The following is a 57,671-nucleotide window of genomic DNA, read 5'->3' on the forward strand; positions in this document are numbered from 1 at the left end:
CTCGGTCAGCCCGGGGCCGGGCACGCCGGTGTCGAGCAGGTGCCGGACGTTGGAGGGTGTCTGGCCGTGGCGGACGAGCAGCAGGCGCACGGTCCCCACCCTGCCACCCGGCGCGCCCCGCGTCCCCCGCGGTGATCGGGGAAGTCGCGACTTCCCCGATCACCGCGGGGGACGCGGGGCGCGCCGGGTGGCAGGGTGGGGACCGTGCGCCTGCTGCTCGTCCGCCACGGCCAGACACCCTCCAACGTCCGGCACCTGCTCGACACCGGCGTGCCCGGCCCCGGGCTGACCGAGCTGGGCGAGGAGCAGGCCCGGTCCCTGGTGGACACCCTCGGTCCCGAGGGGATCGGCGCGATCACCGCCTCCTCGCAGCTGCGCGCCCAGCTGACCGCCGCGCCGCTGGCGGCCCACCTCGGCCTCGACGTGGTCGTCGACGCCGGCCTGCGCGAGATCGAGGCCGGCGAGGTGGAGATGCGCGGCGACGAGGAGGCCGTCGCGCGCTACTTCGCCGTCGTGACCGCCTGGGTGAGCGGCGACCTGGACGCCGCCCTGCCCGGCGCGCCGGACGGGCACGCCTTCTTCGCCCGCTACGACGCGGCGATCGCCGCGGCCGCCGCCCGCGCCCGCGACGCCGGCGCCACCACCCTGGCGGTCGTCAGCCACGGGGCCGCGATCCGCGCCTGGGCGGCCGCCCGGGCGCGTGGGCTGGCGCCCCGCTTCGTGCTGGACACCGGCCTGCTGAACACCGGCGTCGTGGACCTGCGCGGCGACGTCGAGGGCGGGTGGACGTGCGAGACGTGGATGGGTGCCGCCGTCGAGCCCGCCCAGGCGGACGCGGCCGGTGCCGGCCCCGCCGGGGAACCCGGCTCGGTGTTCTGAGGTCCCCCGCCTCCTCGCGCCACACCTCCCCGCGCCCTCACGGTGATCTCGCCGTGTGAACCCTCGACCGTGCAGGATCACGGTGGGGTGGGGTGGCGGATCAGCCCAGCCGGTCGCCCGGCCGCTGCGCCGGGCCCAGGTCCAGCGCGCCGCGGTCGAACTTGTCGCGCAGGAACGCCCCGTGGACGGCGAGGTCCTCCTCCGCCCGCCGCTGCAGGCGCTCGCGCACGTCCAGGACGGCGCGCTGCAGCAGGGCCAGCTGCTCCAGCGCCTCGACCCGCGCCCGCTCCGCGCCGCTGCCGCTCGCGGCGCCCAGGTACGCGACGACCACGCCGGGCAGGTGCTCCCCGGCGACGGTCTCGACCGTGCGGGCGTCGGGGGACAGGACGTCCAGCCGGTCCCAGCGCGGCAGCACCTCCGCCACCGCGTCCAGGACGCAGCGGCCGGCGCGCACCACGTCCGCCGGGACCCCGGGCGAGCGCAGCGCGCGCTCGCCCGCCGCCACGGCCTCGTGCACCGCGCCGGCGGGGGCCGCCGCGAGCGCCGCGGGTGCCGGTGCGGCCGGTCGTCGCCCCGGGCACAGCAGGTAGCCGGACAGGTAGCCCACCGCGCAGGTGCCCACCGCCACCAGCGGGTGGCCGCTGGCGGCGAACCCGCCCAGCAGGGCGAGCAGTCCCGCACCGCTGCCGGCGAGGTGGGCGGTGCTGCCGAGCGCCTCCAGGCGGCGCCGGCCGTGCGTGTCACTGGTAGCCACGGATCTCCTCGAAGACGCCCGCCAGGTCCCCGGCGCCCGCCGCGAACGCCTCGCCGCCGGTCAGCGCCGCCACCTGCGCCATCTCGGTGGGGTCGGCCTCGCCGAAGACGACCACGAAGGTCGGGACCGAGGTGATCGGCCGCCCGGCGGCGACCTGCTGCCCGTACCAGGCGCGGAAGTCCGCCGCGGTGCTGCCGTCGGTGTTCTCCCCGTCGGTGAACAGGGTGACGCTGACGAACCGGTCCGGGGCGGCCTCGGCGACCGCCAGGGCCTGCTCGTACGCCACCCGCAGCGCGTCGTGGATGGCGGTGCCGCCCTCCGCGCGCAGGGACGCCGCCCACTCCCGGATCCGCGCCAGGCTGCCGGCCGGGTCCGCCGGGTCCACGGCGGTGGTCCCGCGCGACTTCACCGTGTCCGCGAACTCCACGTGGTGGACGTTCTCGCGCGGCTGGAAGGCGAGCAGGCCCTCGCCCGCGGTGCCGTCCGGGCCGCCGTCCGGGACGGTCAGCGCGGTCAGCGCCGCCTGCAGCTGCACCAGGCGCTCGCCCTCCATCGACCCGGACGTGTCCACGGTGAGCACCACGTCCGAGGGCTTCTTGATCTCGCTCTGCCAGGCGCTCAGCAGGGCCCGCACCGTGGAGCGCCGGTTCGGGAAGGGCAGCTCGTAGACGTCGCCGGACCCGGCCGGTCCGCCCGTGCCGGTGCGCCGGCCGGTGGCGGCGAGCTCGCGCTGCACCGGTTCGCTCAGCAGGTCGGCGACGACCGCGTCGTAGGCGCGCTGCTGCTCCTCGCCCGCCGAGCGCAGCAGCGTCAGGGGGTACTCGGCGGTCAGGGTGCCGTCGGAGGGGGTGAGCACCACCAGCGGTTCCCCGCCGGCGCGCAGCGGGCGCAGCACCGACTCGTAGCCGAACAGGGCGTTCACGTCCGCCGGGTCGGCGGTGAACCGCTCCACCAGGAACCCGGTGGAGCCGGCGGTCAGCTCGTGCCCGCGCGCCAGCCGCCGCAGCTGCCCGGCCACCGCCGCCACGTCCTCCTCGGCCAGGACGGTGCCCGTGCCGGAGAGCGCGGTGGCGGCGCTCACCAGCGTGGCGAAGCCGCTGTTGGAGGACACCGGTGAGGTCATGCCGTAGCGCAGCCGCCCGTCGTCGGCGGCGTCGACGACCTCCGCCCAGGTGGGGGAGCGGCCCGCCCAGCCCAGCTCGACCGCCGTGGCCCGCGCCACCCCGAGGGCCACGGGGGAGGACATGACGTCCTCGGAGCGGGCGACCGCCGCGCGACCGCCGTCCAGCAGCGCCAGGTGGTCGTTCGAGGGGAACCAGGTGGCGTCGTACCCGGTGGCGCCGCCGTCCGCGACGAGCTGGGCGCCCTCCACGGTGCCGGTGCACGTCAGCTCCACCCGCACCCCGGTGCGCTCGGCGACACCGGCCAGCACCGGCTCGACGTCGCGCAGCTCCGAGCCGGCCAGCACGCGCAGGACGTCCGCGCGCGGCCCGGCGGGCACGGCGGGTGCGGCGCTGCCCCCGGTGGCCGGGCCGGCCGGTGCCTGCCCGGAGCCGCGCGCCGGACCGGACGTGCACCCCGCCAGCAGGGCGCCGGTGGACGCGGCGGCCAGGCAGGTCAGCACCCCGCGCCGGGTGGTCCCCCCCACGTCCCCCCTCACCCGCCGTGGGCCGCGGCCACGGCGTCGATCAGGGCCTCCAGCACCTCGAAGGAGGGCGGGTCGGCCACGTCGGTCAGGGACCGCTGCACGCCGACGCCGTGCTGCGCGGCGATCCGCGCCAGCACCGAGCCGTCACCGGTGCGGAAGCCGTGCTCGGCGGCCAGCGCCGTCAGCTCCGGGTCGGTGGCCAGCAGCTCCGCCAGGCGCTCGGCGCCGGGGTCCAGGGCGACGAGGGTGTGCTTGGAGGCCACCGTCGGGTCCGGGTACGCCAGGACGGCGTCCGCGCCCAGCCGCGAGGTCCCCCGGGCCGCCTCGCCGACGAACTGCGCCTCGTAGGCCATCACCAGCGGCACCGCCCCGGCGCCCTGGGAGAGGTAGTCGTCGAACGGCTCGTCCGAGGAGGCCGCCGAGAAGCCCTGCGCCAGGAACAGGTGCGTCAGCTGCGGCAGGACCGCCTCCTGCTGCTCGCGGGTGGTGACCACGCCGCCGCCGTTGAGCACCCACGCCGCCCCCGCCAGGTACATCGCGGCGGAGTTGGAGGTGCGCACGTCGGTGGAGGTGATCAGCACCGCGCGGGGGGAGCCGTACAGCTCCCGGGCCCCCTCCAGGTCCTCCCAGCGGACGCCCTCGCGGACCATCCGCAGGTACGCCGCCAGGTCCAGGTGCCACACCCCGTCGGCGTCCTGCGAGGCGGCGCCGTTGCGGGCCAGCAGCTGCACCACCGGCTCGTGGGTGGCCACCACCATCGGCGACCAGAACGGGGAGGACACCTCGGTGGCGCCGGTGCGCTCGGCGATCCGCTGCGCGGCCGGGGCGGAGGAGGGGAACGCGAAGTCGTAGCCGTCGAGGTCCACGTCCGTGGCGATCTGCCGGCTGCCCGCGGTGTCGACCTCGACCGCCAGGCCCTGCTCGGCCAGCGCCCCGCGCACGCGCGGGTCGGCGAAGAAGTCCTCCTTCTCCGAGCCGATCACCCCGCGCAGCGTCGTCACCGCACCCGCACCCGCTGCCGCGTCCGCGGAGCCGGAGCGGCGGTCCAGGACGAACAGCGCCGCGACGGCCACGACCAGGAGCACCGCCAGGGCGGCGCCGACGAGCTTCCTCACCGGGGTCCGCGCCTCCGGTTCCTGCGGGGATCGTCCACGTCGTGGACGCTAGGGGCGGCGGGTGGTGACCGGGGGAGGCGGTGGTGAACGCCCGGGGAACGCGGGGCGACGACTGCGTCCCCGCGCTCCCCACCGCGCCCGGGCCCGCGCCGGGGGCCGGCTGTCTAGGCTGCCCGGCAGCGGCGCGGCGGCGGGAGCGCCGCACGGCGCCCGCGCCGGCGTGCGCGGGGGAGGGGGACGACGTGGCGGCACCGCTGATCGAGGCGGCGATCGAGGACATCCGGCGCCTGATCGCGTCCGGGGCGCTGCGCCCCGGGGACCGGCTGCCGCCCGAGGCGGACCTGAGCGCCCAGCTGGGGATCTCGCGCGGCACCACCCGCGAGGCCGTGCGCGCCCTGGTCTCCGCCCGCGTCCTGGACGTGCGCCGCGGCGCCGGCACCTACGTCACCAGCCTGAGCCCCGAGCTGCTGCTGGAGGGCGTCGGCGTGGCCGTCGAGCTGATGCAGGAGGAGGCCCTGCTGCACCTCGTCGAGACGCGCCGGGTGATCGAACCGCAGGTCACCGCGCTGGCGGCGGTGCGCGCGCAGCCGGCCCAGCTGGAGGAGATCGAGCACCACCTGACCCTGATGCGCGCCGCCACCGACCTCGAGGCCCTCGTCCGCCACGACAACGACTTCCACGCCGCCGTGGCCCGCGCCGGCGGCAACCCGGCCCTGGCCGCGGTCCTCATCGGCATCTCCAGCCCGACGCTGCGGGCCCGGGTCTGGCGCGGTCTCCTCGACGCCGACGCCCACCGCCGCACGGTCGCCGAGCACTCGGCGATCTGGGAGGCGGTCCTGGCCCGCGACCCCGCCATGGCCGCCGCCGCGGCGCTGCTGCACGTGGGCACCACCGAGGCGTGGGTGCGCACGCTGCTGGACACCGGCCCCGACGAGGACGGGAACGGCGACGGGGCCGGGGGCGGCGACGAGGTCGAGGACGGGGACGCGGCCGTCGCCGCCGGCTGAGCGCGCCGGGGCGCGGGTGCCGCTCGCACCCGACTAGGGTGTGCGCCAGGTGTGCCGGGAAGTCTGGTCGGCGGTCCCGTTCAACGACCCCGTGGAGAAGCCCGTGCAGCAGAACACGCCCCCCCGCCGCCCCCTCTTCGGGTACGGCTCCTGGCCCGAGGCGCGCCGCGTCGCGGAGGTGCTGCGCACCGAGACCGTCGGCGGTGCGCTGCTCCTGATCGCGACCGCCCTGGCGCTGGTGTGGGCGAACCTGCCCGGCGACACCTACGAGACGGTGCGGCAGTTCCACTTCGGCCCCGAGGCCCTGCACCTGGACCTGTCCGTCGAGCACTGGGCCGCCGACGGGCTGCTGGCGATCTTCTTCTTCATCGCCGGCCTGGAGCTCAAGCGGGAGTTCGTCGCCGGCGACCTGCGCAACCCGCGCGCCGCCGCCCTGCCGATCGCGGCCGCGGTCGGCGGCATGGCCGTCCCCGCCGGGATCTACGTGCTGGTGAACTCCTTGGGCGACGGCCCGGAGGGGGCGCTGTCCGGGTGGGCGATCCCCACCGCCACCGACATCGCCTTCGCCCTGGGCGTCCTCGCCGTCATCGGCAGCCACCTGCCCTCCGGGCTGCGCACCTTCCTGCTGACCCTCGCGGTGGTGGACGACCTCCTCGCCATCACCGTCATCGCGATCTTCTACACCGACGACCTCGCCCCGCTGCCGCTGCTGCTGGCGCTCGTGCCGCTGGCCCTGTTCGCGTTCGCCGTGCAGAAGCGGGTCCGCTCGCCGTGGCTGCTGATCCCCCTGGCGCTGCTGACGTGGGGCCTGGTGCACGCCTCCGGCGTGCACGCCACCGTCGCCGGCGTCCTGCTGGGCCTGTCGGTGCCGGTGCTGCGCAGCGACGCCGCGGGCGGCCCCGACGCCGGTCCCGGCCTCGCCGAGCACTTCGAGCACCGCTGGCGGCCGCTGTCCGCCGGGTTCGCCGTGCCCGTCTTCGCGCTCTTCGCGGCCGGCGTGGCCATCGACGGGGCCTCCGGCTTCGTCGACGCCCTCGGCGACCCGGTGGCCCTCGGCGTCATCCTCGGGCTCGTCGTCGGCAAGCCCGTCGGCATCGTCCTGACCACCTTCCTCATGGCCAAGCTCACCAGCGCCGAGCTCGACGAGCAGCTGTCCTGGGTCGACGTGGTCGGCGTCGGCATCCTCGCCGGCATGGGCTTCACCGTCTCGCTGCTCATCGGCTCCCTGGCCTTCGGGGAGGGCACCGAGGCCGGCCAGCACGTCACCCTCGGCGTGCTGCTCGGCTCCACGATCGCCGCGGTGCTGGCCGCCCTGCTGCTCAGCAGCCGCAACCGCACCTACCGGCGCATCGAGGAGGCCGAGCGGGTCGACGCCGACGCCGACGGCATCCCGGACGTGTACCAGCGCGGCGAGCGGAGCTGAGGGCCCGCGCGGCCGCCTACCCTGTCAGACCGTGCAGTGCTCGTACCTCGACGCCGGCGCGTGCCGCTCGTGCACCCTCATGGGCGTGCCGTACCCGCGGCAGGTCGCCGGCAAGGAGCAGCGCTGCCGCGAGCTGTTGGGTGAGCAGCCGCAGCTGCAGTGGCTGCCCGCGGTGCGCAGCGCCGAGTCCGGGTACCGCAACAAGGCGAAGATGGTGGTGGGCGGCACCGCGCGCCGGCCCACCCTCGGCATCCTCGACGCCGCCGGGCGCGGCGTGGACCTGCGCCGCTGCGGCGTGTGCACGCCCGGCGTGCGCGCCGCCCTGCCGGCCGTCGCGCGGTTCATCACCCGCGCCGGGCTGGAGCCGTACGACGTGCCGCGCCGGCGCGGGGAGCTGAAGAACGTCCTCGTCACCGAGTCGCCCGACGGTGAGCTCATGGTCCGGTTCGTCGTGCGCTCCCGGGGCCCGGTCGCCGCGATGCGCCGGGAGCTGCCGCACCTGCTGCGCGAGCTGCCGCAGGCCGTCGTCGTCACCGCCAACCTGCTGCCCGAGCACAGGGCCGTCGTCGAGGGCGACGTCGAGGTCCCCCTCACCGAGCGCACCGCGCTGCGGATGCGGCTGGGCGGGGTGGGGATGGACCTGCGCCCGCAGAGCTTCTTCCAGACGAACTCCGCCGTCGCCGAGGCGCTGTACGCGCAGGTCGCCGAGTGGGTCGACGAGGTCGCCCCCGCCAGCCTGTGGGACCTGTACTGCGGCGTCGGCGGCTTCGCGCTGCGCTGCGCGGCGCCCGGGCGCCGCGTCCTGGGGGTGGAGGTCAGCGAGGAGGCCGTGCGCAGCGCCCGCGCCTCCGCCCGCGCCGCCGGCCTGCGCGGTGCGCGGTTCCTCGCCGGCGACGCCACCCGCTTCGCCCTCGAGGCGGACGAGGCGCCCGACCTCGTGGTCGTCAACCCGCCGCGGCGGGGCATCGGCGCCGACCTGCGCGAGTGGCTGGAGCGCTCCGGCGTCCGCCACGTCGTCTACTCCAGCTGCAACCCCGCCACCCTCGCCGCCGACCTCGCCGCGATGCCGTCGCTGCGGCCGGTGCGGGCCCGGGTGCTGGACATGTTCCCGCAGACGGAGCACGTCGAGGTCGTCACGCTGCTCGAGCGCACCGGCTGAGCGCACCGCCTGAGCGCGCCGCCGGGCGGGCTCCCGCCGGGCGGCCGGCGGTGCCGCGCGAGCGGCCGTGCCGTCCGAGTGGCCGCGCCGTCGGAGCCCGGTGACACTCGGAGAGCGCCGGGCCCACCGGTGACGACCAGGACCCCGGAGGTCACCGTGAGCACCCCCAGCGACGGATCGCACGCCGCCGACGCCCCCCGCGACGGCGCCCGTCCCCTCGGTCGGCCGGCCGAGCAGGACACGGCTCCCGACCGCCTCGTCGTGGAGCACGGCCCGACCCTGAACCGCAAGGAGGTCGTCGAGCGCGAGAAGGACGCCTTCGGCGGTGTCAAGGTCGGCGCGGCGTTCTTCGGCTGGCTCACCGCCACCGGCGCCGCCGTGCTGCTCACCGCCCTGCTGGCCGCCGCCGGCACCGCCGTCGGGCTGGCCACCACCGGCGGCGGCGCCGGCGAGGCCGTGAACTCGATCGCGGACCAGGCGCAGGGGGACACCGGCGCGATCGGCCTGGCCGGTGCGATCGCCGTGCTGGTCGTCCTCCTCGTCTCCTACTTCTGCGGCGGCTACGTCGCCGGCCGCATGGCCCGCTTCGACGGGGCCAAGCAGGGCGTGGCGGTGTGGGCGTGGGCGATCGTCGTCGCCCTCGTGCTGGCGATCGTCGTCGCCGTCGCCGGCAGCGACTACGACGTGCTCGGGCAGCTGAACAGCTTCCCGCGCGTGCCCGCCGACCTCGGCTCGCTGACCGGCGAGGCCGTGCTGGCGCTCCTCGGCGCCGTCGTCGTCGCCCTCGTCGGCGCGATCCTCGGTGGCCTGGCCGGCATGCGCTACCACCGCCGCGTGGACCGGGCTGGCCTCGGGCGCTGACGCACCCGGCTGACACGCCCTCCCGCACCCGCTGATCCGGCCACCCCTTGCTCTACGCGCTCCTGTTCACGATCGCCGGCGCCAGCGCGCTGCTCGCCGCCCTCCTGCCGCGCGTCGTCGACCGCCTGCCCGTCAACCTGCCCATGACGTTCCTGGCCGCCGGCGTCGTCCTCGGCCTGGTGCCGGGGCTGCCCCGCGTGGACCCGATGGCCCACGAGTCCATCACCGAGCACGTCACCGAGATCGTGGTGATCATCTCGCTGATGGGTGCCGGGCTGGCCATCGACCGCCCCTTCGGGTGGCGGCGGTGGGCCAGCACCTGGCGGCTGGTCGGCGTCGCCATGCCGCTGACCATCGCGCTCGTCGCCGTCACCGGCAGCGCCCTGGCCGGGCTGCCGGTGGCCGCCGCCGTCCTGCTCGGCGCGGTGCTGGCCCCCACCGACCCGGTGCTGGCCAGCGACGTGCAGGTCGGCGAGCCCGCCGACGACCCCACCCTCGAGGACGAGGTGCGCTTCGCCCTCACCAGCGAGGCCGGGCTCAACGACGGCGCCGCCTTCCCCGTCGTGCACCTCGCCGTGGTCCTCGCCACCGCCGGCGCCACCGCGAGCGCGCTGGGCGGCTGGGTGCTGGAGGACCTGCTGCTGCGCAGCGTCGTCGGCCTGGTCAGCGGCCTGGTGATCGGCCGCGCGCTCGGTGCGCTGTTCTTCCGCTCCCGCCTGCACGCGCTGCGGCTGGCCGACGACGTGGAGGGCTTCACCGCCCTGGCCGTCACCTTCCTCGCCTTCGGGATCGCCGAGCTGCTGCACGGCTACGGGTTCGTGGCCGTGTTCGTCGCCGCCCACGCCATCCGCTCCGCCGAGCGCTCCCACGGCGCGCACCGCGTCGCCCACGGGTTCGTCGAGCAGGTGGAGCGGATGCTCACCGCGTGGCTGCTGCTGCTGCTGGGCGCGGCGCTGTCCGACGGGCTGCTGCGCGACCTCACCTGGCAGCTCGCCCTCACCGGGGTGCTGCTGGTGCTCGTCGTCCGGCCCCTGGTGGGGTGGCTGAGCATGCTCGGCACCCGGGCCGGCCCGCGCGAGCGCTGGGTCATCGGGATCTACGGCGTGCGCGGCATCGGCTCCCTCTTCTACCTCTCGTGGGCGCTGTCGCACGGCGGGTTCCCCGCCGGGCCGCTGTGGGCGGCTGTCGGGTTCACCATCGCGCTGTCGGTGCTGGTGCACGGCGCCACCGCCGCGCCCGTCGTGCGGCGCCTGGACGCGCGGCGGCTGCTGCGGGCGCGCTCGCGCGGGTCCGCGGACATCGCCCGCACCCACGTGTGAGGGAGCCGTGCGGGAGCTGTGCCGGTGCCCGTCGCCGTGCAACGCGAACGCCCCCGCGCGCGTCACACCAGTGCGCCGCCGAGGTGCGGGAGGGTCCCGCACCGCGCGCCGCGCGCCAGGAGGCACCGTGATCCGCACCCGCCGCACCGCCCTGGCCGCCACCCTCCCCGCGGTCGGCGCCCTCGCGCTGCTCGCCGCCGCCGCACCGTCGGGGGCCGCGGAGCCCGTCGCCGGTGCGCAGGTCGCCGCGCACGCCACCCCGCAGGTGCCCGTGCACGTCGCCGCCGAGGTCGCCGCCGCCGTGCGCGCCAGCCCGCAGGTGGCCGCCGTGCCCGCCGAGGCCTACGCCGTCACGGGTGTGCGCACCGCCGCGAGCGACCCGGCCTGGGCCGCCGCGGAGCTGGCGCCGGCCGACCCGGCGGCCCTGGACCCGGCCACGGTCGTGCTGCACCGCACCGGCGACGCGTGGGGCGTCGTCTCGCTCGGCACCGCGGGCGTCGGCTGCGAGGAGGCTCCCGCCCCCGTGGCCGCCGACCTCGCCCTGCTCTGCTGACCCGTCCCCTCCTCCACCCGCCGTGATCGTGCACGGTCGAGCGCTCAGCCGTGCGTGATCACGGCGGGCGGAGGAGGGAGGGGAGGGGAGGAGGCGGACGGCGAACGGGTAGCGTCGGGGCGTGCCCCTGCTGCTCCCCGGACGCGCGCTGCCCGGGACGGTCCGCGGCGGGTTCGCCCGCCTGGCCGGCCGGCTCGCCGGGCACCCGCCCGCCCCGGTCACCGACCCCACCGACGGCGTCGTCGTCCAGCAGCAGCAGGCCCTCGAGGCGCTGCGCGCCCTGACCCGCATGGCCGAGGCGCTGCTGTCCTGCGGCGCCTCCGCCGCCGACGTCACCGCCCTGACGCTGCGCGCCGCCGCCGGCGCCGGCCTGCACCACACCCAGGTCGACATCACCTTCACCGCCGTCGTCATCGCGACCGCCGGGGCCGACGGCTTCCCCCTGACCGACGTGCGCGTCGTGCAGGCGCGCGGCACCGACTACTCGCGCCTGTCCGCCCTCTACGAGCTCGCCCACGAGGCCGGCGACGGGCTCGAGCCCGCCGAGCTCGACGCCCGCCTCAAGCGGCTGCTCAGCTCCCGGCGCCCCTACCGCGGCGCCGTCGCCTCCCTGGGCGCCGTCGGGCTGGCCGTGTCCGTGGCGGTCGTCCTCGGCGGCGGCTGGCCCGTGGCCGCGGCCGCGGCCGTCACCACCGCCGCGCTGCAGGCGATGCTGTTCACGCTCAACCGCCGCGGGCTGCCCGCGTTCTTCCAGCAGGTCGCCGGCGCCGCCCTGGCCACCTGCGTGGCGCTGGCGCTGCTGCTGTGGCAGGAGCACCTGCCCGCCTGGATCGGGGTGCTGCCGCCGTCGCTCGTGGTCGGTTCCGGCATCGTCGTGCTGCTGGCCGGGCTCTCCCTCGTCGGCTCCGCCGAGGACGCCATCTCCGGCTTCTACGTCACCGCCGGGGCCCGCGCCTTCGAGACGGTGACCCTCACGGTCGGCCTGGTCCTCGGCATCGCCGGCGTGCTCGACATCGGCCAGCGCGCCGGCATCACCCTGACCCTCACCTTCGCCGCCACCGAGACCCCACCCGCCCTCGTGCAGGTCCTCGCCGGTGCCGCCGCCGCGCTGGCGTGGGCCGTGTCCGGCTACGCCGACGCCCGCGCCATCGCGCTGGCCGCCCTCGCCGGCGGCACCGCCGCCGCCGTCTCCGCCGCCGTCCTCGCCGCCGGCGCCGGGCCCATCACCGCCGCCGGCGCGGCCGCCCTGCTCGTCGGCCTGCTCGCCGAGGGCACCGCCTGGCGCTGGCGGGTGCCCGGCCTGGTGGTCTCCGTCTGCGGCATCGTGCCGCTGCTGCCCGGGCTGGCGATCTACCGCGCGATCTTCACGCTCGTCGGCGGCGGCACCTCCGCCGGGCTGACGCTGCTCGTCGAGGCCCTCGGCACCGCCCTCGCCCTGGCCGCCGGCGTCACCCTCGGGGAGTTCCTCTCCACCCCGCTGCGCCAGGAGTTCGACCGCATCGAGCGCCGGGTGCGCCGCCGCGCCCTCAACCGGCGCTTCTGAGCGCACGCCCCGCGCCCGCCGGATCGCGCGGACGGCCGCGCCCCGACAGGCTGTCGCCGGGCGCCGCCGGAGCGCCCGCGGACAGGAGGACCGGGTGCGCGCGCTGATCGTCGAGCAGGGCTGGAGCCGGGGGGCGCTGGCCGCCGCCCGCGCGCTGGACGCCGCCGGCTGGACCGTGGGGGTCGCCGCCCCCGCAGGCCCCGGCCTGGCCGTCTCCTCCCGCGCCTGCTCCGCCCGCCACCGCGTGCCCGGCCTGCACCCCGCCCCCGCGTTCGTGGACGCCGTCGCGCGGATCGCGCGCACCGGCCGCTACGACGTCGTCTTCGGCGCCGGCGAGGCCGAGGTCACCGCCCTGTCCGCCGCCCGCGACGTCGTCGAGGCCGCCGGCGCCGTCGTCCCGCACGGGCCGCACGAGCAGCTGGTGCGCGCGATGGACAAGGCCGAGCTCTCCCGCGCCGCGGCGGCCGCCGGCATCGCGGTGCCCGACGTCCTCGACGCCGCCGACGTGCCCGACGAGCGCACCGCCTGCGTCGTCAAGGCGCAGCGGCACGCCCGGCCGGACGTCGCCGGCTCCCCGCCGCGCATCGACACCACCGTCGTCACCGGCCGCACCGCCGTCGCCGAGCGCGTCGCGCAGATCCGCGCCCTCGGCGGCGAGGCGGAGGTGCAGGTGCTGCACCCCGGCACCCTCATCGCCTACGCGGTCGTCCGCGGCCCGGACGGAGTGGTCGCCGAGTCGATGCAGCGCGCCGAGCGCATCTGGCCGCCGCTCGCCGGGGCCAGCGCCCGCGCCGTCACCGTCGACGTCGACGTCGAGCTCGCCGAGCGGGCGCGGGCCCTGCTGGCGTCCCTGGACCTGATCGGTCTCGCCGAGCTGCAGTACGTCGCCGAACCCGGCGGCCCGGCGCGGCTCATCGACCTCAACGCCCGCTTCTACGGCTCGCTGTCGCTGGCGGTCGCCGCCGGTGCGAACCTGCCCGCGGTGTGGGGCGAGATCGCCCTCGGCCGCTCGCCGCGGCCGGTGCGGGCCCGGGCCGGCGTGCGGTACCAGTGGGGCAGCGCCGACGTGCGCCGGGCGCTGACCGAACGGCGCGGCGGCCTCGCCCGCGACCTCGCCGCCACCCTGGCCGCGGCCCCCGGCGCCCAGCGCAGCGTCGCCGCGCTGCGCGACCCCGGCCCGGCGCTGGCCCGCCTGCGCGCCGGGCTGCCGGCCCGCTCGGGCGCCACCGCCGCACCCGTGGAGGCGGCCGCCACCTGACGCGGCCGCGCGGGGGCGTCAGGGGCGCGCGTCGCGCAGGTGCGCGGCGTCGTTGTGCCGCACCACCAGCCACGGCCCGCGCGGGTCGCCCGCCGGCAGGGCCCGCACCTCGGCCACGCCCGTGGGGTCCACGTGCATGCGGTGCATCACCACCCGCGGCACCCCGAGCGCGTCCACGACCGTGAGCTTGACCGGGTACATGTGGCTGACCAGCAGCAGCCGAGCGCCCGGGTGCTCGGCGGCCAGGCGCTCGCGCACCCGCGCCACCCGGTCCCCGACGGCCTGCACCGACTCCCCGCCGGGCGGCGGCTGCTCGCTCTGCCGCCGCCACGCCGGCTGGGCGCCCGGCCAGCGGCGGTCCACCTCGGCCGGCGTCAGGCCCTCCCAGTCGCCGAAGTCGATCTCGCGCAGGTCGTCCTCCACCCGCAGCGTCAGGCCCAGCGCAGCGGCGACCTCCTCGGCCGTCTGCCGCGCCCGCAGCACCGGGCTGCACGCCAGCACGTCGGCCCCGCCGGCCGCGCGCAGGGCCGCGGCCAGCCGCCGCGCCTGCTCCCGCCCCACCTCGGACAGCGGCGGGTTCGCCCCCGTGCAGCCGCTCAGGCGCCCCTGCTCCGTGTGCTCCGTGGCCCCGTGCCGCGCCAGCAGGAACGTCGTCCCCGCCGCGGCGCCCGCTCCATCCGCCGTGCCCGTGCCGTCCACCGTGCCCGCCACCGCGCCCCCGTCCCGTCCCGTCGGTCGGGGTGCCCCGGCCGCGCCGCATCCTCGCGCACCAGCGCGCCCCGGCGACTGCCCGGGGCCGCCCGGGGCGGACCGGGCGCGTCGGAGCCGTCGGGTAGACAAGGCCCGTGCTCCACGTCCACCGGTCCACCAGCGCCGACGCCCTCCTGGAGGCGCTCGCGGACCTCCTCGCGGTGCCCGCCGACGGCGCCGACCCCTTCACCCCCGAGCTGCTGGCCGTCGGGGCGGCCGGCACCGAGCGCTGGCTCGCGCAGCGCCTCTCGCACCGCCTGGGCGCCTCCGCGGCCGGCGACGACGGCGTGTGCGCCCGCGTGGACCTGCGCCGCCCCGCCGAGCTCCTCGACGAGGTGGTCGCCGCGCTCGGTCCCCGGTACGCGGACTCCCTCGCCGCCTGGGACCCCGACGCCCTGCCCTGGCACCTGCTGCGCGTCCTCGACGGCATCGCCGGCGAGCCCGCCGCCGGGCCCGGCGACCCGCTGGCCGCGCTGCGCCACCACCTGCGCCCCGACGACGGCGAGGGCCCCGCCCGCGCGGGCCGCGCCGGCGTCGCCGCCCGCCTGGCGGCCCTGCTGCACCGCTGCGCCACCGCCCGCCCCGAGCTGCCGGCCCGCTGGGCCCAGGACCCGGAGGCGGCCGCCGACCTGCCCGCCGACCTGCGCTGGTGGCCGCAGGTGCACCGGCGCGTGCGCGAGCGCGTGGGCGTGCCCGCACCCGCCGAGCTGCTGGACGAGGCGTGCGGCCTGCTGCGCGCCGGGGCGCCGCTGCCCGGGGTGCCCGCCCGCCTGGGCGTGCTCGCCGTCGCCCCGATCACCACCTCCCACCTCGCGGTCCTGGCAGCCCTCGCCGAGCACCGCGAGGTGCACCTGTGGCTGCCGCACCCGTCCCCGCGGCTGTGGGACGCGCTGGCGCCCCTCGCCACCGACCCCGACCCGCGGCGCCGGGAGTGGGAGGAGCGCGCCGGGCGCGCCGTGCGGCACCCCCTGCTGCGCTCGCTCACGCGCCGCTCGCGCGAGCTGCAGGTGCGGCTGGCCGCCCTCGCCCCCGAGCACGCCGACGTGCTGCACGCCCCGCCCGCCGCGGTGGGACCGCCCACGCTGCTGCGGCGCCTGCAGCACGCCCTCGCCGAGGACGACCCCGCGCCCGTCGAGACCCCCCTCGACCCGGCCGACCGCTCCGTGCAGGTGCACGCCTGCCACGGCCGCACCCGGCAGGTGGAGGTGCTGCGCGAAGCGGTGCTCGGCCTCCTCGACGCCGACCCCGGCCTCCAGCCGCGCGACGTGCTCGTGGTGTGCCCCGACGTGGACGCCTACGCCCCCGTCGTCAGCGCCGTCTTCGCCACCGACAGCCACCCCGGCGCGGCGCTGCGCGTGGCCGTGGCCGGCAGCTCCCCGCTGCGCGCCAACCCGGTGCTAGCGCTCGCCGCCCGCCTGCTCGAGCTCGCCACCGGCCGGGTCACCGCCACCGAGGTGCTGGACCTGGCCGCCGCCGAGCCGGTGCGCGAGCGCTTCGGCTTCGACGACGAGGAGCTGGAGCAGCTGCGCGACTGGGCCGTGCAGGCCGGCGTGCACTGGGGCCTGGGCCCGGAGCACCGGCGCGCCTGGCGGCTGGAGGAGGTGCGGCAGGGCTCCTGGCGGGCCGGGCTGGACCGCGTCCTGGCCGGGGTCGCCCTGGGCGGGGACCTGCTGCCCGCCGCCGGCCCGGAGGACCCCGTCGTGCCGCTGGCCGACGTGGAGTCCAGCCGCGTCGACCTCGCCGGCCGCCTCGCCGAGCTGCTGGACCGGCTCGGCGCCGCCGTGGAGCGGCTCAGCGGCCCGCAGCCGGTCGAGCGGTGGTGCGACGCCCTGCTGGAGAGCGCACTGGACCTCGGCGCCGCCCCCGCCGACGCCGCCTGGTGGGAGTCGCAGCTGCGCGCCGAGCTGGGTCGGGTGCGCGAGCGCGCCGCCCGCGCCGGCGCCGGTGCCGTCGGCCCCGCCGACGCCGCCGCCCTGCTGACGGCGCGCTTCGAGGCGCGGGGCGTGCGGGTGCCGTTCCGCACCGGTGCGATGACCGTGTGCGCGCCCGGGGCGCTGCCGGCGGTGCCGCACCGCGTGGTGTGCCTGCTCGGGCTGGACGACGACGTCTTCCCCCGCGCAGGCGCCACCGACGGCGACGACCCCCTCGCGCGCGCCCCCCACGTCGGTGACCCCGACCCGCGCGGCGACGACCGCCAGGCGTTCCTCGACGCCGTCCTCGCCGCCGGCGACCACCTGCTCGTCACGTACGCCGGCCGCGACGTGCGCACCGGCGCCGCGCTGCCGCCGTCCGTGCCGGTGGGGGAGCTGCTGGACGCCCTGGACGTCCTCGCCGCGCCCGGCACCGGCCGCGTGCGCGACCGCGTCCTCGTCCAGCACCCCCTGCAGCCCACCGACGCGCGCAACTTCACCCCCGGAGCGCTGGGCCGCGACGGCGCGTTCAGCTTCGACACCACCGCCCACGCGGGGGCCACGGCCGCCGCGGCCCCCGCCCGCCCGCCCGCGCCGTTCCTCGAGCGCGCCCTGCCCGAGCCGCCCGCCGAGCCGGACGTGGACCTCGACGCGCTCGTGCGCTTCTGGCAGCACCCCGCGCGCGGGTTCCTGCGCCAGCGCCTCGACGTGGCCGCCGACACCCGCCCCGAGGAGCCCGCCGACGCCCTGCCGGTGGAGCTGGACGGCCTGGCCGAGTGGGCGGTCGGCGACCGCTGCCTGGCCGCCCGGCTGGCCGGCGTGCCCGCCGCGGACGTCGCCCGCCACGAGGCCGCCCGCGGCGAGGTGCCGCCCGGGCTGCTCGGCACCCGGGTGCTGCGCCGCGTCGGCGGCCACGTCGAGCAGCTCGTGGCGGCCGCGGCCCCCTGGACGGCCGCGCCCGCCCGCACCGCCGAGGTGGACGTGGAGGTGGACGGCACCCGCCTGACCGGGGTGGTGCGCGGGGTCCGGGCCGTCGGCGGCGGCCCGCGGGCCGCCGCCGTCACCGTCACCTACTCGCGGCTGAAGGCCCGCCAGGAGCTGCGCGCGTGGGTGGAGGTCCTCGCCCTCACCCTCGCCGAGCCGGACGCACCCCGCGCCGCCGTCGTGATCGGGCGCGGCGAGCGCGGCAGCACCGCCGTCCTCCGCCTCGGGCCGGTGGCGCCGGACGCGGCGCGCACGGCGCTCGCGGACCTGCTGGCCCTGCGCCGCACCGGCCTGCGCCTGCCGCTGCCGCTGCCGGTGGCCACGGGCGCGGTCTGGGCGTCGGCCGCCGCGCGCGGGGTGAACCCGGCGGGGTGCGCCGCCTCCGCGGCCCGCGAGTGGGAGTCCGGCTGGGACTGGCCCCGCGAGGACGCCGAGGAGGAGCACCGGCTGCTGTGGGGGAGCGGCACCACCGCCGCCGAGCTGCTGTCCTGGTCCCCGCCGCCCGGCGCGCCGCCGGGCACCCCCGCGTCCTTCGCCGAGCTCGCCCGCCGCGTGTGGCAGCCGCTGCTGGCCGCCCGCCACCGGGAGGACGCGTGAGCGCCTTCGACGCCACCGGGCCCCTGCCCACCGGCACCACCGTGCTGGAGGCCAGCGCCGGCACCGGCAAGACCCACACCGTCGCCGGTCTCGTCACCCGCTACGTCGCCGAGGGCGCCGCCCGCGCGGAGGACCTCCTCGTCGTCACGTTCGGCCGCGCCGCCACCGGCGAGCTGCGCAGCCGCGTGCGCGAGCGCCTGGTGCGCACCCGCGACGCGCTGGCCGACCCGGCGGCCGCCGCGGAGCACCACGACGAGGTGGTGCGCCACCTGGCCGGCGGCGACCCCGCCGCGGTGCGCCGGCGCCGCGAGCTGCTGGCCGCGGCGCTGGCGTCCTTCGACGCCGCCACGATCACCACCGTGCACGGCTTCTGCCAGCAGGTGCTCACCGGCCTGGGCACCGCCGCCGACGCCGACCCGCAGGCGGTGCTCGCCGAGGACCTGACCGACCTCGTCGAGGAGGTCTGCGACGACCTCCACCTGCGCTGGGCGGTGCGCCGGGAGCTGCCCTTCGACCGGGCGTGCGCGCTGCGGCTGGGGCGCGAGGCCGTCGCCCGCGCCGACGCGCGCCTGGAACCGGCCGAGCGGGCCCCGGGCACCCCGGAGGACCTGCGGGTGCGCTTCGCCACCGCGGTGCGCGCCGAGGTCGCCCGCCGCAAGGTGGTGCGGCGGGTGGTCGGCTTCGACGACCTGCTGGTGCGGCTGCGCGACGCGCTGGCCGACCCCGTCACCGGGCCGGTGGCGTGCGCCCGGCTGCGCGAGCGGTACCGCCTGGTGCTCGTCGACGAGTTCCAGGACACCGACGGCGTGCAGTGGGACGTGCTGCGCCTGGCGTTCCACGGGGTGCGGCCGATGGTGCTCGTGGGCGACCCCAAGCAGGCCATCTACGCCTTCCGCGGCGCCGACGTGCGCAGCTACCTCGCCGCCCGTGACGCCGCCGCGCAGCGCGCCACCCTGGACGTGAACCGCCGCAGCGACCCGGCCGTGGTGCGCGGCGTGCAGGGCCTGCTGCGCGGGGCGGCCCTCGGCGAGGAGGGGATCGTGGTGCACGAGGTGCGCCCGGCGCACGCGAGCGCCGCCCTCGTCGACGCGGACGGGCGCGAGGACCCCGCACCGGTGCGGCTGCGGGTGCTGCCGCGCGCGGGCCTGCCCACCGACCGCGGCGGGCTGCCGCTGCTGGCGCGGGCGCGCTCGGCGGTCGCCGCCGACGTGGCGGCCCAGGTCGCCGCCGTGCTGGGCTCGGGCCTGCGGGTGCGGCCCCGCGACGGGTCCGGGGAGGGGACGGGCGGGCGGGCGCTGGCCGCCGGGGACGTCGCCGTCCTGGTGCGCACCCGCACCCAGGCGCGGCTGGTGCAGGAGGCGCTGCAGGAGGCCGGTGTGCCGTGCGTGCTCAGCCGCGGGCCCAGCGTCTTCGGCACCGAGGCGGCCCGGGACTGGCTGGTGCTGCTGGAGGCGCTGGAGCAGCCGCACCGCACGGCCCGGGTGCGCCGCCTGGTCCTGTCGGCGTTCGTGGGGTCCACCGCCGAGGAGCTCGACGCCGGCGGCGAGCGCGCCACCGACGCCGCCGCCGTCCGGTTGCGCACCTGGTCGGCGGTGCTCGCCGAGCGCGGCGTGGCCGGCCTGTTCGCCGCCGTCGCCGAGGAGCACGCCCTGCCGGCGCGCCTGCTGGGCACCACCGGCGGCGAGCGGCGCCTGACCGACCTGCGGCACGTGTGCGAGGTGCTGCACGCCGAGGCCGCCGAGCACGGGCGCGGCCCGGCGGGCCTGCTGGCGTGGCTGCGCGCGCGCGTCGACGAGGCCGACGGCGACGTCGACGCGGAGCGCTCGCGTCGCCTGGACACCGACCGCGCCGCGGTGCAGGTCGCCACCGTCCACACCAGCAAGGGGCTGGAGTTCGAGGTGGTGTGCGTGCCGTTCGGCTGGGACGTGCCCGGCCCCGGGCCCGCGCGCCGCGAGCGCCTGCCCGTGGCCCACGCACCGGCGCGCGGACCGGCGGGCGCGGGAGCCGCCGCGGGGGTCGCCGCGGTGCCCACCCTGCACGTCGGCGGGGTGGGCAGCCCCGGTTACGCGTCGGCCTGCGCCGCGGCCGACGCGGAGGACGCCGGTGAGGAGCTGCGGCTGCTGTACGTGGCGCTGACGCGCGCCGTCTCCCGGCTGCTGGTGTGGTGGGCGCCGTCGCGGTGCACCGCCGAGAGCCCCCTGCACCGGCTGCTGTTCGCCCCCGACGCCGGGGCGCTGCCCCCGTCGGTGCCGGTGCCGCCGGAGGCGGACGCGCTCGCGCACCTGCGGCGGCTGGAGGCCGCCGGCAGCGGGGTGCGACTGGAGCGCGCCGGCGACGACGGCGCTGCCCCGGCCGCACCGCCGCCCGCCGCACCGGCCGCGCTGCTGCCGCCGGCCGCGTTCGGCGGCCGCGTCGACGCCCTGTGGCGGCGCACCTCCTACAGCGGGCTGACGCGCGAGGTGCACGAGGCGCCGCTGGTGCGCACCGGCCCGGAGGCGCCGGGCACGGTGGACGAGGTGGACCTGGAGGGTGTGGCCGCCGGCGCGGGCGAGAGCGCGGACCCGGTGCTGCGCCGCTGGCGCGAGGTGCCCTCCCCGCTGGCGGACCTGCCCGCCGGTGCCGGTTTCGGCACCCTCGTGCACGCCGTGCTGGAGGACTTCGACCCGGCCGCGCCGGACCGCCCCGCCCACCTGGCGGCACTGGCGCGCGAGCAGTTCGCCGGTGCGCTGGCCGAGCCGCTGGCGGCCGCCCTGGACCCGGTGCTGCGCACGCCGCTGGGGCCGCTGGCCGGCGGTGCGGCGCTGGAGGGCTTCGCGGTGGCCGACCGCCTCGCCGAGCTGGACTTCGAGCTGCCCCTGGGCGGTGGTGACCGCGCCACCGACGGCGACGGGGCCCTGCTGGGGCGGGTGGCGGACCTGCTGCGCCACCACCTGGACCGCGACGACCCCGTCCACCGCTACGCCGACGCGCTGGCCGAGCCGGCCCTGGGCGGGCAGGTGCTGCGCGGCTACCTCACCGGCTCGATCGACGCCGTGCTGCGCCGCCGGGGCCCGGGCGGCCCCGCCCACCTCGTCGTGGACTACAAGACGAACCGCCTCGCCGGGCCGGGGGAGGCCCTGACCGCCTGGCACTACCGCCGCGACGCCCTCGACGAGGCCGTGCGGCAGGCGCACTACCCGCTGCAGGCGCTGCTGTACTGCGTGGCGCTGCACCGCTTCCTGCGCTGGCGCCAGCCCGGCTACGACCCCGCCGTGCACCTGGGCGGGGTGCTCTACCTGTTCCTGCGCGGCATGTGCGGGCCCGACGTGCCCGCCGCGCCCGGCCCGGACGGGGCGCCCGGTGCGCCCCCGGGGGTGTGGTCGTGGTGCCCGCCGCCGGCGCTGGTCACCGACGTGTCCGACCTGCTGGCCGGGAGGCCCCGATGAGCGCGCCGACCACCACCGCCCCCACCGCGCCCGCCGCGCCCGTCGCGCCGGGGGAGGTGCCCGGCGCCGAGCGCGCCGCCACCCGGGTGCGCAGCGCCACCGGTCTGCTGCGCGAGTTCAACGCGCTGGGGCTGCTGCGCGCCGCCGACGTCCACGTCGCCCGCCGGCTCGGGGCTGTCACCGGGGAGGACGACGAGCGGGTCCTGCTGGCGGTGGCGCTCGCGGTGCGGGCCGTGCGGCACGGCTCGGTGGTGCTGCACCTGGCGCAGGCGCCGGCGACCGTGGTGCCCGAGGACGAGGAGGACACCGGGGCCGTGGGTGCCGTCCAGGCGCCCTGGCCGGAACCCGCCGGCTGGCTGCGGGCGGTGCGCGCCAGCGCGCTGACCACCGTGCACGACGAACCCCCGTCGGCCGCCGGGGCGGCGGGTGCCCCGGCCTCGCCGCCGCGGCCCGTGCACGTCGTGGGCGACGGGCTGTGGCTGGACCGGTACTGGCGTCTGGAGCTGGCCGTCGCCGACGACCTGCGCCGCCGCGCCGCGCAGGTGCCCGCGCACGACGAGCAGCGGGTGCGCGAGGTGCTGGACCGGCTGTGGCCGGGGGAGGACGAGCCGTCCGACCAGCGGCGCGCGGCGGAGGTGTGCCTGCGCTCGGGCGTGGCCGTCCTCGGCGGCGGCCCCGGCACCGGCAAGACGACGACGGTGGCGCGGCTGCTGGCGGCGCTGCACGACCTGGCCGGCGACGGCGCCCCGCCCCGGGTGGCGCTGGCGGCGCCCACCGGCAAGGCCGCCGCGCGGCTGACGGAGGCCGTCACCGCCGCGGCGTCGGCGCCCGGGGTGTTCACGCAGGGGCAGGCGGCGTTCCTGGCGGGGGCGAGCGCCTCCACCCTGCACCGGCTGCTGGGGCTGCGGCCGGGCTCCACGCGCGCCCGCTACGACGCCGAGCACCGCCTGCCCCACGACGTCGTCGTGGTGGACGAGGCGTCCATGGTGGGCCTGGGCGTGGTGGCGCACCTGCTGGCGGCGCTGCGCCCGCAGGCGCGGCTGGTGCTCGTGGGCGACCCCGACCAGCTGGCGTCGGTGGAGGTCGGTGCCGTCCTGGCCGATCTCGTCGCCCCCGCCCTCGCGCCGGCGGACGGGGTGGGGGACACGGCGGGAGCGGACGCGGTGGCGGGTGGACGGGCGGGCACCGTGGCGGGCGGGGTGGCGCTGCTGCGCACCACCCACCGCTTCAGCAGCGGCGGCCCCATCGCCGAGCTGGCGCGGGCCGTGCGCGCCGGGGACGCCGCCGCGGTCGTGGACGTGCTGCGCGCCGGTGGCGACGGGCTGGAGTTCGTCGAGGTCGCCGAGGACGAGCCGGTGGCCGGCGCCGCGCTGGAGGCGGTGCGCGCCGACGTGGTCGCGCGCGGCCGGGACGTCGTGCAGGCCGCCGCCCGGGGCGACGCGCCGGCGGCGCTGCTGGCGCTGGACGCCCACCGCGTGCTGTGCGCGCACCGCCACGGCGGTCGCGGCGTCTCGCGCGTCAGCGCGCTGGCGCACCGGTGGGCCGTGGAGGAGCTGGGGGTGCGCCCGCGCCCGGACGGCCGGTACGTGGGCCTGCCGGTGATCGTCACCACGAACGACCCCGCGGCGGGCGTCTTCAACGGCGACACCGGCGTGGTGCTGGAGTCCGGCGGCGACCTCGTGGTCGCCGTGGGCCGCGGCGACGGCCCGCTGCTGGTGCCGCTGGCGCGGCTGGCGGCGGTGGAGCCGGTGCACGCCATGACGGTGCACCGCAGCCAGGGCTCGCAGTTCGGCGCGGTGACGGTGCTGGCGGCGCCGGCGCGCTCCCCGCTGGCCACCCGGGAGATGCTGTACACGGCCGTGACCCGCGCCCGGCACCGGGTGCGCGTGGTCGGCTCGGTCGAGGCCGTCACCGCCGCGGTGCAGCGCCCGCTGGCCCGCGCGACCGGCCTGGCAGCCCGCCTGACCCCCTGACCCCTCCACCACCCCGCTCCCCCCGCCCACCCCACCTCACCCCGTTCTCCGTCGCCCCCGGCTGGGCGGAAACCGTGGTTTCCGCCCCTCGCGGGGCCCTCGACAGGGCGGAAACCGTGGTTCCCGCCCCGCCCCGTCGAGACGAGGTCAGCGAGTCAGCGAGTCAGCGGGGCGGCGGGGGAGGGGTGGCGCGCAGCGCGAGCAGGCGCGCGGGGGCGTCGGCCGGGTCGGCGTCGGCCGCGGCCGCCGCGTAGCGGGCGGGGTCCTTCGCGCCGGGGCCGGTCAGGTCGCCGCCGTGCGCGCGCAGCGCCGCCACGAACGACGGCCACAGCGCCAGTTCCGCTTCCAGGGCGTCGGGCAGGACCGTGACCCGCTGCGGCGGCAGCTGCCGCAGCACCTCCGCGGTGGCCCGGCGGTGCGCGGTGCGGGCGCGGGAGCGGTTGCGGGCGCGGCGCCAGCCGTCCGCGTCGCCGTCGACGACGGCGTGCCAGGACGCTCCCACCGCCTGCGCCACGGCCCCGGCCAGGGGCATCGGGTGCTTGCCGCCGACCGCGAGGACCACCGGCCCGGCGGGGCCGCTCAGCAGGGGACCCAGCACGGCGGCGTCCGTGGTGCCCTCCACGAGCAGCACCGCCCGCCCCTGCTCGCCCGCCCGGCGCGCGGAACGCGCGAAGCCCGGAGGCAGCGCGGTGCGCGCCAGCCTCCGGGCTCGTGCGGTGCTCGTGCCGAGGGCCGCGGCGACCAGCGCCACCGCGTCCTCGTCCACGTCCTGCGGGTCCTGCCGGTCCCGCGAGGAGTCGTCCAGGTCAGCCGACCTTGGGCTTGTCCTCGGCCTTCGGGTAGATCTCGGTGTTCTGCGCGGTGCTGATCAGCGCGTCCTCGGAACGCGTCTGGTTCAGCGCCACCGCCTGCGGCGGCAGCACCGCGTGCAGCGCCCAGTCGGTGAGCACCCGGATCCTGTTCGCCATGCTGGGCAGGGCGAACAGGTGGTAGCCGCGCGCCACGATCTTGGCGGGCAGGCCGGTGAGCTCCACGCCCAGCGGCTTGGCCACGGCGGTCAGCCCGCCGAGGTCGGCGACCAGGCCCAGGTCCTTGTGCACGTAGTCCTTGGCCTGGCCGATGCCGAAGCTGGCGGCGATGTTCTGACCCACCGCGGTGCCCTGGCGCTGCGCGTGCTGCGCGGTCGGCGGGGTCACCGGCTGCGGGCCGTCGGCCGACTTCTCCTTGGCGAGGTCCGGCACGGCGGCGGCGTCCCCGACGGCCCAGACGTCGTCGGTGACCTTCATCTGCGCGTCCACGACCAGGCGGCCGCGCTCCAGCGGCAGCCCGAGGGTGCCCATGAGCGGGTTGGCGATGATGCCCGCGTTCCAGATGAGGGTGCGCGAGGGCACCGGGGTGCCGTCGGTGAGGTTGATGACGTTGCCCTCGACCGAGGCCACCGACACGCCCAGGCGCACGTCGATGCCGCGCGCCTTCATGGCGGACAGCGCGTACTGGCCCAGGCGCGGCCCGAGCTCGGGCAGCACCGCGGGGGCGACGTCGATGAGCAGCCACTTGACGTCGTCCACGTCGATCTTCGACCAGCGGTCGGCGACGCGCTTGAGCCACCGCTGCGTCTGGGCGACGATCTCGGTGCCGGTGTAGCCGGCGCCCACCGCGACCACCGTCATCCGCTCGGCGCGCTCGGCGTCGAAGCGGGGGTCGTCCGGCAGGGAGTCCGCGGCGTCGAGCTGGTTGACCAGGTGGTCGCGCACGAACGCGGCCTCCGTGATCGTCTTCACGCCGCGCGCGGACTCCGCCACCCCGGGGATGGGGAAGCGGCGGGTGACCGAGCCCGGCGCCAGCAGCAGGCGGTCGTAGGACATGACCTGCGGGTCGGCGTCGGACTCACCGCGGGAGATGGTGACCGTCTTGGCCTCCACGTCCACCGAGGTGACGTGGCCGACGACCAGCCGGTGCCGCGGCAGCGCCTGGCGCAGCGAGACCGCGACGTGGCGGGGCTCGAGCACCGAGGCGGTGACGTCGGGCAGCAGCGGGCTGTAGGTGAGGTGGTCGGTGGGGCTCACGATCACCAGCTCCGCCGTGCTGGCGGGCAGCAGCTTCTCCAGCTTCTTGCCGGCGTACAGGCCGGCGAAGCCCCCGCCGACGATGACGACTCGCTGTCGATCGACCATGTAGGGCACCTCTCGTCTCTCCGTCGCCGGGACCGGGACTCCCGTTGCTCCCTGGAATCCTTGCACGCTGCCCGGGGAACTCTCAGCCCGGTGTGTCCGCGCGCCCCGCGGCGGGCCCGTCAGCGCCGCTCGCGGCGGGCGGGGCAGGCGGCCAGGTGGTCGTCCACGAGGCCGCAGGCCTGCATGGTGGCGTAGGCGGTGGTGGGTCCCACGAAGCGGAAGCCGGCGGCCTTCAGGGCCTTCGCCAGGGCCGCGGAGGCCGGGGTGGAGGCGGGCACGTCCGCCGGTGAGACGGGGGCGGGACCGGGTTCGGCGGGGGCGGAGGACCACACCAGCTCCGACAGGCCGGGGCCGTTCTCGGCCAGCCGCAGCACGGCGCGGGCGTTGGCGACGACCGCGGTCACCTTCGCGCGGTTGCGGATGGTCCCGGGGTCGGCGAGCAGCCGGGCCACGTCCGCCTCGCCGTAGCGGGCCATGAGCTCGGGGTCGAAGCCGTCGAAGGCGGCGCGCAGCGTCTCGCGCCGGCGCAGCACGGTGATCCACGACAGGCCCGACTGGAACGCCTCCAGGCACAGCCGCTCGTACAGGGCGGCGTCGCCGTGCACGGGCCGGCCCCACTCGGTGTCGTGGTAGCGCTCGTAGAGCGGGTCGCCGGTGCCGAAGCAGCGGAACGGCTCACCCGGCGCGGCGCCCGCGGGGGCGTCCGCGGCGGTGCTCGGCGTGGTCACGGGCGACACCCTGGCAGCCGCCGCCGACACGGGCGGCCGAGCGCCCCTCCCGCTGCTCCCCGCGGGCGCGGCGCCGGTCGTGTCGGGCCCGGCCGGTAGCGTCCCGTCCCGTGCAGCGCGTCCTCGTCCTCAACGGCCCCAACCTCGGCCGGCTCGGCAAGCGGCAGCCGGAGGTGTACGGCACCGCGACGCTCGCGGACGTCGAGGCGGGGCTGCAGGAGTTGGCGGCCGAGCTGGGCGTGGAGGTCGAGGTCCGCCAGACGGACGCCGAGCACGAGATGCTCGCCTGGGTGCACGAGGCCGCCGACGAGCGCCGCCCGGTGGTGCTCAACCCGGCCGCCTGGACGCACACCTCGGTGGCGCTGCGCGACGCGTGCGCGGAGCTGACGGCGGGGCTGGTGGAGGTGCACCTGTCGAACGTGCACGCGCGCGAGGACTTCCGCCGGCACTCCTTCACCGCCCCCGTCGCCACCGGCGTGATCGCCGGCCTGGGCGTGGAGGGGTACGCGCTGGCGGTGCGCTTCCTGGCCGCCCGCCGCGCGTAGGCTCCCGTGGGGCCCGCGCCGGGCGGTGCGCGGTGGCGGGCGGTTCCAGCAGCAGGTCCTTTCAAGCAGTCCAGCGGGTCAGCGGGTCGCGAGCACGGGAGACGCAGTGGTCGAGCACATGAAGTGGTGGGGCTGGGGCCAGGAGGGCGTGGCCTTCCACCACGAGGACAAGCCGGGCCTGGCGCCGTTCGCGCGGCGGATGGCCGGCATCGACTTCGACGCCCCGCCGGTGCGGGTGCCGGAGCTGTCCGAGCTGGACGTGCCGGCCCCGCGGGCGCCCGAGGAGCTGCGCGCGGCGTTCGTCGGGGCCGTGGGCGCCGAGCACGTCCGCGACGACGACCTGGACCGCGTCGTGCACTGCTACGGCAAGTCGATGCGCGACCTGGTGCGCATCCGCCGCGGCGACTTCGGCCGGGTGCCGGACCTGGTGGTCTACCCGGGCACCGAGGCGGAGGTGGAGGCCGCGCTGCGCGTGGCGCTGGACGCCGACGCCGTCCTCATCCCCTTCGGCGGCGGCTCCAACATCGTGGGCTCCCTGGAGGCGCCGCGCGAGGAGACCCGCCCGGTCGTCTCGCTGGACCTGGGTCGCCTGCGCTCGCTGCTGGAGCTGGACGAGACCTCCCAGCTCGCCCGCATCCAGGCCGGTGCCCTGGGCCCGGACCTGGAGGCGCAGCTGAACGCGCGCGGCTGGACGCTGGGGCACTTCCCCGACAGCTTCAAGCACTCCACCCTCGGCGGCTGGATCGCCACCCGCTCCTCGGGCATGCAGTCGGACCGCTTCGGCGACATCGCCGACATCACCCGCGCCGTGCGCGTGGTCACCCCCAAGGGCGTCGTCGCCACCCGGCAGGTGCCGGTGCAGGCCGCCGGCCCGAGCGTGCGCGAGATGGTGCTGGGCAGCGAGGGCCGCCTCGGCGTCATCACCGAGGCCACCGTGCAGGTGCACCGCCTGGCCGAGGAGCGCGTCATCCAGGCGTACTTCTTCCCCGACTACGGCGCCGGCCTGAAGGCCATGCACGACATCGCCGCCTCGGACGCCTCCCCGTCCATCACGCGCGTCTCGGACGAGATGGAGACCCAGTTCACGCTGGCCACCTCCAAGAAGGGCAGCGCCCTGTCGCAGCTGCTGTCCAAGGGCGTGAAGCTGTACGCCGCCAGGGGCAAGGGCTTCGACCTCGAGAAGATGTGCCTGTCGTTCATCGGGTTCGAGGGGTCCTCGCTGCACGTCAAGCGCAGCAAGCGCCTGGTGGACGAGATCGTCAAGCGCCACGGCGGCTTCGGCGTCGGCACGGGCCCGGGCACGCTGTACGACCAGAAGAAGTTCGACACCCCCTACATCCGCGACTTCATCCTCGACCGCGGCGCCTACGGCGACGTGTCGGAGACGTCGTCGAGCTGGGCGACGCTGAAGACGCTGCACGACGACGTGGTCGCCGCCGCCCAGAAGGCGTTCGCGGAGATCGGCACGAAGGGGTTCGTCTTCTGCCACCTGTCGCACAGCTACCACTCCGGCGCGTGCCAGTACTTCACGTTCGCGTTCCAGCCGCCGGCGGACCGCGACGGGCTGGAGGCGTACGACATCGTCAAGGGCGCCATCCAGCAGGCGTTCATCGACAACGGCGGCACGCTCTCGCACCACCACGCGGTGGGTCGCGAGCACAAGCCGTGGGTGGCCGAGGACCTCTCCCCGGCGGGAGCCGAGGTGGTCAAGGCCCTGTTCGCGGGCGTGGACCCGGGCCGCAACCTCAACCCCGGCGCGATCGTCGACTGACGCGCCCGGCCCGGCTCCCCCAGGGGGCCGGGCCGGTGCCGTCAGGCCACCCGCAGCTCGGCCCAGACGGTCTTGCCGGCGCCGTGGGCGCTGACCCACCACCGTTCGGCGAGCACGTCGACGATGTGCAGGCCGCGGCCGCTGAGGGACTCCTCGCCGGCCCCGCGCGGCAGCGGGTGCGAGGTGGAGCTGTCGTCCACGCCGAGGGCCAGGCACGCCGAGAGCGGGTCGTGGCGCACGGTCAGGGCGGTGCCGGCACCGGTGTGCAGCACCGCGTTGGTGACCAGCTCGGAGACCACCAGCTCGGCCTCGTCGGCGACGCGCACCAGTCCCCAGGCGTCCAGGGTCAGGCGCAGGTGCTCGCGGGCGGCGGCCACGGCGCGGGTGTCCCCGGGCAGCTGCAGCTGCGACTCGCGGCTGCCGGGGGCGGGGCCGGCGTAGTCGGCGACGAGCAGGGCGGCGTCGTCGGAGCGGGCGCCGAGGGCGGGGGCCAGCAGGGCGTCGGCGAGGCGCTCGGGGTCGGCGTCGGCGTGCTCGCGCAGCGCCCGCTCCAGGACCGCGGTGCCGTCGGTGCCGCCGGCGCGCGGCCACTCCACGACGCCGTCGGTGTGCAGCAGCAGCCGGCTGCGTCCGGGGAGCCGGTGCCGGGACGCCGGGTAGGCCGCCGCCGGGGCCACGCCCAGCGGCGGGCCGGGCTCGACGTCCAGCGCGCGCGGCGGTCCGGGGGCGAACAGCACGGGGGCGGGGTGCCCGGCGCTGGCGAGGACCGCCTCGGCGGTGTCGGTGTCCAGGGAGAGCAGGCAGCAGGTGGCGAACAGCTCCGTGCCGGCGGCGCAGAGCAGGTCGTTGGTGCGCTGCAGGACGGCGGAGGGGTCGTGGCCCTCGCTGACGTAGGCGCGCACGGCGGTGCGCACCTGACCCATGAGGGCGGCGGCGGCGGTGCTGTGGCCCTGCACGTCCCCCATGACCAGGACGAGGGCGCGCTCGGTGCGCACGGCGTCGTAGAAGTCCCCGCCCACCTCGGCGCCGTCGGTGCCGGGCAGGTAGCGCGCGGTCAGCCGCACGGCCTCCTCGCGGGGCAGCGCCCCGGGCAGCAGGCCGGCCTGCAGCGCGCGCGCCGTCTCGGCGGCCCGGCGGGCGTGCTCGACGGCGTCGCGGTCGTGCGCCTCGCGGCGGGCGCGCCGCTCCCGGTCGAAGATGGAGACGACGAGGTCGGCGAGGTCGGCCAGGTCCGCGCGCCGGCGCTCGTCCAGGGCCACCGGGTCGGGCCCGAAGACGCACAGGGTGCCCAGGGCCAGGCCGTCGGGGGTGAGCAGGGGGGCGGCGGCGTAGGCGCGCACCCGCGCCATCCGGCCGTCGACCCAGGGGTTGGCGGCGAAGCGGACGTCGCGGCGGGCGTCGGGCGCGTGCACGAGACCACCGACGCCGATGGACACGGCGCACATGGAGTCCTCGCGCGCGCAGTCGGAGCGCTCGACGCCCTCGGCGGCCAGCTGCCGCTGCAGGTGCTCGTCGACGATGTTCACCACCGCGTGGGGCAGGCCGGTGACGCGGGTGGCGAGCCGGACGACGGCCTGCAGCTCGCGCGGGGGTTCTGCGGTGACGTCGACGTAGTCGTGCAGGGCGGCGAGGCGCGCGTCGTCGTCGAGGCCGGCGGCTTCCCCCGCGGTCCTGCCCGAGGGGCTGCGGTACACAACAGCAGGTTACTGGACAGTCACTCTACGTGGTGACTGGTTGAGGAGTCAGCGGCCCGCCGAGGGGTGGCGCCGGGAGGCGCCCCCGGGGGCCGCGTTCCACACCCGGCTCACCAGCCCCCGGGGCGCCACGTCCAGCAGCGTGGAGACCACCTGCCAGCGCCGCGTCGGCACGCTCACCGCCCGCCCCGCGAACAGGTCGTCCAGGGCGGCGTCGACCACGTCGTCCACGTCCAGCCACACCCGCCGCGTCAGCGCCGAGCGCCCGCCCGAGCGCATCCCCGAGCGCGCGTGGAACTCCGTGCGCACGTACCCCGGCGCCACGACGGTCGCGCGCACCCCCGTGCCGCGCAGCTCCCCGGCCAGCGTCTCGGTGAGCACGATGACGTACGCCTTGGCCGCCGAGTAGTGCCCGCCGCCGGGCACCATCCCGGCCACCGAGCCCACGTTGAGGACGTACCCGCGCCCGCGCGGCACCATCGCACCCGTCGCGGCGCGCGAGAGCACCAGCACCGCCCGGCACAGCACGTCGAACATCCGCTCGTGGTCGGCCGGGTCGCCGTCGAAGAAGCGCTGCTTGAGCCCGAAGCCGGCGTTGTTCACCAGCACGTCCACCGGCCGCGCCGGGTCGGCCACCCGCTCGGCGACCCGCGCCAGCGCGGCGCGGTCGGCCAGGTCGGCGGCCAGCACCTCCACCGACACCCCGTGCCGCTCGCGCAGCCGCGCCGCGCTCTCCTCCAGGCGCGCGGTGTCCCGGGCGACCAGGACCAGGTCGTGCCCGCGCGCGGCGAGGCGCTCGGCGAAACCGGCGCCCAGGCCGGCGGTGGCTCCCGTCACCAGGGCGGTCGGGCGGGCGGCGACGGGGGAGGTGGGGGAGGCGGGGGTGCTCACGGCGCGCGAGCCTACGCGGGCACGGCCACCGTGCCGCGCCAGCGCCGCTGCGCCAGCAGGGCGACCGCGGCCGCGGCGAGCACCGCCCCGGCGGCGGTGGCCAGCGACAGCTGGGCCGTGCGGTGCTCCAGCACCGCGCCGGCCACCGCGTTGCCGATCGCCGCGCCCGCCGTGATGGCCGTGGTCAGCCACGCCTGCGCCTCGCCCATGCGGTGCGCCGGCACGAGGTCGTCGACGAGGTGCTGGGCGGCGATGAGGTTGGGGGAGATGAACAGCCCCGTGACGAACAGCGCCCCCAGCAGCAGCGGCAGCGGCGCGCCGCTGCCGGCGCTGGCGGCCAGCAGCACCAGCAGGGCGCCGAACCCGGCGAGGGTCACCACCAGGCGCAGCCGGTCCGCGCTGGCCCAGGAGCGGCTGCCGTACAGCAGGCCGCCGACCGCGCTCCCACCCGCGATCGCGGCGAACAGCACGCCGAGGTCGTCGGCCGAGCCGAACCGCTGCTCGGCCATGCCCGCCATCGACACGTCGAGGAGCCCGAAGCCGATGCTCATGGCCGCCATCACGGTCAGCACCGCCGGGATCCCCACCGCCCGCAGCACCCCCAGGCCGGCGCCCGCGCCGACGGACGTCTCGGCGCGGGCAGCGGGGCCCGGGCGCCGCCGCGGCCCCTCGCACCGGCAGTAGGCCAGCGTGCCGCCGGCGAGCGCCACGGCCGTGGCCACCAGCGGCACCACCGCCGGCCCGACGGCCAGCAGCAGTGTCAGCAGCAGCGGTCCCGCCACGAAGAGCGTCTCGACGGCCACCGCGTCGAGCGCGTAGCCGCGCCGGCGCAGCCGCTCGTCGGTCACCACGACGCGCCAGGTGGTGCGCATCGCCGGGCTCAGCGGCGGGAACGTCAGGCCCGCGCCGAGCGCGAGGACCAGCAGCACGACCGCCGGCACCGCCGGCGCCGCGATCGCCGCGGTCAGGACCAGCAGCAGCGCGGCGCACGAGAACGCCGTCGGCAGCAGCACCCGCGGCTGCCCGTGCCGGTCCAGGCCGCGCCCCCAGAAGGGGGTGCCCACGGCCAGGCCCACGGCGAAGACGCCCGTCACCAGCCCGGCGAGGTCCCACGCGTCGCGCAGGTCGCGCACCAGGAGCACCAGGCCCAGCGGGATCGTCGCGATGGGGACGCGGGCGACCACGGACGCCGAGAAGGGAGCCGCCACCCGAGGATCGCGCAGCAGCGCGACGTACCCAGCCATGTCACCGTTCCAGTCCGCGTCGACGTGCCGCTCGGCGCCGGCGGCTGCGCCGGCTCCCGCAGCCTGCCACAGCCGGGCGGGCGGACCTTGACCGGTTCAGGTCCGTGTCGGGCCCGCGTCAGGCCGCGCTGATGCGCGCGCAGTCGCCGCCCGCCGAGCGCGCGAGCTCCAGCGCCGCGGCCGCCTGCCGCACGGCCTCGGCCGCGGTGGCGGCGCGGGTGGGCGCCAGGCTGGCGCCGACGCTGACGCTGACCCGCGAGCCCTCCCCGGCGGGCTCCCACATCTCCAGCGCGTGCAGCACGGCGTCGACCGCCCGCTCCACGGTGCCCTCGGCGCCGGCGGGGCGCAGCCCGGTCAGCAGCACGGCGTGCACGCCCGGGTCCAGCGGCAGCCACCGGTCGGCGGCCCGCAGCGCCGTGCGCATGCGCCGCTCGGCGGCGGCCGGGCACCAGGTGCCGGGGTCGGCGACCTCGACCAGGAGCAGGGCCGTGACCGTGCCCAGCCGGTGGTCGGCGTCCAACGCGTGCTCGAGCGCGTGCTCCAGCGCGGACCGCACCGGCCGCCGCGGTGCCGCGGGCGCGGCGACGGCCGTCGCGAGGGACGGCGCGGGGCGGACGGGGGCGGCGGTCGCGCTGGGGGTCGGGGTCACCGGGCCTGCATCGGCCGCCCGCGCCCGGTCCTTGAGGCGCCGGCACCGGCCTGCGCCGATCGTTCGACATCGTCGAACGCGGGTCGTTGACGCCCTCGCGCCCCCCTCCTAACGTCCCCGACCGCGGCCCCGAGCCGCCCGTCGACTCAACGAGGAGTTCCCCACCCATGGCCCAGACCAGACCGGCGTCCACGACGCCACCCGTGGTGCGCCGCGAGCCGACGCTCGTCGGCGAGATGCTCGCCGAGTTCGCCGGCACCGCGATCCTCATCCTCTTCGGCGTCGGCGTCGTCGCCCAGGTCGTCGCCGGCCAGAACGGCGACAACGACTCGATCCACTGGGCCTGGGGCCTGGGGGTCACCTTCGGCGTCTACGTCGCCGGGCGCACGACCGGCGCCCACCTGAACCCCGCCGTCACCCTCGCGCTCGCCGTGTTCAAGGGCTTCGCCTGGCGCAAGGTCGTCCCCTACAGCGTCGCGCAGGTCCTCGGCGCGCTCGTCGCCGCGCTCATCGTCCGCTGGGTGTACGCCGACGCCATCGCGACCGTGGACCCGGAGACGACCTTCGACAGCCAGGGCATCTTCTCCACCCTGCCCGGCACGGGCGTCAGCATCGGCACCGCGTTCCTGGACCAGGTCGTCGGCACCGCGATCCTCGTCTTCCTCATCTTCGCGGTCACCGAGCTGCGCGCCACGCCGCCGGCGGCGAACCTCGCGCCGTTCATCATCGGCCTGATCGTCGTCGCCATCGGCTTCGCCTGGGGCAGCAACGCCGGCTACGCCATCAACCCGGCCCGCGACTTCGGCCCGCGCCTGGCGTCGTTCCTCACCGGGTACTCCACGGCGATGCGCGAGCCCGGCGGCCAGTTCTACTTCTGGGTGCCGATCATCGCCCCGCTCATCGGCGCGCTCATCGGTGGTGCGCTGTACCGGCTGCTCATCGAGCGGCACCTGCCGGAGCCCGAGCCGCAGCCGCAGCCGGCGGGGCGCCTGCCCTCCGAGGACGACTGAGCACCGCACCCGCACCCGCACCCCGCGAGACCCTGCAGAGAGGCAGCACGAACATGGCGAACGACAGCGGAGCCCGGTACGTCGGCGCGGTCGACCAGGGCACGACCTCGACCCGCTTCATGGTCTTCGACCACAGCGGCAACGAGGTGGCCAAGTACCAGCTCGAGCACACCCAGATCATGCCGAAGCCCGGCTGGGTGGAGCACGACCCCATCGAGATCTGGGAGCGCACCAGCTCGGTGATCCAGAGCGGGCTGCGCCAGGCGAACCTCGGCGCGGACGACCTCGCCGCCCTGGGCATCACGAACCAGCGCGAGACGGCGCTGGTGTGGAACCGCCGCACCGGCCGGCCGTACTACAACGCCATCGTGTGGCAGGACACCCGCACCGACCGCCTCGCCTCCGCCCTGGACCGCGACGAGCGCGGGCAGACGATCCGGCGCAAGACCGGCCTGCCCCCGGCGACGTACTTCTCCGGCGGCAAGGTGCAGTGGATCCTGGAGAACGTCGAGGGCGTGCGCGAGGCCGCCGAGCGCGGCGACGCGATCTTCGGAAACACCGACTCCTGGCTGATCTGGCACCTGACCGGCGGGGTGAACGGCGGTGTCCACGTCACCGACGTCACCAACGCCAGCCGCACCATGCTCATGGACCTGGAGACCCTCGACTGGGACGACGAGCTGCTGCAGATCTTCGGCATCCCCCGCTCGATGCTGCCGGAGATCAAGCCCTCCTCGTACACGCAGGGGTACGGAACCACCCGGCCCGACGGCCCGCTGGGCGGTGAGGTCCCGCTGACCGGCATCCTCGGCGACCAGCAGTCCGCCATGGTCGGCCAGGTGTGCTTCGAGCCGGGCATGGCGAAGAACACCTACGGCACCGGCAACTTCATGCTGCTGAACACCGGCACCGAACTGGTGCGCTCCAAGGCGGGGCTGCTGACGACGGTCTGCTACCAGTTCAACGGCGAGAAGCCGGTGTACGCGCTGGAGGGTTCCATCGCCGTCACCGGTTCCGCGGTGCAGTGGCTGCGCGACCAGCTCGGCATCATCTCCGGCGCCTCCGAGTCCGAGAGCCTGGCCCGCCAGGTGCCCGACTCCGGCGGCTGCTACTTCGTGCCCGCCTTCTCCGGCCTGTTCGCGCCCTACTGGCGCTCGGACGCGCGCGGCGCGATCGTCGGCCTGTCGCGGTACAACACCAACGCGCACATCGCCCGCGCCACCCTGGAGTCCATCTGCTACCAGAGCCGCGACGTCACCGAGGCGATGGCCGAGGACTCCGGCGTGGCCGTGGAGGTCCTCAAGGTCGACGGCGGCATCACCGCGAACACGCTGTGCATGCAGCTGCAGGCGGACGTCCTCGGCGTTCCGGTCTCCAAGCCCGTCGTGGCCGAGACCACCGCGCTGGGCGCCGCCTACGCCGCCGGCCTGGCCGTCGGGTTCTGGAAGGACACCGATGAGCTGAAGGCGAACTGGAACGAGGGCGCCCGCTGGGAGCCCACGTGGACCGACGAGCAGCGCAGCGACGGCTACGCGGGCTGGAAGAAGGCCGTGCAGCGCACGCTGGACTGGGTGGACGTCGACTGACGCCCGCGAGGACGTGACCGCGTGCGGGCGGGGGGCACCCCGCCCGCGCGCCCCGCGGCGGCAGGCCGCACGATGGACGAGACGCTCGATCTGGAGGACACGACGTGGAGACCAAACCGCTGTCGCCGCAGGCGCGGCAGGACGCGCTGCGCGAGATGGCCGAGGGCGAGCTCGACGTGCTCGTCGTCGGCGGGGGCGTCGTCGGCACCGGCGCCGCCCTGGACGCGGTGACCCGCGGCCTGCGCACCGGGCTGGTGGAGGCGCGCGACTGGGCCAGCGGCACCTCGAGCCGCTCCAGCAAGCTCATCCACGGCGGCCTGCGCTACCTGGAGATGCTGGACTTCGCCCTCGTGCACGAGGCGCTGCGCGAGCGCGGGCTGCTGCGCAACAAGCTGGCCCCGCACCTGGTGAAGCCGGTGCCGTTCCTGTACCCGCTGACCAAGCGGTTCGCCGAACGCCCCTACGTGGGTTCCGGCGTGGCGTTGTACGACGGCATGGCGCTGTCCAGCGGCAACAACCAGGGTTTCCCGCTGCACCGCCACCTGACCCGCAAGGGGGTGCAGAAGGAGGCGCCCGGCATCCGCCGCGACGCCATGGTCGGCGCCATCCAGTACTACGACGGGCAGGTCGACGACGCCCGCCACACCATGACGATCGCCCGCACCGCCGCCACCTACGGCGCCCTCGCCGCCAACCGCACCCGCGTGAAGGAGTTCCTGCGCGAGGGCGAGCGGGTCGTCGGCGCGGTGCTCGTGGACCTGGAGTCCGGCGAGGAGATCCGGGTGCGCGCCAAGCAGGTCATCAACGCCACCGGCGTGTGGACCGACGAGACGCAGGAGCTCGTGGGGGCGCGCGGGCAGTTCAAGGTGCGCGCCTCCAAGGGCATCCACCTGGTGGTCCCGCGCGACCGCATCCAGTCGAAGACCGGGATGATCCTGCGCACCGAGAAGAGCGTGCTGTTCATCATCCCGTGGGGCCGGCACTGGATCATCGGCACCACCGACACCGACTGGGACCTCGACAAGGCGCACCCGGCGGCCACCAGCGCCGACATCGACTACGTCCTCCAGCACGCCAACGGGGTCCTGAAGTCCCCGCTGACGAGGGCGGACGTGGAGGGCGTCTACGCCGGGCTGCGCCCGCTGCTGAGCGGGGAGTCGGAGTCCACCAGCAAGCTCTCCCGCGAGCACGTCGTCGGCCACCCCGTGCCCGGCCTCGTCGTCGTCGCCGGCGGCAAGTACACGACGTACCGGGTCATGGCGAAGGACGCCGTGGACGTGGCGGTGGACGGCCTGGACGGCAAGGTGCCGCCCTCGACCACCGAGAACGTGCCGCTCGTGGGCGCCGAGGGGTACCACGCGCTGTGGAACCAGCGGCACCAGCTCGCCGCGCGCGCCGGCATCCACGTCGACCACGTGGAGCACCTGCTGAACCGCTACGGCTCGGCGATCGACGAGGTGCTCGCCCTGGTCGAGCGGGACCGGACCCTGGGCGAGGTGCTGCCGCACGCCGACGACTACCTGAAGGCGGAGGTCGTCTACGCCGCCACGCACGAGGGCGCCCGCCACCTGGACGACGTCCTGGCCCGCCGGACCCGCATCTCCATCGAGACGTACGACCGCGGCACCGAGAGCGCCGAGCTCGTCGCGCAGCTCGTGGGCGACGCGCTCGGCTGGGACGAGGAGCGCCGCGCCACCGAGGTGCGGACCTACCTGGAGCGGGTGGCCGCCGAGCGCGCCTCCCAGGAGGAGCCCGACGACGCCGCCGCGGACGCGGTGCGCCTGCGCGCCCCGGAGATCGTCCCCGTCTGACGCGTCCCCGCTGCGCGGGTCCCGCCGCACCGCGAGCGCGGTGCGGCGGGACCGCTCACAGCGGGTCGGTGAGACGCCGCAGGAACCGCTGCGTGCGCTCCTCGCGGGGGTCGGCGAGGACGGCTTCGGCCGGGCCCCGCTCCACGACGACGCCGCCGTCGAGGAACAGCACCTCGTCGGCGACCTGGCGGGCGAAGCGCATCTCGTGCGTCACCACGACCATCGTCCACCCCTCCGCGGCGAGGTCTCGCATCACGGCGAGGACCTCGCCGACGAGCTCGGGGTCCAGCGCGGACGTGGGCTCGTCGAACAGCATCAGCTCCGGGCGGATCGCCAGCGCCCGGGCGATGCCCACGCGCTGCTGCTGGCCGCCGGAGAGCTGGAAGGGGAACTGCTCGGCCTTGTCGGCCAGGCCGACGCGCTCCAGCAGCGCCACCGCTTCGGCACGCACCTCCTCGCGCGGTCGTCGCTGCACGACGACCGGGCCCTCCACGACGTTCGCCAGGACGCTCAGGTGCGGGAACAGGTTGTGGCTCTGGAAGACCATGCCGCTCTGGGCGCGCAGCCGCCGCACCGCCCGCTTCGCCGCACCGCCGCGCTCCGGCTGCGGGAACGCCACCTCGACCTCGCCGATGCGCACGCTGCCCGCGTCCGGCAGTTCCAGCGCGTTGAGCGAGCGCAGCACCGTCGTCTTGCCCGACCCGGACGGGCCGATGAGCACGGTGACGGTACCCGCCGGTGCGGTCACGTCGATGCCGCGCAGGACCTCGTGGTCCCCGAACGCCTTGCGCAGCCCGCGCGCCTCCAGCAGCGGCGCCCCGCCCCCGGCGGCCCCCGCGCCCGTCGCTCCCCGCACCGCGCTCACCTCACCACGTACCTGTTCAGGCGCGTCTCCACGCGCGACTGGGCGAACGACAGCACCAGGCACACCACCCAGTAGTAGACGGCCGCCACCCCGTACAGCACGAAGAACTCGAACGTGGGCGCCGCGATCTCCTGCGCCCGGCGGAGCAGTTCGGTCACCTGGATCGTGGAGGCGAGGGAGGTGTCCTTCACCAGCGAGATGAGGGTGTTGGACAGCGGGGGCACGGCGACCCGCGACGCCTGCGGCAGCACGATGCGGCGCATCGTGGTGGGGTAGTCCATGCCGATCGTCAGCGCCGCCTCGGTCTGGCCGCGGGGAACCGCGAGGATCGCGGAACGGATGACCTCGGAGGCGTAGCCGCCGACGTTGAGGGTGAAGGCGATCACCGCGGCGGGGAAGGCGGGGATCGTCACCTCCAGCGAGGGCAGCCCGTAGTAGATGATGAACAGCTGCAGCAGCAGCGGGGTGCCGCGGATGACGGACACGTAGGCGCGCGCGAGCCCCGAGAGCACCCGCACGCCGGACAGCCGCATCAGCGCCACGACCAGCGCCAGGACGAGACCGAGCGTGAAGCTGATGACCGTCAGGGGGATGGTGCCGAGCACGAGCCCGCTCAGCAGCGGCCCCAGCGAGTCCAGCACCAGCTGCCACGTACCCGCGTCCACGTGCTCCCCTCCGCCGTCCCGCCGCCCGGATCAGCCGGCGGCCGGGCCGGAGACGTCCTCACCGAACCACTTCTGCGAGATCTCCGCCAGCGTGCCGTCGGCGCGCAGGCTCTCCAGCGCGTCGCTGACCTGCTGGGCGAGCTCGGTGTCCTCCTTCGGGAAGACGAACGCCTGCTGGGTGGTGTCCGGCGTCTCGGCGGCGATCTCGATGCCGGTGTCCCCGGTGGTCTTGAGGTACTCCAGGACGGCGAGGTTGTCGTTGATCGTCACGTCGACGCGCCCCTGCTTGAGGAGGGTGGCGGCCTGGGCGAAGCCCTCGACGGCCTCCACCTGCGCACCGGCGTCGGTGGCGGTCTGCGCCCAGTTGCTCGTCGCGGACTGCGCCGACGTCTTGCCCGCCACGTCGGCCAGCGAGGTGATGGACGTGTCGCCGGCGCGGGTGACGACGACGCCGGTGGAGACCGTGTAGGGGGTGGAGAAGGCGTACTCGGCCTCGCGCTCGGGCGTGATGGAGACCTGGTTGGCGACGCCGTCGTAGCGGCCGGCCTCCATGCCCGCCATCAGGGCGTCCCAGGTGTTCTCGGAGAACTCCACCTCGCGGCCGAGCTCCTCACCGACCGCCTCCGCCACGTCGATGTCGTAGCCGACGAGCTCGTCGGTCTGCTCGTCGTGGTAGCTGAACGGCGCGTACGTGCCCTCCGTGCCGAACGTCAGGGGTTCCTCCGCACCGCCCGAGCCGGCGCCGGTGTCGCCCTCGCCGCCGCAGGCGGCGAGGAGCCCGGTGAGGGCGAGAGCGCTGAGCGTGCCGAGGGTCCTGCGGCGCATCGGGGTGTCCTCCTGGTGCTGTGCGCCCGCTGCGGGCGCCGCGCACCCACGGCGGGCACGCGTCCCGGTGCAGCAGCGGGCGGGGGGTCATCCATTCCCGCGGCGCCCACCGGTCGCGGGCGTGGCCGAGGCGCGCAGGGCCGCGTAGAACGGGCGCAGCGCGTCGGCGAACCCGCCGGCGCCGGGGCCCAGGACCGCCTCGTCGAGGTCGTCGGCGGCGGTGCGCTCCGCCGCGCGCCGCACCGGGCTCAGCTCCGGCGGTTCCGCGGCCAGCCGGTGGAACGCGACCGGGTCGGCCGGCAGGACGTCGGCGGCGGGGGAGGGGCCGGAGGCGGCGCTCTCCACGCGGCGCAGCAGCCCCGCCGGCTCCGCGCCGCGCAGCACCAGGACGGCGGCGGGTTCGGCGTCGGCGTGCTCGGCGAGCGCGTGCAGCAGGGCCGCGACGTGCCCGCAGGCGCGCTCGCGGTCGTCCGGGCAGCTGCAGTCGCGGGTGAGCTCACCCGGTGCGGGCAGCAGGTCCAGGCCGACCTCGCCGAGCAGGTCGCCCAGCGCCGGCGGCACGTCGCCCCCGGCCAGCGGGGCGATGAGCAGCGGGTTCTCCACCAGGACCGCGGTGAGCGCGTCCAGCTCGGCGGGGCCGAAGCGGCGCACGCCCACCTCCACCAGCCACGGGCGCGCTCGCTCGCCCTGCACGCGGGCGGTGGCCGCCCCGGCGCGCACCCGCAGCTCACCCACCGCACCCGTCCCGGCGAGCTCGGCGCCGCGCCGCCACGTGGTGGGGTCGTTCTCGCCCTCCAGCGCGGCGGGCAGCGAGGTGAGCAGCCGGCGGGACCAGCGGGCCGCGGCCGGGCGCGGGCGCCGGGCGCCGTCCCGGGCGCCGCGGGGTGCGGGGCGCAGGGAGCGGGCCACGGCGTCAGTCCCCCACCGCGTCGGCGCCCAGGCGCAGCAGGTCGTGCAGCGCCTCGTCGTCCAGCTCGGTGATCCAGCGCTCACCACCACCGCCGACGACCGAGCCGGCCAGCTCGCGCTTGCGGGCGATGACCTCGTCCACCTTCTCCTCCAGGGTCCCGGCGCTGACGAGCGTGCGCACCTGCACCGCGCGCCGCTGCCCGATGCGGTGCGCCCGGTCGGTGGCCTGGTCCTCCACCGCCGGGTTCCACCAGCGGTCCAGGTGCACGACGTGGTTGGCGGCGGTGAGGTTCAGGCCCGTGCCGGCCGCGCGCAGCGACAGCAGCAGCACCGCCGGGCCGTCCTCGCGGGCGAACTCCGCCACGACCGCGTCCCGGCGGGAGCGGGTCAGCCCGCCGTGCAGGAACGGCACGCGCCGGCCGGTGCGCTCGGACAGGTGCGGGGCCAGCAGGTGCCCGAACTCCGCGAACCGGGTGAAGCACAGCACCTTCTCGCCCTCGGCGAGGGCGGTGGCGACGACGTCGTCGAGGACGGCGAGCTTGCCGGAGCGGTGCCGGCCGCGGTGCAGGACGCCGGAGCCGTCACCGAGGTAGTGCGCGGGGTGGTTGCACACCTGCGCCAGGCGGGTCAGGGTGCCCAGCACCAGCCCGCGTCGGCCGAGGTCGTCGGCGTCGGCGAGGCGGGCCAGCATCCGGTCCAGCACCGCCCGGTACAGCGCGGCCTGCTCCGGGGTGAGGTTCGCGCGCACCGTCATCTCCAGCCGCTCCGGCAGGTCCGGCGCCACCGCGGGGTCGGTCTTGGTGCGCCGCAGCACGAACGGGCGGGTCACCAGCGCCAGGCGCCGCGCGGGTGCGGTGTGGCCGAGCTTCTCCACGGGCACCGCGAACGTGTCGCGGAAGCTCGCGGCGCTGCCCAGCAGGCCCGGGTTCACCGCGTCCAGCACGGCGCGCAGGTCCTCCAGCCGGTTCTCGACCGGGGTGCCGGTCAGCGCCACCCGGTGCTCGGCGGGCACGGCCCGCACGGCGCGCGCGGCGCGGGTGGCGACGTTCTTCACGTGCTGGGCCTCGTCGAGGGCCAGGCGCCGCCACCGCACGGCGGCGAGGTCGGCGGCGTCGCGCACGAGCAGCCCGTAGGTGGTGACGACGAGGTCGTGGGCGGCGGCGGTGCGGGCCAGGCGCTCCCCGGCCGGGCGGCCGGGGCCGTGGTGGACGTGCACGCGCAGGCCGGGGGTGAACCGGGCGGCCTCGGCGGCCCAGTTGCCCACCAGGCTCGTCGGGCACACCAGCAGGGTCGGGCCCGGCGGCGGCCCGTCCCCGGCGGTGCGCTCGTGCAGCTCCAGGGCGAGCAGCTGCAGGGTCTTGCCCAGGCCCATGTCGTCGGCGAGCACCGCGCCCAGCCCCAGCCGGGCCATCGCCGCCAGCCAGGTCACGCCGCGCCGCTGGTAGGGGCGCAGCACCGCGGCGAGCCCCGGCGGGTCGGGCAGCTCCTGCAGGTGGGCCTCGGCCCCGCCGGCGAGGACCTCGCCGAGCGCGCCTCGCGCGTGCACGCCGGTGACGGCGGCGGGCAGGTCGCGCGCCGAGCCGAGGCCGGTGAGCAGGTCCAGGACGGTGGCGCGGCCGCTACCGCGCCGGCGCAGGAACTCCGCGCTGCGCCGCAGCGCCTCGCGGTCCACCTGCACCCACTCGCCGCGGAAGCGCACCAGCGGCTCGCGGGAGGCGGCCAGCGCGCGAAGCTCCGCCTCGGTGACGGGTTCGTCGCCGAGCGCGGCGCGCCACTCGAAGGCGACGAGGTCGGCCCGCCGCAGCCGCGGGTCCGTCACCACCCCCGGTTGGGCGGCGCCGGCGTGCAGGGCGAGACCCACCGTCCGGCGGGTCCAGTGCCGCGGCAGCTGCAGGGCGACGCCGGCGGCGGTCAGGCGGGGCCCGCCCACCTCGACGAGGTCCAGCAGGTCCTCGGCGCCGACCTCGACGTCGGCGTCGGCGGCACCGGCCAGCAACCGCTTCAGCGGGGGGTGCGCGGCGGCGGCCTGGGCGGTGCGGGCCATGAGCACCAGCAGCGGGTCCTCGCCGGGACCGCCGCCGGACTCGGCCCGCACCTGCTCCAGCGTCAGGGTGAGGCTGGGTTCGTCCACGGGGCGCAGCCGGGCGTGCAGCCGCCACGGCGCCTCCTCGCCCGGCGCGGGTTCCAGCACCCGCAGCACGAGGTCGTAGCCGGTCTCGTCGGCGCTGCGGTGCCAGTCGCGCACCCGGTGCGCCAGGGCGCGCGGCTGCGCGCCGGCGGGCACGGTCTCGCCGGTGGTCAGCGCCCGCAGCCAGGCCGCCGGGGCGGGCCCCAGGTCGTGCGGGCCGGGGCGCACGTGCGCGGTGCGGCGGCTGACGAGCAGGTCGGTGACGGCTGCGCACACCTCGTCGACGAGCGCGCCGGCCGCCGGGACCGGGGTGCGCGGCGGGCGGGCCTCGGCGCGCAGGACGGCGGGCGCCAGCTCGGCCAGGGCGGTGCGCCAGCGCTGGAAGCGCTTGTCGGGCAGCGGCACCCAGCGGGCCAGGTGCTCGCCGCCCACCTCGCCCAGCGCGGGCACGACCGAGCCGGCGTCCACCGCCGCGCGAGCCCCGCGCGCGACGTGCGCGAGCCAGCGCAGCCCGTCGCCGGCCACGGCGCCCGCCGGGCCGGGCCCCGCCGCGTCCAGCACCTCGGTGAGCACGTCCACGGCGGCGTCGCCGCGCAGCTCCACCACGGGCACCGCCACCTCGCGCAGCCGCAGGTCCGCGCGGGGGCGGGCGCCCGCGGCCGCGGGCCGGCCGGCGGGGGTGCAGGGCAGCTCCAGCACCAGCGGGCGGGTCACCGGCCGGGCCAGGGCCGCGGCCAGGTGCACCGCCCGGGGTGCGGCGGCCGCCAGCGCCGCCAGGTCGGCGGGACGGGCCGCGCCGGCGGGCCGGCGGGGCGCCTCCACCCACAGGGCCAGGGTGCCGGCGCGCGTCCACGCGCCGTGGGCGCGCGGTGCGGCGGGAGCTGGGGGGCGAGCGGGCACGCGGGGAGGGTAGGCGCCGGTGCCGACACGGGCCCCGCGGCGGCCCCGCAGCGACCCGGCAATCGCTTTCCAACCGGCGCCGCCGCTGCGAGGATGCACCGGTGACCGCCCCACCGCCGGGCCGGCTCCTCGACGGGGCCCGTCCGCTGCGCTCGGCCCTGCACCTGCTGGGCGCCCACCGCCGGCGCGTCGCCACGGCCGTCGCCTTCATGGCCGTGAAGGAGACGCCGCTGTGGCTCATGCCGGTCATCACCGGCCGCGTCATCGACGTCCTCGTCACCGGCGGCCCCGTGCACCGGCTGTGGCTGTGGACGGCCGTCGCCGTGGCCGCCCTGGTGCAGAACTACCCGTGCATGGTGCAGTTCACCAAGCGCTACATGGGGGCGGTGCGCACCACCGGCGCCGGCCTGCGCAACGCGCTGGCCGAGCGGCTGCAGAACCTGTCCATCGGCTTCCACACCCGCACCAGCGCCGCCGTCGTGCAGACGAAGGTCGTGCGGGACGTGGAGAACGTCGAGCTGATGTTCCAGCAGATCGCCCACCCGCTGCTGTCGGCGACGATGGTGGTGCTCGGCGCCGTGGTGATGACCGCGCTCTCCGTCCCGCAGTTCCTGCCGTTCTACGCGCTGACCATCCCGCTGGCGGTGCTGCTGCGGTACGTGCTGGCGAAGCGCTCCCGGCAGCGCAACGAGGAGCTGCGCCGGGAGGTCGAGCGGTTCTCCGCCCGGGTGGGGGAGATGGCCACGCTCATGCCGATCACCCGCGCGCACGGCCTGGAGCGCACCGCCGCGGACCGGGTCGCCGCGGGGGCCCGCGAGGTGCAGGAGGCGGGTCTGCGCCTGGACGTGCTCAACGGGCGCTTCAGCGCGCTGTCGTGGGTGAGCCTGCAGCTGCTGGGGGTGCTGTGCCTGGTGCTCGCCGCGTTCGCCTCCCTGACCGGGGTGCTGGAGATCACCCCCGGTCAGGTGGTGCAGCTGTCGTCGTACTTCACCCTGCTGACCGGTGCGGTGACGAACCTGCTGATGCTGCTGCCGGCCGGCGCGCGCGGCCTGGAGTCGATCCGCTCCATCGCCGAGGTCCTGGCCGAACCGGACCTGGAGGAGAACGAGGGCAAGCGCACCGTGGCGGCCGTGCGCGGCGAGCTGGCGCTGCGGGACGTGCGCTACCGCTACCCGGGCGCTGCCGAGGACGCCCTGGCCGGCGTCACCCTCGACGTCCTGCCGGGGGAGACGGTGGCGTTCGTGGGTTCCTCCGGCTCGGGCAAGTCCACGCTGCTGAACCTGGTGCTGGGGTTCGTCCGGCCCACGGCCGGCCGGTTCCTCGTCGACGGCGTGGACGCCGCCACCCTGGACCTGCGCAGCGTGCGCCGGCACGTCTCGGTCGTGCCCCAGGAGTCCGTGCTGTTCGAGGGTTCCGTCCGCGAGAACGTCACGTACGGGTTGCGGGACGTCCCCGACGAGAAGGTGCGACGCGCCCTCGCCGACGCCAACGCCGCGGGTTTCGTGGACGCCCTGCCCGGCGGGTGGGACACCGTCGTCGGCGAGCGCGGCGCCCGGTTGTCCGGTGGGCAGCGCCAGCGGCTCGCCATCGCGCGCGCCCTCGTGCGGGACCCGCAGGTGCTGCTGCTGGACGAGGCCACCTCGGCGCTGGACGCGGAGTCGGAGGTGGCGGTGCAGCAGGCGCTGGCGCGCCTGATGCGCGGGCGGACCACGCTCGTCGTCGCGCACCGGCTGTCCACCGTGCGCGCCGCCGACCGCATCGTCGTCCTGGACCGGGGCCGCGTCGTCGAGGCCGGTGCCCACGAGGAACTGCTCACCGCCGGCGGCCGCTACGCGCGGCTGCAGGAGGCGCAGAGGACGTGACCGCTCGGACCGGGAGGAAACCCGTGCTGGACTCGGACCAGGAACCCACCGCGGTGCCGCTCGCCCCCGCGCACCTGACCGTCGACGACCTGCACCGCCCGCTGAGCGCGGGCCGCTCGCCGCGCTTCGGCTGGCTGCCGCAGCACCCCGGCGGCGACCAGGTGCAGAGCGCGTACCAGCTGCTGGTGCGCGCCGCCGCGGACGGGCGCGTCGTCGCCGACACCGGGCGGGTGGAGTCGCCGGAGTTCCAGCGGGTGCGCTGCCCCGGGGCGGGCCTGCCGCCGGGGGAGGAGTTCACCTGGACGGTGCGCACGTGGGACCGTGGCGGCGCCGTCTCGCCGTACGCGCCCGAGGAGCGTTTCGACACCGCGCTGACCGACCGCGACTGGTCCGGGGCGCAGTGGGTCCGGCGCGTGCCGGCGCCACCGGCGACGGGGTCGGGCACCACGTCCCTGGACGCCTACGACGACTACACGCTGGCCCGTGTCGAGGTGGACGTGCCCGCCTCGCCCGTGGTGCGGGCTCGCGTGCACGTCGCGGCGAGCAAGCAGTACGAGCTGCACCTGGACGGCGCGGTCATCGCCCTCGGTCACGCGTTCGGCTACCCCTCGGAGGGGTACTTCCAGAGCACCGACGTCACCGCGCACGTGCGCGCGGGAACCCGCCTGGCGATCGGGATGATCCACCACTACTGGGTGGGCACCTGCCAGGGGAACCCTCCCGGCCCGGACGCCCACCCGTCCGGTTTCCTGCTCAAGCTCGTCGCCGACCACGCCGACGGCTCCCGCACCACCGTCGTCAGCGACGGGACCTGGCGCGTGGCGCGCGCGCCGCAGTGGTGCGCCCCCGAGGTCGACGACGTGCCCGGAAGCCCGCGCCGCTACACCGAGCGCTACCGCAACGACGACGCCGGCGACTACTGGGAGGAGCGCGACGCCCGCGCCGAACCGGAGGGCTGGGACCGGCCCGGCTACGACGGCCGGGGCGCGCGGTGGGAGGAACCCGTCGTCGTGGGGGAGCACCCGCTGCCGCCGCCCGCCGACGGTTCGCCGGAGTTCACCCGGCTGACCGCCCAGGAGACGCGGCTGGAACGCACCGAGCGCGAGGCGGTGTCGCTGACCCGGCTGCCGGACGGCTCGCTCGTCGCGGACCTCGGGCAGGTCGTCTCGGCCGTTCCCGTGCTGCGGTTCCGCCGCGGCGTCGCCGGCCGGCGGGTCCGGGTCCTCACCGGGTACGCGCTGGCCGCCGACGGGCGCGTGGCCACCGACCGCACCTCCACGCAGGGCAGCCGCACCTGGTTCGACGTCGTGCAGCGCGACGGCGAGCAGGAGGTGCGCCCGTTCACGTACTGGGGCTTCCGCTACGTGCAGCTGCCCGCGGACGCCCTGGTGGGCGAGGAGCCGACGTGCGCGGACGTGCGCGCGGTGGTCCAGCACACCGAGGCCCCGCACCCGGCGACCTTCTCCAGCTCCGAACCGGTGCTGGACGAGGTGTTCGAGCTGATGCGGCACTCGGCGCTGGTGTGCGCCCAGGAGCAGTTCCTGGACACCCCCACCCGGGAGAAGGGGCAGTTCACCGCCGACGCGATCAACATCTCCGCCGCCACGACGGCGGCGTGCGGGGAGCGCGCCCTGACCCGGCAGGCGATCCGCGAGATCGTCGCCTCGCAGGCGCGGTACTGGAACGAGGGGGAGTTCCGCGGGCGCGTCAACGCCGTCTACCCCAACGGCGACGGCCCCCGCGACATCCCCGACTTCACCGAGATGGTCCCGGGGTGGGTGTGGGACCACCACGTCGAGACCGGGGACCTGGACCTGCCCGGGCAGGTGTACCCGGCGCTGGTGGAGATCGGCGAGTACGTGCAGCGCGCCACCGACCCCGCCACGGGCCTGGTGACCGCGCTGCCCGGCGGCGGCTCGCGCGGGCGGGAGAACGCCGTGTACCGGCAGGGCATCGTCGACTGGCCCGCCGCGATGCGCTACGGCTACGACTGGGACGGCACCCTCGACGGGGTGCGCACCCCCGTCAACGCCTGGGCGGTGCAGGCGCACGCGTCGCTGGCGCGCCTGGCGCGCGCGCTGGGCCGGCCGGCGGACGAGGTCGCCCGGCACGAGGAGCGCGCCGCCGCGCTGGTGCGCGCGGTCAACGCCCGGTTGCGCCGCCCGGACGGCGTCTACGTCGACGGCCTGGCCCCCGACGGCACCCCCTCCGCGCACGCCGGGCAGATCTCCAGCTCCCTGCCGCTGGCGTTCGGGTTCGTGCCGGAGGCGGACGTCGCCGCGGTCGCCGACCACGTGCAGTCCCTGGGGATGAACCAGGGACCGATGACGGCGCACCGGCTGCTGCAGGCGCTGGCCGCAGCCGGGCGCACCGACGCGGTGCTGCGCCTGCTCACCGACCCGGACGCGGACGGCTGGGCGAACGTCCTGGCCCGCGGCGGCACCTGCTGCTGGGAGCAGTGGAACCCCGTGGACGACCAGAGCCTCTCCCACGGCTGGGGCGCGCAGGCCCTCGTGGACGTCCTGGAGGTGCTGCTGGGGGTGCGCGTCGCCGCCCCCGGCGCCGCTCTCGTGGAGGTGCGGCCGCCGGTGTGCTCGCTGCGGCGGGCGGCGGGCACCCGCTGGACGCAGCGCGGGCCGGTCTCGGTGCGCTGGTCGCGCGAGGAGGGCTCCGGCACGCGGCTGGAGGTGGACGTGCCCGTGGGCGTCACCGCGCGCGTCGTCCTGCCGGCCGACTCGCCGGGTGCGCACGGCGAGGGCCGCCCGCGCCTGCTCGAGGAGGGCGCCGGTCACCTCACGCACCTCGTCGGCAGCGGCCGCACGGTGTTCGGCCGGGGCGCGTGAGGCCCCACCGCCCCGTCGGCGGACCCGGCGCGCCTCACGCCTCCTGGCGGGGGGAACCGGGGCGCCGGTCGCGGCGCGGCGCGGCGGGGCCCACCGCCCCGCCGACGTCCTCGGCGGCGCGCAGCGCCAGCGCACCGCCCGAGGCGGTGAGCACCGCGGCGACCACCGTCCCGGGGGCGCCCAGCGACTCGGCGCCCGCGGCGAACGGCACCACCGCCGCCACCGCCGCGGCCGCGAGCAGCAGGACGCGGCGCGAGCGGCGGGGCGCGGTCAGCGCGGCGGGGGCCAGCGCGGGCAGCACCAGCAGCAGGACGCACAGCAGCGCCACGGCGACCAGGACGGTGCCGGGGGCTCGCACCGCCCCGACGGCGGCCGTGGCGGTGTAGGACGCCGCCCACGCGGTGGGCAGCCCCCTCCACGTCCTCGACCTCGCGACGCCGGTCCCGTCCACGACGACCCCTCCCACCTGCGAGGGGAACCCCGCGCCCGCCCCCGCGTCAAGCCCCCCGGGCGCGGCGGTGTCAGCCGCGCACCACCCGGTACCGGCACACCAGCACCCCGGTGGGTGCCGTGGTCGCGGACACCAGCTCCAGCGGCCGCGCCCGCCCGTCGGCGGGGAACACGCCCTTGCCGCCGCCGAGCAGCACCGGTTCCAGCGCGAGCTGGTACTCGTCGACGAGGTCGTGCTGCGCCAGCTGCGTCGCCAGCGAGGCGCTGCCCATCACCTGCAGCACGCCGCCGGCACCGGCTCCGCCCTCCTCGCGCAGCCGGCGCACCGCGCCGATCGCGTCGCCCGCCGGCAGCAGGTGCGAGCCCCGCCACGTCAGGTCGGCGGGGGTGAGGGTGCGCGAGGCGACGTGCTTGGGGATCGTGTTCATCCGGTCGGTGAACTCGTCGCCGTCCTCGCCGCGCTCGGGCCAGGCGGCGGCCATGGCCCGCCAGGTGCGGGCGCCGAACAGCAGCGCCTCCGTCTCGCCCATGAGGGCGTCGACCGCGCCGCCGAGCACCTCGGGGTCGAAGTGCGGCATCGACCAGCCGCCGTGGGCGAAACCGCCGTCGGTGTCCTCCTCCGCCCCGCCCGGTGCCTGCACGACGCCGTCCAGGCTCGTGAACTCGCTGACGACGATCCTCACCGCTGCTCCTCCGTCTCCTGCGCCACCGCTCGACCTGCAGACCCGCGCGGGCGCGGGAACTCATCGCGGGGGCGCGGGGGCGCGGTCGGCTCGTCCCGCGACAGCACCGCCCGGGCACGAGGTGCCGCCTCGCAGCGTGACATTCGTGTGACGCAGTGTCATGAGGTGTCCCCTGCCCAGGGGAGACGCGGCCGACAGCGAGCGTTCTCACAGCCGCGTCCGGCACGGTGGAGCGGTGCCCGGGACGTGCTCCCGAGCGCGAGCACGGTGCCGGCGGGGGGCCGGCCCGGGACTGCGAGCGGTCCACGAGCGGTGGACGGGTGAGGAGCGGGCGTGGCGGTCAGCGGACGCAGTGTGCAGCGCGTGCCGGTCGAGGAGCTGGACCCCTGGGCGCGCGCCGAGTGGTACGGCCTCTTCGACCGCCAGGAGGGCGTGGCCAACCCCTTCTGCTCGCCGCTGTGGGTGGAGCACTGGTACAGCACCCACGTGCCCCGCCCCGAGGACCGCCACCTGCTGTTCGTGCGGGACGAGGAGAGCCGGCTCGTCGGGGTCGCCGCGATGCACGAGCAGGCCGTCGGCCCCCGGCGCCTGCCCGTCGGGCGGCGCCTCGTCCCCGTCGGGTACGGCCGGTCCACACCCCTGGAGCTGCCGCAGGTCCTCAGCGCCCGCGGCCAGGCCCGGGCGGTCCACCAGGCCGTCGTGCGCCACTGCCGCGACGTGGGCACCGACTGGGCGGAGCTGTCGATCCCCCGCGACGAGGCGTGGTTCGAACCCGCGTGGGTGCAGGACACCACCGCCGAGTCCCCGTACCACGCCCACCGCGCTGCCCGCGCCTGCGTCGTGCTGCCGCTGCAGGAGTCCTGGGAGGCCACCCGCGGCGAGTTCAAGCGCAACCTCAAGGAGAGCCTGCGCCGCGGTCGCAACCGGCTGACCAGGAGCGGCCGCTCCTGGCAGCTGCGCACCCTCGAGGGCGCGGAGATCGACGAGGCCGCCGTGCACCGGTTCTTCGGGCTGCACGCCGCGCGCGCCGGTTTCGCGGGCAGCACCTCCACCCACCCGGACGCCTACGCGGACGACTCGGCCCGCGGCTTCCTCACCGCCCTCCTGCCGCGCCTGGCGGACGCCAAGGAGGCGTCCCTGGTGGAGCTCGTCGTGGACGGGGAGGTGGTGGCGGTGCAGCTGGCGCTGCACGCCCCGGGGTGCACGTACGTCCACTCCTCGGGCCTGGACCCGGCGTACTGGGAGTTCTCCGCCGTGACCCTCCTGCAGGCGGAGGTGGTCCGCTCCGCCGCCGAGCGCGGTGACCGGGTCGTCAACTTCTCCCCGGGGCCGAACGTCGCGAAGATGCGGTGGAGCGAGCGCGTGCACGTCGTCGACGACTTCGCCTTCGCCACCGGGTCCCGGGCGTCCGGGCTGCGCTACCTCGCGTTCTCCCAGCTCGCCGCCGTCAAGCAGTTCCGGCACGCCGTGGCCGTGGCGCGCTCGAACAGCCCGGCGGCGCCCACGGGCTCCGCGGCGGCCCCCGGGGCGCCGAGCGCCGGCTGAACGGCCCCGACGCGCAGCGCCCCGCCGCCCGGCGCGGTGCCGGGCGACGGGGCGCTGCGCGGGGTGGGGCGGGGTCAGCCGCGGTGGCCGCCCCCGTGCCCGTTGCCGCGGCCGGACTCGCGAGCGCAGTCGCGGCCGTCGTCCTGGTCGGCCACGAACGAGGCCACCCACGCCATCGGCGCGTTCCAGTTGATGGTGATCTCGTTGGTCGACCACGAGCCGATGTCGTCCACGTAGCAGAACTGCGCCACGCAGCCCTCGGGGAAGAGCGCCGCGGTGATCGGGTCACCGCTGGTGGCGGTCGGCGAGTAGGGGCCGCCGGCCACCGTGCCCGCGGGCGGGTTCGGCAGCGAGGGGTCCAGCTGGTTCGCGTACATCCGCGAGTGCTGGTTCTTCGAGTACACGTCGCCGTAGCCGGTGATGTAGGAGTTGTTCAGCGCGTTGCGGCCGAGCAGGTAGTCCGTGCTGCGGACCACGCCGTCGCGGTAGACGTCCTTTCCGGTCAGGTCGAACGCGGTGCCCATCACCTGCAGGTTGGACAGGATCTGCGCGTTGGAGCCCCAGGCGTACTGCCCGTCCTCGGGGGCGTAGGCCTGACCGAACGGCTGGCTCGCCTGGCCGGCGAGGAGCCGGTCGGCCGCTTCGACGACCGAGCGCCGCACCTGCCGCAGCTCCTGCTCGTTCAGCCGGCTGGGCACGGTGGCCAGGTCCAGGCGGCCCAGGGCGCCCACGTGGCCCCAGTCGAAGCCGCCGGCGGGGAAGACGTCGGCGGTGTGGACGGGCGAGCGCAGGACGTCCTTGCGGAACTGCGGTTCACCGGTGGTCAGGTACAGCTCCGCGGCGGCCCAGTAGAACTCGTCGGACACGTCGTCGTCGTCGTACGGCCCGCTGCCCGGGTTCGGGTCCAGGGCGGCGTCGGGCGCCGGGGCGTACAGCTCCGGGTTGGCCTGCGCCGCCGCGTAGGCGGTGCGGGCCGCGGCGAGCAGGCGCTTCGAGAACTCCGGGTCGAAGTCCGCGAACAGGCGGGCGCCCTGCGCGGCGGTGGCCGCCACGTTCAGGGTCGCGGCGGTGGAGGGCCGGTACAGCACGCGCTCCTGCGGGTCGGCGGCCGGGTCCATCGGCAGACCGGTCCAGTCGACGTCGGCGACCTTGTGGAACACCATCCCCTCCAGGGGGCGGCCGGGCTGCACCTGCATCTTCAGGAACCACTCCAGCTCCCAGCGTGCCTCGTCGAGGACGTCCGGGACGCCGTTGCCGGCCTCGGGGATGCGCAGGGTGCCGTCGGCGAGCGCACCTCGGTCGGCGGTGGGCGCGTGCAGGCTGCGCTCGTACTGCTGCAGCAGCTGCGCGACCGCGATGCCGCCGTTGACGACGTACTTGCCGTGGTCGCCGGCGTCGTACCAGCCGCCGGTGACGTCGGTGGTGTAGTCGCACGTCCAGGGCTCGTCGCCCTGCTTCACGAGGATCTCCTGCGAGTCGTCGTCCAGGCTCTGGCACGGCACCGCCGTGTCGCCCTGGTTCGGCGCCACGCCCACGTGGCCGGCCTCGCGGCCGTAGCCGGGGGCGAGCTCGTCGGAGATCGGGGTGCCGCTGCGGTTGGTGTAGAAGAACGTCATCGCGTCGTCGCGCAGGCGCTCGTAGGCGGCCGCGCCGATGTCGAACGGGTGGCTGGTCTCGCCGTCGGCGACCAGCACGTACTCCTCGCCGGCCTTCGCGTAGCGGCTGAAGTCGATCGTGTGCACGTTCAGGCCGGCGCTGGGGTCGACGCCGCGCGGGGTGGTCCTGCCCTCCGCGACGGTGGCGCCGGCGGCGTTCCTCAGCTCCCACGGCAGGGCGCTCGTGGCGTCGGTGACCAGCGTGGCGCCCTTGGGGCCCTCGGGCAGGTACGTCTCCTGGTTCACCCGCACGCGCGGGCCGGTCTCGGGAACGTACGGCGGGCGTTCGGCGCCGCCCTCGAGGACCACGTCGTCCACGCACAGCGTGTACCCGGCGGGGTTGACGACGTCCTGCTGGAAGGCCAGCTGGGCGTTCGGGTAGTCGCGGTCGGCGGTGAAGAAGTACTCGTAGGTGCCGAACGCGGTCCCGAAGGCGGGCTTCTCGGCCGGCAGGAACTGGTGGTAGTTCACGTCGGCGCCGCCCTGGACGATGACGCGCACCGGCCCCGGCGCCTCGGTGGCCGGGGTGCTGCGGGCGCGGAAGGTGAGCTTGTAGCCCTCCCCGGCCACGAGCGGGATCTCCTGCTGGATCCCCGCGCTGTAGGCCGCGCTGCCGGCGGGCACGGTGGTGCAGCCGGCGCCGTCCTGGACGGACCCGGCCGGGTAGATCGACCACCCGGTGGTGCCCTGGTCGAAGCTGCCGTTCGTGATCTGGTCGGCGGCGTGGGCCGCGGTCGGGGTGAGCAGCAGGCTCGCCGGGGCGAGCAGTGCGGTGGCCGCGGTCAGTGCGCGGGCGCGGCGCTTCCGCGCGGGGTGCATCGGCACGTGGTCCTCCTCGTTGAGAGCGCTCTCACAGCGCGCGGACAGCCTCACCCGCCGCCTTCCGTCTGTCAATGCGACCCCGCCCCTCCGCGGTGATCTCGCACTGCTGAGCGCTCAACCGCGCAAGATCACCGCGGGAGGGGGACGGTCGTCGTGGTGAGGACTAGTCGACACCTCGACTAGTCCGTGCCACGATCAGCCGGTGGACGCGGACGACGGGAACCCCGAGTGGCAGCGCGGCGTGCTGAGCACGTGTGCGCTCGCCGTGCTGGCGCGCGGCAGCGCCCACGGGTACGCCGTCGCGCAGCAGCTGCAGTCCGCCGGCGTCGGCCCCGTCAAGGGCGGGGCGCTGTACCCGGTGCTCAACCGCCTGGAGCAGGAGGGGGCGCTGACCTCCGCCTGGCAGGAGGGGTCCGGCGGCCCCGGCCGCAAGGTCTTCACCCTCACCGAGGCCGGGCGCGCCCGGCTGGAGGCGCTGCGCCGCGGCTGGCAGCCCTTCGCGGCGGCCGTCGCGGACCTGCTGGACCCGCACGGCACCCCCCCGCCCGCCACCGCGGCCGCGGGACGACGAGCAGGAGGGAGCACCCCGTGAACGCACCGGTGCAGCAGCGCTGGCCCCGCCCCGAGGACGAGCGGTGGGGCGACCGCCTGCTCGGCCGGCTCCTGCTGGAGCACGGCGTCCCGGGCTCCGTCGCCGAGGACGCCGCCGAGGAGGCGCGGCAGGCCTGCTGGGAGTCCGGCCGTCCCGCCGAGGAGCTGTTCGGGAGCGCGGACGAGCACGCCGCCGACGTCGCCCGCGAGCGCGTGCCCGTCGAGCGTCGCGCCGCCGTCGACCTCGACGGCACCTCCCCGCGCGACCGGTGGACCGTGGTGCTGCTGGGTGCCGGGTGGGGCGGTTTCCTCTACGGGCTCCTGCTGCTCGTGACGGAGGGCTGGACGACCGCCGTCACCCCCGCGGGGCTCGCCGTGCTCGCCGCCACCGCCGCCGCGTGGACGGGCGCGGCCTGGGGCGTGCTGGAACGCCGAGCCGGGCGGCTGGTCCACGGCTGGGCGTGGCTCGCCGCGGGCGCCGCCGGGCTCGTCGCCTGCGTCGTCGTCGCCGACGCGCTGCGGGACCGCCCGGCCCTGGGGCAGCTGCCGGTGCCGGTGGTGCTGCTCGTCTCCCTCGCGCTGGCCGTGGCGGGGGTGAAGCTGCCGCAGCGCCCCGCCACCCTCGACGCGGACGCGGACGCGGACGCCGCCGCCGGTGACGCGGACGAGTGGTTCGCGCGCCTGGGCGGGCTCCTGCGCGGGCGCTACCACCTGACCCGTGCGGACGTGCGGGCCCGCGTGCAGGAGGCCCGCGGCTACTGGCGCGACAGCGGCACCGCCCACCCCCGCGACGAGTTCGGCCCCGCCGAGGTGCACGCGCTGCGGCTCGTGGAGGACTCGCCCGAGCCCCGCCGGCGGCGCTCGCGCCTGCAGGCGTGGTTCTGCAGCGCCCTCGCCGCCTACTGGACCGTCACGGTCGTCGACACCGCCCTGGACGAGGGGTTCGGCGGGGAGCTGCTGTGGCGGGCGGCCGCCGTCGCGCTCCTCGTCCCCCTCGCGGTGGCGGCGTGGCGCCGCTCAGCCCGCCAGCGAGACCAGCACCTTGCCTGAGACCTCCGAGTCCGACGCCACCGCGAACGCCTCCTCGGCGCGCGCCAGCGGGAACTCGTGGGTGACGACCCGCTCCAGCGCCGGGTTCGCCGCCAGCACCCGCACCGCCTCGTCGATCTCGCCCGCGAAGCGGAACGTGCCGCGCAGCTGCAGCTCCTTGGACACCAGCGGTGCCAGGTTCACCGGCCGCGGCTCGTTCGGCACCATCCCGACCTGCACGACGACGGCCGCCCGCCGCGCCGCCAGCAGCGCCGCGCTCACCGCCACGGGAACGCCGGAGCACTCCAGCACCACGTCGAACCCCTCGCGCTCCACCTCCTGCTGCCCGACGCGCACCGTGCCGTGCACGCCGAGGGCGCGGGCCCGCTCCAGCGGGCCGGCCAGCACGTCGGTGCTGACGACCTCACCGGCGCCGCGCTCCAGCGCGGCGGCCGCCACCAGCAGCCCGATCGGCCCGGACCCGGACACCAGCACCCGGCGGCCCGCCACGTCCCCGGCGATCGTCACCGCGTGCAGGGCCACCGCCAGCGGTTCGGCCAGCGCGGCCGTGCGCAGCGGCAGCCCGCCCGGCAGCACCCGCACCATCTCGCGGTCCACCACGAGGAACTCGCTCATCCCGCCCTGGGTGTGCGGCCACGTCGAGGCGCTGCCCAGGTAGGAGCCCCCGGGGCGCAGGTGCGGCAGGTCCTCCAGGCCCGGCGCGGCCGGGCCGAACGTCGCCGGGTGCACCGTCACCGGCGTGCCCGGCGACAGGTCCCCCGAGGGGTCCGCGTCCACGGTGCCGGACACCTCGTGCCCGGGCACCAGCGGTTCGCGCACCACGAACTCGCCGTTGGCGCCGTGCGCGAAGTAGTGCAGGTCCGACCCGCAGATCCCCGCGTACGCCATCCGCAACCGCACCTGCCCCGCGCCGGGTTCCGGCAGCGGCACCTCCTCCTCGCGCAGGTCCCGCTCGCCGTGGATCCGCACCGCTCGCACCGCAACCCCTCCCGGAATCCTCAGAGCACCGACGTCATGCCGCCGTCGACGACGACGTTCTGCCCCGACACGTAGCTGGACGCGTCCGAGGCCAGGTAGATCAGCGTGCCCAGCAGCTCCTCCACGCGCCCCCAGCGGCCCGCGGGCGTGCGCTGCTCCACCCACGCGTTGAACTGCTCGTCCGCGACGAGCGCGGCGTTCATCTCGGTGGCGAAGTAGCCCGGGGAGATGGCGTTCACCTGGATCCCGTGCCCCGTCAGGTCCGCCGCCATGCCCTTGGTGAGGGAGGCGACCGCGCCCTTGGTGGCGGTGTACGGCGCGATGGTGCGCCGCGCCAGCACCGACTGCACCGAGGCGACGTTGACGACCTTCCCCGACCCGCGCGCCACCATGTGCGGCACCACCGCGCGCGAGACGTGGAACACGCTGGACAGGTTCGCGGCCACCAGGTCCTCCCAGTCGGCCGTGGCGAACTCGTGGAACGGCGCGCGCCGCTGGATGCCGGCGTTGTTCACCAGGACGTCCGGCACGCCGTGCTCGGCGACCAGCGCCTCCACGCCCGCGGCGACCGCCCCGGCGTCGGTGACGTCGAAGCGCACCACCGCCGGCTCGCTGCCGGTGCGCCCGGCGATCTCCGCCCGCGCCCGCTCCAGCTGCGCGCCGTCGCGCCCGTGCAGGACGACGCGGGCGCCGGCCTCCGCCAGCCCCGCCGCCATGGCGCGGCCCAGCCCGCGCGAGGACCCGGTGACCAGCGCCAGCCGGCCGGTGACGTCGAACAGTCCGCTCACACCCGCGAACACTGGCACACCCGCGCCGGTGGCGGTCGCCCGGGACCGGGTCGCCGGTCGCCTACCGTGTCCGGGTGACCGCCACCGCCCGGACCTCGCCACCCTCCTCGTCCCCGTCCAGCGGGCGCCGGCTGCCCGCCGACGTCGTGCGCGGCGCCCTCATCGGCAGCGCCGAGGTCGTCCCCGGCGTCAGCGGCGGCACCCTCGCCCTCGTCACGGGCGTGTACGAGACCCTCATCGGCGGCGCAGGGCACGTCGTCACCGCCGCCCGGTACGCCGTGACCGGCCCCCGCTCGCAGGTGCGCACCGAACTGGCCCGGGTGCGCTGGTCCGTGGTGCTGCCCGTCCTGGCCGGCATGGCCGTGGCAGTCGTCGTCGGCTCCGCGGTGCTCGAGCCCGTGGTCACCGAGCACCCGGTGGGCTCGCGGGCGGTGTTCCTCGGCCTGGTGCTGGCCTCGCTCGTCGTGCCGGCGCGGATGGTGGGCCGCTGGTCGCCGCCGCTGCTGCTCGTGGCGGCGGTCGCGGCCGTCGCCGCCTTCCTGCTCACCGGCCTGCCGGCGGCCTCCGAGCGGGACCCGTCCCTGCTGGTGGTGGCCGTCGCCGCCGCCGTCGCGATCTGCGCCCTCGTCCTGCCCGGCGTCTCCGGCTCCTTCCTGCTGCTGACCGTGGGGCTGTACGAGCCGACGCTGCGCGCCGTCGCCGACCGCGACCTCGCCTACGTCGGCGTCTTCGCCCTCGGCGCGGCCGTCGGCCTGGCCTCCTTCGTGCGCGTGCTGCAGCACCTGCTGGACCACCACCGCGCCCTCACCCTGGCCGTGATGACCGGGCTCATGGCCGGGTCGCTGCGGGCG

44 protein-coding genes and 1 pseudogene (1 of these 45 running past the window's edge) are annotated in these 57,671 nt (G+C 77.0%); 23 read left to right on the forward strand and 22 right to left on the reverse strand.

The window, feature by feature from the left end:
* Positions 1 to 90, reverse strand: a pseudogene (locus tag V9U69_RS19285) (histidine phosphatase family protein); the annotation flags it as partial.
* A gap of 114 nt (positions 91 to 204) precedes the next feature.
* On the opposite strand from V9U69_RS19285, the gene V9U69_RS03810 reads away from it, so the two are divergent.
* Positions 205 to 879 (forward strand): histidine phosphatase family protein, encoded by a 675-nt coding sequence (locus tag V9U69_RS03810; RefSeq protein ID WP_337059973.1) that lies wholly within the window; start codon positions 205 to 207, stop codon positions 877 to 879.
* Between the two features lie 100 nt (positions 880 to 979).
* On the opposite strand, the gene V9U69_RS03815 is transcribed toward V9U69_RS03810, so the two are convergent.
* From V9U69_RS03815 to V9U69_RS03825, 3 genes are read right to left on the reverse strand one after another with little or no spacing between them, the layout of a single operon-like run.
* Positions 980 to 1,633: a hypothetical protein gene (locus V9U69_RS03815; RefSeq protein ID WP_337059974.1), complete on the reverse strand. Its 654-nt coding sequence runs from the start codon at positions 1,631 to 1,633 to the stop codon at positions 980 to 982.
* Positions 1,620 to 3,281, reverse strand: coding sequence for a VWA domain-containing protein (locus tag V9U69_RS03820; protein WP_337059975.1), 1,662 nt, complete (start codon positions 3,279 to 3,281; stop codon positions 1,620 to 1,622). Before V9U69_RS03820 ends, V9U69_RS03815 begins: the two co-directional genes overlap by 14 nt.
* A gap of 8 nt (positions 3,282 to 3,289) precedes the next feature.
* Positions 3,290 to 4,396 carry a hypothetical protein gene (locus tag V9U69_RS03825; protein ID WP_337059976.1) on the reverse strand — a complete coding sequence of 369 codons (1,107 nt, stop codon included), beginning with the start codon at positions 4,394 to 4,396 and terminating at the stop codon, positions 3,290 to 3,292.
* A gap of 242 nt (positions 4,397 to 4,638) precedes the next feature.
* Between V9U69_RS03825 and V9U69_RS03830 the strand changes: the two genes are divergently transcribed.
* The 8 genes from V9U69_RS03830 to V9U69_RS03865 all read left to right on the forward strand — a co-directional run bounded on the left by V9U69_RS03830 (position 4,639) and on the right by V9U69_RS03865 (position 13,519).
* Positions 4,639 to 5,403 (forward strand): FadR/GntR family transcriptional regulator, encoded by a 765-nt coding sequence (locus V9U69_RS03830; protein ID WP_337059977.1) that lies wholly within the window; start codon positions 4,639 to 4,641, stop codon positions 5,401 to 5,403.
* 103 nt (positions 5,404 to 5,506) lie between these two features.
* Entirely contained in the window at positions 5,507 to 6,826 is a 1,320-nt protein-coding gene (nhaA, locus tag V9U69_RS03835) for a Na+/H+ antiporter NhaA (RefSeq protein ID WP_442907577.1), read from the forward strand.
* A 31-nt stretch (positions 6,827 to 6,857) separates the two neighbouring features.
* Positions 6,858 to 7,985 (forward strand): 23S rRNA (uracil(747)-C(5))-methyltransferase RlmC, encoded by a 1,128-nt coding sequence (gene rlmC / locus V9U69_RS03840; protein ID WP_337059979.1) that lies wholly within the window; start codon positions 6,858 to 6,860, stop codon positions 7,983 to 7,985.
* 156 nt (positions 7,986 to 8,141) lie between these two features.
* Positions 8,142 to 8,846: a hypothetical protein gene (locus V9U69_RS03845; RefSeq protein WP_337059980.1), complete on the forward strand. Its 705-nt coding sequence runs from the start codon at positions 8,142 to 8,144 to the stop codon at positions 8,844 to 8,846.
* 47 nt (positions 8,847 to 8,893) lie between these two features.
* Positions 8,894 to 10,165 (forward strand): cation:proton antiporter, encoded by a 1,272-nt coding sequence (locus tag V9U69_RS03850; RefSeq protein WP_337059981.1) that lies wholly within the window; start codon positions 8,894 to 8,896, stop codon positions 10,163 to 10,165.
* A gap of 127 nt (positions 10,166 to 10,292) precedes the next feature.
* On the forward strand, positions 10,293 to 10,718 hold the full coding sequence (locus V9U69_RS03855) for a hypothetical protein (protein WP_337059982.1): 426 nt from the start codon (positions 10,293 to 10,295) through the stop codon (positions 10,716 to 10,718).
* Positions 10,719 to 10,839: 121 nt separating this feature from the next.
* Positions 10,840 to 12,261: a threonine/serine exporter family protein gene (locus V9U69_RS03860; protein WP_337059983.1), complete on the forward strand. Its 1,422-nt coding sequence runs from the start codon at positions 10,840 to 10,842 to the stop codon at positions 12,259 to 12,261.
* Positions 12,262 to 12,355: 94 nt separating this feature from the next.
* Positions 12,356 to 13,519: an ATP-grasp domain-containing protein gene (locus V9U69_RS03865; protein WP_337059984.1), complete on the forward strand. Its 1,164-nt coding sequence runs from the start codon at positions 12,356 to 12,358 to the stop codon at positions 13,517 to 13,519.
* Between the two features lie 18 nt (positions 13,520 to 13,537).
* On the opposite strand, the gene V9U69_RS03870 is transcribed toward V9U69_RS03865, so the two are convergent.
* Positions 13,538 to 14,230 (reverse strand): histidine phosphatase family protein, encoded by a 693-nt coding sequence (locus V9U69_RS03870; protein WP_337059985.1) that lies wholly within the window; start codon positions 14,228 to 14,230, stop codon positions 13,538 to 13,540.
* 134 nt (positions 14,231 to 14,364) lie between these two features.
* Between V9U69_RS03870 and recC the strand changes: the two genes are divergently transcribed.
* Genes recC through recD form a run of 3 tightly spaced genes read left to right on the forward strand, consistent with a single transcriptional unit; the run spans position 14,365 to position 23,158 of the window.
* Entirely contained in the window at positions 14,365 to 17,760 is a 3,396-nt protein-coding gene (gene recC, locus V9U69_RS03875; protein ID WP_337059986.1) for an exodeoxyribonuclease V subunit gamma, read from the forward strand.
* Entirely contained in the window at positions 17,757 to 21,185 is a 3,429-nt protein-coding gene (locus V9U69_RS03880) for a UvrD-helicase domain-containing protein (RefSeq protein WP_337059987.1), read from the forward strand. The genes recC and V9U69_RS03880 overlap by 4 nt, the downstream gene beginning before the upstream one ends.
* Positions 21,182 to 23,158, forward strand: a complete 1,977-nt coding sequence (gene recD / locus V9U69_RS03885) for an exodeoxyribonuclease V subunit alpha (RefSeq protein WP_337059988.1) — start codon at positions 21,182 to 21,184, stop codon at positions 23,156 to 23,158. The genes V9U69_RS03880 and recD overlap by 4 nt, the downstream gene beginning before the upstream one ends.
* A gap of 163 nt (positions 23,159 to 23,321) precedes the next feature.
* Here the strand turns inward: recD and V9U69_RS03890 are convergent, their stop codons facing one another.
* From V9U69_RS03890 to V9U69_RS03900, 3 genes are all read right to left on the reverse strand, one after another.
* The gene (locus V9U69_RS03890) at positions 23,322 to 23,924 is read right to left on the reverse strand and encodes a hypothetical protein (RefSeq protein ID WP_337059989.1); all 603 of its coding nucleotides are present in this window, start codon (positions 23,922 to 23,924) and stop codon (positions 23,322 to 23,324) included.
* 40 nt (positions 23,925 to 23,964) lie between these two features.
* A complete protein-coding gene (locus tag V9U69_RS03895; RefSeq protein WP_337059990.1) occupies positions 23,965 to 25,332 on the reverse strand; it encodes an NAD(P)/FAD-dependent oxidoreductase in 1,368 nt (455 codons plus the stop codon).
* Positions 25,333 to 25,451: 119 nt separating this feature from the next.
* Entirely contained in the window at positions 25,452 to 26,060 is a 609-nt protein-coding gene (locus V9U69_RS03900) for a DNA-3-methyladenine glycosylase I (RefSeq protein ID WP_337059991.1), read from the reverse strand.
* Positions 26,061 to 26,170: 110 nt separating this feature from the next.
* Here V9U69_RS03900 and aroQ point away from each other — a divergent pair, with 110 nt between their 5' ends.
* Both aroQ and V9U69_RS03910 read left to right on the forward strand, forming a co-directional pair.
* Entirely contained in the window at positions 26,171 to 26,605 is a 435-nt protein-coding gene (gene aroQ / locus V9U69_RS03905) for a type II 3-dehydroquinate dehydratase (protein WP_337059992.1), read from the forward strand.
* Positions 26,606 to 26,711: 106 nt separating this feature from the next.
* Positions 26,712 to 28,376 carry an FAD-binding oxidoreductase gene (locus V9U69_RS03910; RefSeq protein WP_337059993.1) on the forward strand — a complete coding sequence of 555 codons (1,665 nt, stop codon included), beginning with the start codon at positions 26,712 to 26,714 and terminating at the stop codon, positions 28,374 to 28,376.
* Positions 28,377 to 28,417: 41 nt separating this feature from the next.
* On the opposite strand, the gene V9U69_RS03915 is transcribed toward V9U69_RS03910, so the two are convergent.
* The 4 genes from V9U69_RS03915 to V9U69_RS03930 all read right to left on the reverse strand — a co-directional run bounded on the left by V9U69_RS03915 (position 28,418) and on the right by V9U69_RS03930 (position 32,854).
* On the reverse strand, positions 28,418 to 30,070 hold the full coding sequence (locus V9U69_RS03915) for an ATP-binding SpoIIE family protein phosphatase (RefSeq protein ID WP_337059994.1): 1,653 nt from the start codon (positions 30,068 to 30,070) through the stop codon (positions 28,418 to 28,420).
* A gap of 48 nt (positions 30,071 to 30,118) precedes the next feature.
* Entirely contained in the window at positions 30,119 to 30,961 is an 843-nt protein-coding gene (locus tag V9U69_RS03920; protein ID WP_337059995.1) for an SDR family NAD(P)-dependent oxidoreductase, read from the reverse strand.
* A gap of 11 nt (positions 30,962 to 30,972) precedes the next feature.
* Positions 30,973 to 32,205 carry an MFS transporter gene (locus V9U69_RS03925; RefSeq protein WP_337059996.1) on the reverse strand — a complete coding sequence of 411 codons (1,233 nt, stop codon included), beginning with the start codon at positions 32,203 to 32,205 and terminating at the stop codon, positions 30,973 to 30,975.
* A gap of 118 nt (positions 32,206 to 32,323) precedes the next feature.
* Entirely contained in the window at positions 32,324 to 32,854 is a 531-nt protein-coding gene (locus V9U69_RS03930; protein ID WP_337059997.1) for a hypothetical protein, read from the reverse strand.
* A gap of 167 nt (positions 32,855 to 33,021) precedes the next feature.
* Between V9U69_RS03930 and V9U69_RS03935 the strand changes: the two genes are divergently transcribed.
* The 3 genes from V9U69_RS03935 (at position 33,022) to V9U69_RS03945 (ending at position 37,261) form a co-directional block, all read left to right on the forward strand.
* On the forward strand, positions 33,022 to 33,864 hold the full coding sequence (locus V9U69_RS03935) for an MIP/aquaporin family protein (protein WP_337059998.1): 843 nt from the start codon (positions 33,022 to 33,024) through the stop codon (positions 33,862 to 33,864).
* Positions 33,865 to 33,917: 53 nt separating this feature from the next.
* Positions 33,918 to 35,450 (forward strand): glycerol kinase GlpK, encoded by a 1,533-nt coding sequence (gene glpK / locus V9U69_RS03940; RefSeq protein ID WP_337059999.1) that lies wholly within the window; start codon positions 33,918 to 33,920, stop codon positions 35,448 to 35,450.
* A 104-nt stretch (positions 35,451 to 35,554) separates the two neighbouring features.
* Positions 35,555 to 37,261, forward strand: a complete 1,707-nt coding sequence (locus V9U69_RS03945; RefSeq protein WP_337060000.1) for a glycerol-3-phosphate dehydrogenase/oxidase — start codon at positions 35,555 to 35,557, stop codon at positions 37,259 to 37,261.
* 55 nt (positions 37,262 to 37,316) lie between these two features.
* On the opposite strand, the gene V9U69_RS03950 is transcribed toward V9U69_RS03945, so the two are convergent.
* From V9U69_RS03950 to V9U69_RS03970, 5 genes are all read right to left on the reverse strand, one after another.
* A complete protein-coding gene (locus tag V9U69_RS03950) occupies positions 37,317 to 38,117 on the reverse strand; it encodes an amino acid ABC transporter ATP-binding protein (protein ID WP_337060001.1) in 801 nt (266 codons plus the stop codon).
* 5 nt (positions 38,118 to 38,122) lie between these two features.
* Positions 38,123 to 38,791 (reverse strand): amino acid ABC transporter permease, encoded by a 669-nt coding sequence (locus tag V9U69_RS03955; protein WP_337060002.1) that lies wholly within the window; start codon positions 38,789 to 38,791, stop codon positions 38,123 to 38,125.
* Positions 38,792 to 38,821: 30 nt separating this feature from the next.
* A complete protein-coding gene (locus V9U69_RS03960; RefSeq protein ID WP_337060003.1) occupies positions 38,822 to 39,616 on the reverse strand; it encodes an amino acid ABC transporter substrate-binding protein in 795 nt (264 codons plus the stop codon).
* 87 nt (positions 39,617 to 39,703) lie between these two features.
* A complete protein-coding gene (locus tag V9U69_RS03965) occupies positions 39,704 to 40,525 on the reverse strand; it encodes an SWIM zinc finger family protein (RefSeq protein ID WP_337060004.1) in 822 nt (273 codons plus the stop codon).
* A 4-nt stretch (positions 40,526 to 40,529) separates the two neighbouring features.
* The gene (locus V9U69_RS03970) at positions 40,530 to 43,553 is read right to left on the reverse strand and encodes a DEAD/DEAH box helicase (RefSeq protein ID WP_337060005.1); all 3,024 of its coding nucleotides are present in this window, start codon (positions 43,551 to 43,553) and stop codon (positions 40,530 to 40,532) included.
* Positions 43,554 to 43,654: 101 nt separating this feature from the next.
* Here V9U69_RS03970 and V9U69_RS03975 point away from each other — a divergent pair, with 101 nt between their 5' ends.
* Together V9U69_RS03975 and V9U69_RS03980 are read left to right on the forward strand one after the other, a co-directional pair.
* The gene (locus V9U69_RS03975; RefSeq protein WP_337060006.1) at positions 43,655 to 45,415 is read left to right on the forward strand and encodes an ABC transporter ATP-binding protein; all 1,761 of its coding nucleotides are present in this window, start codon (positions 43,655 to 43,657) and stop codon (positions 45,413 to 45,415) included.
* A gap of 23 nt (positions 45,416 to 45,438) precedes the next feature.
* Positions 45,439 to 48,258: a family 78 glycoside hydrolase catalytic domain gene (locus V9U69_RS03980; protein ID WP_337060007.1), complete on the forward strand. Its 2,820-nt coding sequence runs from the start codon at positions 45,439 to 45,441 to the stop codon at positions 48,256 to 48,258.
* Positions 48,259 to 48,292: 34 nt separating this feature from the next.
* On the opposite strand, the gene V9U69_RS03985 is transcribed toward V9U69_RS03980, so the two are convergent.
* Together V9U69_RS03985 and V9U69_RS03990 are read right to left on the reverse strand one after the other, a co-directional pair.
* Entirely contained in the window at positions 48,293 to 48,709 is a 417-nt protein-coding gene (locus tag V9U69_RS03985; protein ID WP_337060008.1) for a hypothetical protein, read from the reverse strand.
* 70 nt (positions 48,710 to 48,779) lie between these two features.
* Positions 48,780 to 49,391: a dihydrofolate reductase family protein gene (locus V9U69_RS03990; RefSeq protein WP_337060009.1), complete on the reverse strand. Its 612-nt coding sequence runs from the start codon at positions 49,389 to 49,391 to the stop codon at positions 48,780 to 48,782.
* Between the two features lie 333 nt (positions 49,392 to 49,724).
* Between V9U69_RS03990 and V9U69_RS03995 the strand changes: the two genes are divergently transcribed.
* The gene (locus V9U69_RS03995; protein ID WP_337060010.1) at positions 49,725 to 50,936 is read left to right on the forward strand and encodes a GNAT family N-acetyltransferase; all 1,212 of its coding nucleotides are present in this window, start codon (positions 49,725 to 49,727) and stop codon (positions 50,934 to 50,936) included.
* 74 nt (positions 50,937 to 51,010) lie between these two features.
* On the opposite strand, the gene V9U69_RS04000 is transcribed toward V9U69_RS03995, so the two are convergent.
* A complete protein-coding gene (locus tag V9U69_RS04000) occupies positions 51,011 to 53,410 on the reverse strand; it encodes a glycoside hydrolase family 9 protein (RefSeq protein ID WP_337060054.1) in 2,400 nt (799 codons plus the stop codon).
* Between the two features lie 205 nt (positions 53,411 to 53,615).
* On the opposite strand from V9U69_RS04000, the gene V9U69_RS04005 reads away from it, so the two are divergent.
* Together V9U69_RS04005 and V9U69_RS04010 are read left to right on the forward strand one after the other, a co-directional pair.
* A complete protein-coding gene (locus tag V9U69_RS04005; RefSeq protein WP_337060011.1) occupies positions 53,616 to 54,005 on the forward strand; it encodes a PadR family transcriptional regulator in 390 nt (129 codons plus the stop codon).
* Positions 54,002 to 55,054, forward strand: a complete 1,053-nt coding sequence (locus V9U69_RS04010) for a hypothetical protein (protein ID WP_337060012.1) — start codon at positions 54,002 to 54,004, stop codon at positions 55,052 to 55,054. The genes V9U69_RS04005 and V9U69_RS04010 overlap by 4 nt, the downstream gene beginning before the upstream one ends.
* On the opposite strand, the gene V9U69_RS04015 is transcribed toward V9U69_RS04010, so the two are convergent.
* Positions 55,022 to 56,032, reverse strand: a complete 1,011-nt coding sequence (locus tag V9U69_RS04015; RefSeq protein WP_337060013.1) for an L-idonate 5-dehydrogenase — start codon at positions 56,030 to 56,032, stop codon at positions 55,022 to 55,024. The two genes, V9U69_RS04010 and V9U69_RS04015, sit on opposite strands and share 33 nt — an antisense overlap.
* A gap of 20 nt (positions 56,033 to 56,052) precedes the next feature.
* Positions 56,053 to 56,820, reverse strand: coding sequence for an SDR family oxidoreductase (locus V9U69_RS04020; RefSeq protein ID WP_337060014.1), 768 nt, complete (start codon positions 56,818 to 56,820; stop codon positions 56,053 to 56,055).
* Positions 56,821 to 56,894: 74 nt separating this feature from the next.
* On the opposite strand from V9U69_RS04020, the gene V9U69_RS04025 reads away from it, so the two are divergent.
* On the forward strand, positions 56,895 to 57,671 hold the 5' portion of the coding sequence (locus V9U69_RS04025) for a DUF368 domain-containing protein (RefSeq protein WP_337060015.1). The gene runs 168 nt beyond the window's last position; 777 of the gene's 945 nt are visible here — the first part of the coding sequence; the start codon lies at positions 56,895 to 56,897; its stop codon lies off the right edge, out of view.

It is taken from the genome of Kineococcus sp. G2 (assembly GCF_037154035.1).
Lineage (GTDB): Bacteria > Actinomycetota > Actinomycetes > Actinomycetales > Kineococcaceae > Kineococcus.

Coding starts and splice junctions, on each gene's coding strand:
- V9U69_RS03935 (WP_337059998.1), top strand. CDS start 33,022: ATGGCCCAGACCAGACCGGCGTCCACGACGCCACCCGTGGTGCGCCGC.
- V9U69_RS03925 (WP_337059996.1), bottom strand. CDS start 32,205: ATGGCTGGGTACGTCGCGCTGCTGCGCGATCCTCGGGTGGCGGCTCCC.
- V9U69_RS03895 (WP_337059990.1), bottom strand. CDS start 25,332: ATGGTCGATCGACAGCGAGTCGTCATCGTCGGCGGGGGCTTCGCCGGC.
- V9U69_RS03960 (WP_337060003.1), bottom strand. CDS start 39,616: ATGCGCCGCAGGACCCTCGGCACGCTCAGCGCTCTCGCCCTCACCGGG.
- V9U69_RS04000 (WP_337060054.1), bottom strand. CDS start 53,410: ATGCACCCCGCGCGGAAGCGCCGCGCCCGCGCACTGACCGCGGCCACC.
- glpK (WP_337059999.1), top strand. CDS start 33,918: ATGGCGAACGACAGCGGAGCCCGGTACGTCGGCGCGGTCGACCAGGGC.
- recD (WP_337059988.1), top strand. CDS start 21,182: ATGAGCGCGCCGACCACCACCGCCCCCACCGCGCCCGCCGCGCCCGTC.